The sequence below is a fragment of the Pigmentiphaga humi genome, from assembly GCF_900606115.1.
GTDB classification, from domain to species: Bacteria; Pseudomonadota; Gammaproteobacteria; order Burkholderiales; family Burkholderiaceae_B; genus Pigmentiphaga; species Pigmentiphaga humi.
Genome location: NZ_UWPJ01000039.1, coordinates 1 through 56,004, shown reverse-complemented (window position 1 = coordinate 56,004; position 56,004 = coordinate 1). Strand labels below are relative to the sequence as shown.

Here is a 56,004-nt window from a genome sequence, read left to right as displayed (position 1 = left end):
TCGCATCCGGTGGCGGGCAACGCCGCCAACGATCCGACGTCGCTGCCGGCCTATCACGCGCTCGCGCGGCATCTGATGGGAGAACGCTGAGCTTGGCTCTCCCTACTGCTTTTCCGGCATCGCCGAGGAATGATGGCTGGTGATCAGCCACTTTCGGCCGTCCCATCGATAGGTATAGGTGTAGCGGGCCCGGACCACCGCCCCGGTACGGGCGAAGGTGAAGGTGTACAGCCCCGAATCCACGGCGCTGTTGCACCCAAGTTCGATGCGGCGCGCATCGATGCGGCCCTGTGGACGGTCCTCCAGGAAATGGTGGAAATAGTCCTCTTTCTCGGCCACCGTGTAGCGCGGCTGATTGGACACCGTGGGCAGGAGGATGGACCGTTCCGCATAGTTGGCGACCACCTGGCGCGGGTCGCCGGTCTGCAGCGAACGGTTCCAGCGGTCGAACAGCCCCGCGACCTCCTGCTCGGAGACGGCCTGGCAGCTTTCCGTATGCGGCGCCGACGCGCCGCCGGGCGCCCCCGGATTCGCGACACAACCCGCCACCGCGGCTGCCAGAATGGCTATGCCTGCTCGTTTCATGAGATTCCCCGCCCCGTTCCATTGCAATGGAGCTCAAGCATAGCGGGCGATTGGGCGGCCGGAGCGTCCATAGGCGTAAACACCGATCCGCCCGCGCCCGGAACTTTTTTGCCTTTTTATGTCTTATATCTTATATAAGACATAGGATCTACACTTATCCGAGGCTGCCTGCGCCCTACATCGCAAGGATGCAGCATAAGTGGTAGATTTAACCGGTTTCCCTTCGGAGCTGATCATGCCGCACAACACGTTCAAGACACTGAAAGAGTTCCAGGTCGGCAGCAAGTCCGGCCAGTACTATTCGTTGCCGGCCCTCGGCAAGTCCCTGGGAACGAAGGTGGGCCGGCTTCCCGTCTCCATCCGCGTCGTGCTCGAATCCGTGCTGCGCAACTGTGACGGCAAGAAGGTTACCGAGGAACACATCAGGCAGTTGGCCAATTGGCAGCCCAACGCCAGGCGCGAGGATGAAATTCCGTTCGTGGTGGCGCGCGTAGTGCTGCAGGACTTCACCGGCGTGCCGCTGCTGGCCGACCTGGCCGCCATGCGCAACGTCGCTTCCCGCCTGCACAAGGACCCCAAGGCCATCGAGCCGCTGGTGCCGGTGGACCTCGTCGTCGACCACTCGGTCATGATCGACGAGTACGGCAACAACCAGGCCCTTGACCTGAACATGAAGCTGGAGTTCAAGCGCAACCACGAGCGCTACCAGTTCATGAAATGGGGCATGCAGGCTTTCGATACGTTCGGCGTGGTGCCTCCCGGCTTCGGCATCGTCCACCAGGTCAACCTGGAGTACCTGGCGCGCGGCGTGCACCAGCGCGACAACGTCTACTACCCGGACACGATGGTCGGCACCGATAGCCACACCACCATGATCAACGGCATAGGCGCGGTGGCCTGGGGCGTCGGCGGCATCGAGGCCGAGGCCGCGATGCTGGGGCAGCCTGTCTACATCCTGACGCCCGACGTGGTCGGCGTGGAACTCAAGGGCAAGCTGCGCGAAGGCGTCACCGCCACCGATCTGGTCCTGACCATCACCGAGATGCTGCGCCGCGAAAAGGTCGTGGGCAAGTTCGTCGAGTTCTGTGGCCCGGGCACGGCCAGCCTGACCGTTTCCGAGCGCGCGACCATCGGCAACATGGCCCCCGAGTACGGCGCCACCATCGGTTTCTTCCCGGTGGACGAGCGCACCGTCGACTTCCTCCAGGGCACCGGCCGCACCAAGGCCGAGATCGAGGCCTTCGAGGCCTATTACCGCGCACAGAAGATGTTCGGCATCCCCGACGCCAAGGAGATCGACTACACCAAGCTGCTGACGCTGGACCTCTCCACCGTGGCGCCCTCGCTGGCCGGCCCCAAGCGCCCGCAGGACCGCATCGAGATCGGCAACGTCAAGCATACGTTCAACGACCTGTTCAGCAAGCCGGTGGCCGAGAATGGCTTCGCGCAGCCGGCCGAGCTGCTGGACCACGAATTCAAGACGGAGAGCGGCATTCCCGTCCAGAACGGCGACATCCTGATCGCCGCGATCACCTCGTGCACCAACACTTCCAACCCCAGCGTGCTGCTGGCCGCCGGGCTGCTTGCCAAGAAGGCCGTCAAGGCCGGCCTGTCGGTCAAGCCCCACATCAAGACCTCGCTCGCCCCGGGATCGCGCGTGGTCACGGAATACCTGCAGAAGACCGGCCTGCTCCCCTACCTGGAACAATTGGGCTTCAACGTGGCGGCCTACGGCTGCACCACCTGCATCGGCAACGCCGGCGACCTGACCGCCGAGCTGAACGACCTCATCATCAAGAACAACCTGGTCTGTGCCGCCGTGCTCTCGGGCAACCGCAATTTCGAGGCGCGCATCCACCCGAACATCAAGGCCAACTTCCTGGCTTCGCCGCCGCTGGTGGTGGCCTATGCGATCGCCGGCACCATGAAGCGCGACCTCATGACCGAGCCGGTGGGCAAGGGCAAGAAGGGCGACGTCTACCTGGGCGACATCTGGCCCACCCAGGCGGAAGTGGAAAAGCTGATGAAGTATGCACTGAACCCCCGGGCGTTCAAGGAAAACTACGCCCAGGTCAAGAGCAACCCGGGCAAGCTGTGGCAGGACATCGAAGGCGTGAGCGGCCAGGTCTACAACTGGCCCAAGTCCACCTACATCGCGGAACCGCCCTTCTTCGAGGGCTTCACGATGGAACCCGGCGCAGCCAGCGCGACGGTGAAGAATGCCCGCGCGCTGGGCCTGTTCGGCGACTCCATCACCACCGACCACATCTCGCCTGCCGGATCGATCAAGGACACCTCGCCGGCGGGAAGGTACCTGCTCGCGCACGGCGTGCTCAAGCCCGACTTCAACAGCTACGGCTCGCGCCGCGGCAATCACGAGGTCATGATGCGCGGCACCTTCGCCAACGTACGCATCAAGAACCTGATGATCCCGCCCAATGCCGACGGCACCCGCGTGGAAGGCGGTCTCACCATCCACCAGCCCAGCGGCGAGCAGTTGTCGATCTACGACGCCGCCATGAAGTACGTCGGCGAAGGCACGCCCACGATGATTTTCGGCGGCGAGGAATACGGCACCGGCTCGTCGCGCGACTGGGCCGCCAAGGGCACGCAATTGCTGGGCGTCAAGGCCGTGATCGCGCGCAGCTTCGAGCGCATCCACCGCAGCAACCTGGTGGGCATGGGCGTATTGCCGCTGCAGTTCAAGGGCTCGGACAGCATCCAGTCCCTGAACATCACCGGGCGCGAGACCTATGACATCACCGGGCTGGAAAACGGCATCAAGCCGCAGCAGGACGCGATGCTGACCATCCATTACGAAGACGGCACCAGCAAGCAGGTCCCGCTGCTGCTGCGCATCGATACGCCGATCGAAGTGGACTACTACAACCACGGCGGCATCCTGCCCTTCGTGCTGCGCCAGTTGCTGGCTGCCTGACATGCCACGCCAGATCCTGGAAGGCATACGCGTCCTGGAACTGGGCCAGCTCATCGCCGGCCCCTTCGCCGCCAAGACCCTGGCCGATTTCGGCGCCCAGGTCATCAAGATCGAGCCGCCCGGCCAGGGCGATCCGCTGCGCAAGTGGCGCATGCTGCACGAAGGCACCTCGGTCTGGTGGGAAGCGCAATCGCGCAACAAGCAGTCGGTGTGCGTGGATCTGCGCCAGCCCGAAGGCCAGGAGCTGGTGCGCATGCTGGCCACCCAGGCCGACGTGCTGATCGAGAACTTCCGGCCGGGCTCGATGGAGAAATGGGGCTTGTCGTGGGAAACGCTGCATGCGCTGAATCCGCGCCTGATCATGCTGCGCGTCTCGGGCTACGGCCAGACCGGGCTGCGGCGCGACGAACCGGGCTTCGCCGCCATCGGTGAAGCCATGGCCGGGCTGCGCTACCTGACCGGCGAGCCCGGCCGCCCGCCGGTGCGCGCCGGGCTGTCGCTGGGGGACACCTTAGCCGGGCTGCACGGCGCGATGGGCGTGCTGCTGGCGCTGTACGAGCGCGATGCGCGCGGCGGCCAGGGACAGATGATCGATACCGCGCTGTACGAGAGCGTATTCAACCTGAGCGAAAGCCTGCTGCCGGAATACTCGGTGTTCGGCGCGGTGCGCGAGCCGGCCGGCGGCGCCTTGCCCGGCATCGCTCCCTCCAATGTCTATCCGTGCGGCGACGGCCAGTACGTCCTGATCTCCGGCAATGGCGACGGCATCTTCAACCGGCTGATGCATCGCATCGGCCGGGGCGATCTGGCCGCTGATCCCGAATTGGCCCGCAATGACGGCCGCGCCCGCCGCGCCGCGGAACTAGACGAGGCCATCGGCGCCTGGACGGGCAGGCTGGACAGCGGCGCGGTCCTCGACGCCATGCACGAGGCCGGCGTCCCTGCCGGGCGCATCTACACGGCGCGCGACATTGCCGAGGATCCGCACTACCGGTCGCGCGACATGATCGAGACAGTCACGGCGGCGAGCGGGCTGGAAGTCGAGATGCCCGGCATCGTGCCCAAGCTGTCCGGCCAGCCCGGCGCGATCCGGCACCGCGCGCCCACGCTAGGCGAACACACCGACGCCGTCCTCGAGCAGGCCGGCCTGGAAGCCGATGCGCGACAGGCGCTGCGTGCCAGGGGGGTCATCGCATGAGCAGGCGATCCGGCCGCCGGCGCGCCAGGACGATACACTAGCGGATTCGACAACTCTGAGCGCCTATCTTCATCCATGGCCCGTTCCCGCAGCAAACCCTCTTCCCGCCTCAACCGCGACGCCGAAAAGCTGACCGCCTTGTCCCTGTCGCTCGACGGCTCGGGCAGCCGCGTCGAAGACCGGTATTGGGAAAAAGAGCTGGGCGCCCTGCTGGAAAAGCTGATGCAGAGCAACCAGGACGCCAGCATCGACGCAGCGCTCGAGGAGCTCTACCAGAACAATGCAGGCGCCTACGAGATCCTGGTCGAACAGGCCGAAACGCTCTCCGAATCGATGATCCTGCAGAAAGACGGCGACGCCTACGACGTGCTGCTGATCGTCGCCCCGGTCGTGGCATGGACTCGTTTCAGCATTCCCTACGGTCCGATCCGCGCCGAGTCGCTCGCCGCGCTCAAGGCCCATCTGCACGGACATATCCTGGCGCACGGGACCCTGCTCGCACTGGCTCCCGAGCTCTACAGCGTGGACCAGATGCCCCGCTCGTTCGCCGCCACCCGGCTGTGGCTCGCCCGCCTGGGCGCGCAGGCGCTGGACCTGCCGCCTCCGAAGCAGCAGCCCGGCCAGACGGAAATCGCCAACTTGCTGGCCGACACCCGCTACCTCGTCGGTGCGGTGGCAGTGCCCCAGGGCGCGCCGCTGTTCCGCTGGCAGGAGCACCCCGGCAAACCCGAAGACACCCGTGAAAGCTGCCTGGCTCAATGGGTGGCGCAGGCGTCACCGCTGTTCGGCGAACTGCTGCCCGGCTGCGGATTCGAATGCCTGCTGCCGGACGCCTATTACGTCAGCAACCGCGAAGCCGACCGCCGCGTGCGGCCGTTGTCGCTGCGCGCCTCGGTCGCCTGGCTGGAGGCGGCGCTGAGCCTGGCTCCCGAGCAATTGCGCGCGGTCATCGCGGCCTGCGGCGAGACCGACGTCGAGGAATACCGCATCGGCTTCACCCAGCGGCAGAGCAACGATGTCATCTACGGCTGCGCCTGGCCGCTGTTCGGCCGTGAGGACGACACGCCCGAGCAGCCGGCCATGGAGTTGATCGCAGACCAGTTGCGCGAACTCGGCGTGACCGACCTGCGCAAGCTGTCCGGCCTGCTGCCCCCGGATTTCTGCGACGACTGCGGCGCGCCCTACTTCCCCAATCCGCTGGGCGAAATGGTGCACGCCGAACCACCCGAAGACGCGGACGCCAGCCCGACGCACTTCCACTGACGACGCCGCTCAGGCCGCCTTGACCGGGGCGCCGCCCTCGGACTTCGCATCGGGACGGGCGGCATAGCGGTTCGCCAGGACGGCGCACACCATGAGCTGCATCTGGTGGAAGATCATCAACGGCAGCACGATGGCGCCGGCGGCGCTGCTGGACAGCAGCACCTTGGCCATGGGAATGCCGGTCGCCAGGCTTTTCTTGGATCCGCAGAATACGATGGTGATCTCGTCCTCCTTGGAAAACCCCAGCGCCCGGCTGACATAGGTCGTGATCAGCAGCACCACGCCCAGGATGACCGCGCAGCAGACCAGGATGCCCGCCAGCGTGGCGGTCGAGGTCTGCTGCCAGAGGCCGCCCACCACCGCCTCGCTGAAGGCGGTATAGACCACCAGCAGGATGGAGCCCTGGTCCACGAACTTGAGCATCGCCCGCCGCCTGGCCACCCAGCCGCCTATCCAGCGGCGCGCGATCTGCCCCACTACGAAAGGCAGCAGCAGCTGCAGCAGGATCTTGCCGATGGCGTCGAAAGACAGCGAGCCTTCGCCGGACGTGCTCATCATCAGCTTGACCAGGACCGGGGTAATGAAAATTCCCAGCAGGCTGGACCCCGAGGCGCTGCAAATCGCCGCCGGGATGTTGCCGCGCGCGATCGAGGTCAGCGCGATGGCCGACTGGACCGTGGCGGGCAGCGCGCACAGGAACAGGATGCCCAGGTAGAGGTCCGGGGTGACCAGCGGCGCCAGCACCGGCTTGAAGGCCAGCCCGAGCAGCGGGAACATCACGAAAGTGAAGGCGAAGATCAGCACGTGCAGGCGCCAGTGCGTCGCGCCCGCGACGATGGCCTCGCGCGACAGCTTGGCGCCGTGCAGGAAGAACAGCACGGCGATGGCGATGTTGGTGATCCAGTCGAACGCCACGGCGGTCTGGCCGGAACAGGGCAGTACGCTGGCGATGACGACGACCAGGATCAGATTGAGCGTGAAATTGTCGGGAAGGAAACGCGGACGGGTCATGGCGAGGGGCTCCCGCTGTCGGGAACCTCGGAAGGGTAAACACCGATTATCCCCCGTAGACGCTCGCGCTGCCCATGCAGACGGCGAATAGCAGTTGTGCACGCCAGTCAAAGATGGCCACGAGCCAAACGCTTTGCCGCATAATCGCAGCGAACCCGCATTCTTTCCGGAGCCACGCATGACCGACAAGATCGCCAAGCCAGCCCAGCAGCCCATACAGGTCTACTCCTGGCCCACTCCCAACGGCCACAAAGTGCACATCATGCTCGAAGAGTGCAAGCTGCCGTACGAAGTGCACGCCGTGAACATCGGCGCGGGCGACCAGTTCAAGGAAGAATTCCTCGCCCTCAGCCCGAACAACAAAATTCCCGCCATTCTCGATCCCGACGGGCCGGACGGCCGCCCCATGCCGCTGTTCGAGTCCGGCGCCATCCTGGTCTACCTGGCAGGCAAGGTCGGCAAATTCCTGGGCAAGACCGATCGCGAGCGCTACAACACGCTGCAATGGCTGATGTTCCAGATGGGCGGGGTCGGCCCCATGCTCGGCCAGGCGCACCATTTCCGGCTATACGCGCCGGAGCGCATCGAGTACGCCACCAACCGCTACACCAACGAGGCCCGGCGCCTGTACAGCGTGATGGACAGGCAGCTCTCCCGGCACGCCTTCCTGGCGGGCCGCGCCTACACCATCGCTGACATCGCCACCTGGCCCTGGACCCGCTCGCACGCCAACCAGGGCGTGGACCTGGGCGATTACCCCAACGTCAAGCGCTGGTTCGACGAAATCCAGGCGCGCCCGGCCGTGCAGCGCGGCATCCAGGTGCTGGCAGACCAGCGCAAGCCGCAAGACGCCACGGCCAAGGAGAACCTGTTCGGCGCGACCCAGTACATGAAGCGCTAGCCGTACGGCCCGCGCAGTCGCAGCGCTGCGTCCCTAGGCCAGCCAATGGCCGAGGGCCGGCGCCACCAGCACCATGACCAGTCCGCTGAAGATCATCAGCAGGCTGGCCATCACGCCCGCTTCCTCGCTGAGTTCGCGTGCCCGGACCGTACCCAGCGCGTGGGCCGCAGCGCCGTACGAGGCGCCGCTGGCCATGCGCGAACGGCGCGGCATCACGGCCAGGACGATTTCCCCCATCAGCATGCCGGCCAGGCCGGTAAACACCACGAACATCACCGCCAGATCGGCATTGCCGCCAACGGTATCGGCCGTGGCCAGCGCGAACGGCGTGGAAACCGAGCGCACCAGCAAACTGTTCGTGACCTCTGGCGACAAGTGCAGCAGGTGGGCCAGGCCCCAGGACGTTCCCACCGCGGCCGCGACGCCAGCCAGAGTGCCGATGGCCAATGCAAGCCACTGCTCGCGGATCAGGCGGCGGTATTCGTAGATGGGCACCGCGAAGGCCACCGTTGCCGGCCCCAGGAACCACAGCAGCAGGCGGGTGTCGGCAGTGTATTCGTCCAGGGATATGCCGGTCGCGAGCAGCAGCGCAGCCAGCATCGCCGGCGTCAGCAGAATGGGATGGGTCCAGATGCGTGCGTGGCGGGCGTACAGGACCTTGTTCAGACAATAGAGAACGACGGTCGCCGCCAGGCAGAAGGCCAGCATCATGATGCGCTGCCCTCCCCGCCCATGCCGCGGCGCCGCCCGGCCACCCATTCCACGGTCAGCGCCGTGACCAGCATCACGCAGGCATTGCCCAGCACGATCACCACCATCAGCTTGACACCCTCGGTCTTGAGGAGGTCCTGGTAGCGAACGATGGCGACGACCGCCGGGATGAAAAACACCAGCATGTCGGCCAACAGCCACTTCGCCCCCCGGTCGATGCGCGCCAGCGGGAGCCAGCCGCTCAGCAGCAGCGCGAGGACGGCAAACAGCCCGACCACGCCGCCCGGAACCGGCAATCCCGTCCGCTGGACCAGCGCATCGCCCGCCCACCATACGGCGATCAGGGCCAGCACTTGCAGGATCCGGGTGGCAAGAGGGGTTAAACGTTTCATGGCTCACGACCTAGGGAATACCCTCTGATTCTAGAAAAAAATAGATCATTTATAAAATGAATAAAATCGATATCAAGAATTCCACATTGGAATGAAATGGACCTTCGAGCCCTGCGCTATTTCGTCGAAGTCATGCATCGCCAAAGCTATACGGCCGCGGCGCGGGCGCTCTGCGTCACCCAGCCGACCGTCAGCAAGATGATCAGGCAGTTGGAGGACGAGCTGGGCACGCCGGTGCTGCGCAAATCCGGGAGACGCCTGGAGCCGACCGATACCGGGCGGATCGTGCTGCAGCGCGGCGGCCAGCTGCTGGCGCTGCATGCCCAGTTGCTGGCCGAACTGGCCGACGTGCGCAGTCTGGCGCAAGGTGAACTCGTGATCGGGATCCCGCCGCTGGCGAGCCACTTGCTGACGCCGCTGCTCGGCCAGTTCCACCGCGACTATCCCCAGGTCGAGCTCAAGCTCTTCGAGCGGGGATCGCGCACAGTGGAAGACGAATTGCGCGCCGGCACGCTGGAGATCGGCGCCATGCTGCTGCCCGCCGACGAGGCCGAGTACGACACCCTGCCGATCTGCAACTCGCCGCTCCAGTTGATCGCTCCGGCCTTCTCGAAGTGGAACGGGCTCGCCAGCCTGCGCCTGGCGGAGCTGGCCGCCGAGCCCTTCATCTTCTACGGCGAGGGTTTCGTGCTCAACGAAATCGTCCATGCGGCCTGTATCCAGGCCGGCTTCACGCCGCGGATCGCGGGCCGCAGCAGCCAATGGGATTTCATGGCGTCCATGGTGGCCGCGGGCGTGGGCGTGGCGCTGCTGCCCGAGCTGTTCGGCCGCCAGTTGGACCGGACGCGCCATGCAGTGGTGCCGCTTGCCGATCCGCCGCTCTGGTGGCACATGGCGTTCGCCTGGCGGCGGGGCCGCTACCTCTCGTTCGCGGCACGCGCCTGGCTGGAGCTGGCGCGCCGCACCCTGCCGGACGACGCCAGGCGATAATGCGCCTCCGTCAATTTTTCCGGCCACTCTAGGCCAAGGACTGTTCCCGATGCTAGCCGACGTGTTCTGCCGGGTCATCGACAACTACGGCGATATCGGCGTGTGCTGGCGGCTGGCGCGGCAGTTGCGCCGGGAGCACGGCTGGCAGGTGCGCCTGTGGGTGGACGACCTGCGCGCCGCCGCGCGGCTGGTCCCCGGCGTAGACGAACGACTGGCGCGGCAGCAGGCCGACGGCGTGGAGATCGTGCACTGGACCCGCCCCGCGCCGCCCCTGTCTCCGGGCGACGTGGCGATCGAGGCTTTCGCCTGCGATCCGCCGGCCGAATTCGTCCAGCAAATGGGCGACCGCGTACGGCCGCCGGTATGGATCAATCTCGAATACCTCAGCGCCGAAGCCTGGGTGGAGAACTGTCACGCGCTCCCCTCGCCGCAGCCAGGCGGCCTGCGCAAATATTTCTTTTTCCCGGGCTTCACGCCGGCCACCGGCGGACTGCTGCGCGAACGCACGCTGCTGGCAGAACGCGACGCGCTGCAGGCCGACCCCGTGGGCAGGGCGGCATTTCTCCTTCATGCCGGCGTGCGCGAGCTGCGGCCCGGCGAACGGCTGGCTACGCTGTTCTGTTATCCCGACGCCCAGGCTTCGCTGCTGGCCGACGTGCTGGCCGCGCAACCTGTCCCCACGCTGCTCGCCATCCCGCCCGGCGTCGCGCCCTACCTGAGCGACGGCGCCCGCGGGGCGCTGCGCATCGTCCGCATCCCCTTCCTCGCCCAGCCCGACTACGACCGGCTGCTGTGGTGCGCCGACCTCAACTTCGTGCGAGGCGAGGACTCCTTCGTCCGGGCGCAATGGGCGGGGCGGCCCATGGTCTGGCACATTTATCCGCAGGCCGGGGCCGCGCACGTGGACAAGCTGCAAGCCTGGCTGGACCGCTACCCCTGCCCGCCCTGCGCGGGCGCCCTGCAGACGGCCTGGAACGGCGATGCCGAAGCGGCCCGCCTGCCGGAACTGCTCGCCCAGGCTTTCGAGGCGGGCACGCTCGCCGAATGGAAGGCACAGGCGCTGGCCTGGAGCGACAGCCTGGGCAGGCAGCCCGATCTGGCGGCCAATCTCGCGGCATTCTGCCTGGCGTTGCAGGAAAACCACCGTTGAGCCTGGCCAGCCGCCCGCGCCATGGTCCGCGGCGCAGGCCCGGCGACTAGCGGCCACCGCACAGGGCGCGCTATACTAGTAGGCTGCACAGTTTTCCAGGCTCCTTTGGGAAACCCTCGAAGCAATCGGCAAGAAGAAGAGATGCTTGCCTGGTTTTCGGGAAGCTCACAGGAGCGCCCGTAAGACCCTATCAGGACCCTGGCTGGCATGCGCGGATTTGCCGCGTGCTACCGGAGTCGTCTCCCCTAAGGTTGGTTTCCCAATGAAAATCGCTCAGGAACTGCGTGTCGGCAACGTAATCATGGTCGGCAAGGATCCCCTGGTCGTCCAGAAGACCGAATACAACAAGTCGGGCCGCAACGCCGCCGTCGTCAAGATGAAGCTCAAGAACCTGTTGACCGGTTCGGGCACCGAATCCGTCTACAAGGCCGACGAAAAATTCGAAATCCTGGTGCTCGAGCGCCGCGAGTGCACCTACTCGTACTTCGCCGATCCCATGTACGTCTTCATGGACACCGAGTACAACCAGTACGAAGTCGAAGCCGAAAGCATGGGCGATGCGCTGCACTACCTCGAGGAAGGCATGCCCGTCGAGGTCGTTTTCTACGAAGGCCGCGCCATCTCGGTCGAGATGCCCACCATCGTCGTGCGCGAGATCGTCTACACCGAGCCCGCCGTCCGCGGCGATACGTCCGGCAAGGTGATGAAGCCCGCCAAGGTCAATACCGGCTACGAGCTGCCCGTGCCGCTGTTCTGCGAAATCGGCGACAAGATCGAAATCGATACCCGCACCGGCGAATACCGCAGCCGCGTGAAGTAAAGCCCCACCCCTACCGCTAACAAAGCCCACCCCCCTACCCGCTTACGCGGGCCCCCTCGAGGGGGCGGCGCTGGCGGACCGGCGAAGCCGGATCCGCGGCGCCCTGGGTTCAAATCAGCCCACCAGTGCCGGTTCCTGGCTTGCGCTATTGCAGCCGGTCGTCGTCCAGCATCGCGGGAATCGCGGCCACCGCGATGCCCTCCTCGGCCAGCGACTGCTGTTCCTGATGCGTCGCCACTCCCCGGATCGGACGCTCCGGGGCATCGCCATGATGGATGCGGCGCGCCTCGGCGGCGAAGCGTTCGCCTACGTTCTCGGTCTTGCGCAAGACCTCCCGCAAGTGCTGCAATGCGGCCGCTTGCGCATGGGCGGGCGGCAGGCTGCCCGGGACGGCGCGAGCCGCAGGCTCGGCCGGCGCCTTGCTGCCCGAGACGTTCAGCATCGGCGCAGACAGCTTTTTGTCTATGGACTTGCTGTCGCACAGCGGACAGCAGATCAGCCCGCGCTCGCGCTGCGCGTCGAAATCATCATGCGAGTTGAACCAGCCTTCGAAAACGTGGCCGTGACCGCATTGCAGATCGAAAACCTTGAATGCCATGGAGTTGCGCCTTGCACCCGCTGGCGAGCGGGCGCGTCCTGCGTATAAGTGATGGAACAATGGTACCGCAATCCCGCTCCTGGCCTGCTGGATCAGGCTCTGCGAGGCATGGCCTGCTGCCCGGGATCGTAGGGGCAGGTCCGGTTGCGCCCCTGGCGCTTGGCCGTATAGAGCGCCGTGTCGGCCCTGCGCACCAGCGCGGCCGCCACCAGGCTGCCGTGGGGCACCATGGCTTCCACCCCGATGCTGAGGGTCATGACGCCGAGCTCGCTCTGCAGGTGCGGAATCCGGGCCGCCTGCGTTGCGTTGCGTATCTTTTCGGCAAGCAGGAAGGCCCCGTCGATGTCGGTATTGGGCAACAGCACCGCGAACTCCTCGCCGCCATAGCGGGCCGCGGTATCGCCAGGCCGGCGGATGCAGCTCTTGATCAACTGCGCGATGGCGCGCAGGTACTGGTCCCCCTGCTGGTGGCCGTAGTGATCGTTGAGCGCCTTGAAATGATCCACGTCGATCAGCAGCAGTGCCAACGGCTCGTCGTCGCGCGCGGCACGCCGCCACTCGCGCTCCAGCACTTCGTCGAAACTGCGCCGATTCGCCAGATTGGTCAGGCCGTCGGTGGCGGCCATCGCCAGCAGCTGCGCATTCTCGGCCTCCAGCGCCTCCTCCACTTTCTTGCGGCGCGAGACGTCACGGATATTCAGGATGTAGCGCTCGTCCCCCATCTCGGCCGGCAACTGCCGCACGCTGGCTTCCAGCCATATCCAGGAGGCATCGGCGTGGCAGGCGGGGAAAGTCAGGACCCGCGGCCAGGCCTGGGTTTTGCCCGGCACCAGCGGCAGATAATCGGCACGGACGAAATCATGCAGGCTGTGTCCTTCGATCTCCTGCGGCGCCCACCCCAACACATCCTTGATGGCCGGCGAAATATACGTGACCACGCCGTCGACCCGGCTGATGGCGATGATGTCGGCGGAGTTCTCCGCCAGCACGCGATAGCGCGCCTCGTTGCGCAGGGCGCTGCGCTCGGCCGCCAGGCGCCGCGAGAACTCGCGGCGCAGCTGGCGCACCAGCACCCAGGTCGCCGTGCACAGCAGCACCGTCAGCAAGCCGATGGCCCAGGCTTTGCTGCGCCACGATTGGTAGATGTCCAGATCGGCCAGCCCGACCACCACCACCAGCGGATGCTCGTCCACCGCCGTATAGGCATGCAAGCGCGCGATCCCATCGGCGGATGACGCCGCATGATAACTGCCAAGCTCGGCCGCCGGATATTGGCTGAACAGTTCGGTATCCGCCAGCCGCGAACCCAGTGCTCCCTGGATGCTCGGATAGCGCGCCATCACGGTGCCGTCTCTGCGCAGCAGGATGATTGCGCCATTCGCGCCCAGATCCAGCTGGCGGAACATGTTCTCGAGATAAGCGACCCGCAGCGTCCCCACCACCACGCCGCCGAAGCTGCCGTCCGGCTGCGTGACGCGCCGGCTCACGGCGATCGACCACAGCTTGGCCATCTCCGAAAAGAAAGGACGACTGATGAACATGCCCACGTCGGCGGCATCGCGATGGACGCGGAAGTAGTCCCGGTAGGCGAAATTCAGGCCGCGGCCCGCAACGAGCTTGGAATCGGTCACCATCGAGCCTTCCGCGTCGAGCACGACCAGCGTGCCCACGCCGCGGATCTCCGGCACGCCATCGAACAGCAGCCGATGGCGGCTCTCGGCGTCGAGGTTCTCGACGTCGGCGATCCGCAGGCCGTTCAGCATGGATTGCAGGGATAGGTCGACCAGCTCGATGTCGCGACCGATACCGTCGGCCACCACCCGGCTGAGATTGACCGTGGCATCTCGCGCCGCTCGCGTGGCATCCTGGCGGGTGTCGTACAGCGCGGCGGCACACGTCAGGCCAAAACACGCGACAACCAAGGTGGTCCATAACGTAAGCCAGCGCATGAACCGATCATCAGTTACAAAAAGTTGCCTGGACTATACATCCAATTGCCGACGATGATACCTCTTCATGCCAACTTGGCGTTTTTTCGCCCCGCAAGTCTCAGGAATTTCGGTCGTCCACATAGCGGACGAACGCTCCCACGGCCAATCCACGCAAAAGCTTCATCCGGAAGGTGCCGATGACCCGGTGGTCGTGCCAGCCCTCTTCGGGCCAATCGTCGAGGATCTTGCGCAGCGCGGGCAGGTCGAGGTAGCGGCCGACCGTCGGATGCTCGCTCAGGCGCTGCCACTCGGCCTTCAGGCCCGCCAGGTCGGCCGACACGCCTTCATGCCAGTCGGCGGCCTGCAGGCCTCTCTCTTTGGCGCCCAGTATCTCCGGCGGCAATACGCCGCCCATCAGGCGGCGCAGCAGCCAGCGGGTCTGGCCGCCGCGCAGGTACTGGTGCCCGGGCAATGAAAGACAATATTCGATCAGCCGCAGGTCGGCGGTGGGATCGCGCATTTCCAACCCCGCTGCGTTGGCCGCCGCCGAGCTATCGCCCCAATCCATGCGGCGCAGCACGGCAATGCGCATTTTCCGCCCGTCGCCCCAGGGCTGACAGGTGGTATCCCAGCCTGCGGCACGTATCCGCCGCGGGCTGTCCATGCGCGCCATGAAAGCTTCGTTGATGGCCATATAGCTCGTCACTGCGCTCACGCCGTTCTCGCGCAGGGGCAAGGTGGCCCGCCACAGCCAGGACGGCAGGTACGGCCCCAGCGAGGCGCCCAGCAGCCCACGCCAGCGCCGGCTGCCGTGCCGTTTCAAGGCCCTGAGTTCCCGCCACCATTCGCCCCAGGCTCCATGCGCGAGCAACTCGGAAAGGTAAGGTTCGCCGGAGTACGAGATGGTCATGTTGCCCATCTGGCCGGTCAGCAGCACGCGCGCGCCGCGCTGCACGGCATCCGCTTCGATCGCGTCGATCCAGACCTGGTTGCACGGATTGGCCGGTCCGCGGTCCAGGCGTTCCATCGCGCGCATCAGGCCCTTGAGCGGGGAAACGGCGCCGCTGCGGATCAGCACGTGCTCGATGTTCGGAAACCGCGCTGCGACCGCGCGCGCACCCGGTCCTTCATCGCCATACCGCCCCCTGGGCGACGGCAGCGCATAGCCCTCCCGCGGCACCGCCGTGTAGGCCAGCAGCCGGCCCCCCCGCTCTGCCAGCTGACGCGCCGCTATCGCCGTGACCGTGGCGCTGTCGAAACCGGAACTCAGGTGCGAGGCCACCGCGCCGCGGCTGCGCAAGCGCCGCGCCACGGCACGCTCCAGCTCGTGCCGAAAGCCCTCCAGATAGTCGTCGTCGCTCGACAGGCGCAGCTCCCGCGTCGTATCGAAATCGTGATAGCGGCGCGCCGCGATGCGGCCCTGCTCCAGCGTCAGCACCTGGCCGGGCTCGATGCGCCAGACGTCCTTGAAGAGCGATCGCGGACCCGTCATGGGCAACAGGCACATTCCGTCGTGCAAGGCCTCCTCGTCCAGTTCGCGCGGCACCTGGGGCAGCGCGAACAAGCCCTTGGGCATGGTCGAAAAGGCAAAGAAATCCGAGTGGCGGTGCCAGAACAGCGGACGCGCTCCCATGGGATCCCGCGCCAGCCACAGCCGCCTGCGCGAAGGCTGCCAGCAGGCCAGCGCGAAATCGCCCAGCAGGCGGGATGGCGTGCCGTCGTCCCAGCGCAGGCACGCGCGCAGCGTCAGCATGCCGTCGGCCAGGGTGGCCAGTTCGGCGCCGCCGATTCCCAGGTCGTCCGCCAGTTCCTCGCGATTGTCCAGCCTGCCGTCGAAGAGCACCAACGTGCCGCTGGCCGCGTCATAGGGCAACTGGAAATCCAGGCTGTCTTCCGGTGTGATCCGCAGCAGTGTGCGCACGAAACCCGCGCTCTCGCGCAGCCAGGACTGGCTGGCGTCGGGACCATAAGGAGCCAGGACGCCTTGCACGCGCTCCAGCGCCGCGCGAGACGCGGGCTGCCCATCCAATCGAACCAGGCCGGCAATCGCGGTCACATCGAATCCTCAAGAAGAAAAACCCGGCACCATACGTTCACGGGCGGCGGACCAATGCCGCACGCATCGTCCACTCGATGCGGAATGCGGCACGCAATGCGTCTTCGTCGAACACCCAGCCTAGGCGCGCGCCCGATTCGACCAGATCCCCGAGGGCGGCCAGGCCGGATCCGACGCCCAATTGCGCCGCCAACCCGGGGGCGCCGCGCAGGTGCCGGATGAAATGCAGCGCGGACTGGATGGCGCTTTCATGCCCGGCATGACAGTTTTGCATATTCGCTCCCTTCCTTACACCACATGCCTCAGCCTGGCGAGACTGGCCAGGACCGTGGAGGAGGTGATGATCCGCGCTCCGTCGACCACGATCAGGCTGCGTCCTTCCAGGGGAATCGCCATCCAGGCCGACGCCGTCCAGGAACCGTCGGCGAGCTGGTCCTGCAACAGGCCGTCCCGGAGACGCGTCAGCAACGCTTTATCCGGATACGCGGCATGGCCCAGGATGCGCGCCAGGAGTGCGCGGGAAAACGGCCCCCCGCACCGCGCGCCGTCTTCCCCGGCTGCAGGGACGCAGCGGCGGGCCGCCCAATCGACCGCGCGGCCGATGATTGCCCGGTCGCCAGGCTGCGGCGAGGCGGCCAGGGCCTCCACCGCCAACGCGGTAGGATACGCCGCGTCCACCCACCAATAGGACGTCCATGCTCCCTCCGGGCCTTGCGATCGACGCAGATGGCCCAGCGCGCCTTCCTTGAAAGCCTCCAGCCCTGCTGCCGCGGCGGTCACGCAATCCTGCACGTCGAACCACGCGGGCAGCATGGGCTGGCTGTGCGGGCCCTGCTTCACACACTCGCGCGCATAAGTGCGCAGGCCGCCGCTCTGGCTCATGTGGGCGCGCAGGAAATCCAGCCCCGCATGCGCCTGCCTCGCTCCCGCCGCGCCCAGCCGCGCGGCCAGGCGCAACGCCCAGATGGAGCTGTCGGCGTCAGCCGGTTTGACGCGATTCCAGCCCCATCCGTCACGCGTGCTCGTACTCAGCAGCGACCAGGCCCGCGCGGCCGCGGCCAACGCCGCCGCATCGCCGGCATGGTCCAGGATCGCATTGGCGGCGTACGCGCTCACCCATTCATCGCTGGCGTTCTGCAATCCCGGATAATCCAGCCACCATCCCCCGGGCATGCGGCTGTCCAGCAGAAAGTCCAGGGCAGCGCCGCATGCCTCGCCCGCGGACCTGGGGCCTGTCCCACGGCGCGCGGGATCGGCGACAGAAGCCGGCGCGGCCAGATCCTCCCAGGTTTCCACGAAACCGAGGTAGGCCTTGGCCCCCGCTAGCGCCTTGCCGTCGAACCCGAGCTTGACATGGCTGATGCGAAAGTCGAGCCGGCCCAGCCAATTCGCCCCCTTGGCGAGGGCATCGATCAGCATGGCGTCCGGCCACGGCGCGCTGGCGGTTGCCGGCGTTGCGGTGTCCGGCCAGGCCGCGATCCGCCGCCGGTGCGCCTCGGTGCACAACCCGCGCCCAGCCAGCGCGCCGAGCGCGCCGGACCACCGCATGTCCCGCTCGCCGGACCGGCCGACGAAGCATTCGAGCCCGAACGCCGCTTCGACGGCATCGCCCACTGTCAGCGCGAGGCGTATGCGGTCGAAATGGCCGAACAGGAAGTCGAGTTCGCGTTGCAGCGCCTCGCCGTCGCCTTGCCAGCCGATCCCGCCCAGCAACGGCTGGAAGCCATCCCACGCGACGCCTTCCACGATCAAGCGCAGCGGCGCGCCCGGACGTCCGAGCATGAAGCCGAGATACGACACGCGCTGGCCGGGCCGGCACGCGGCCTGGCATCGCTGCAGCACACTGCGCGCGCCGTCGCCCAAGGCCTGGCCGAAACATGCCAGCCATCGTTCCGCGCGGACCGCCAGATCCGGCGCGTCCACGCGATCGTCGAACTTGATGAAACAGGACAGCGCCGGCAATTGCCCCTGCGCCACGTGGTCGAGTTCCAGCCAACACTCATCGAATGGCAATTCGAACACGCCGAGCCCGATGGCATGCTCCAGCATCCTCCAGCACGCCGGGACCTCGCCCCCATCGCGCTGCAGCAGGCCGCCGACGCGCAGACGGAGACGCTCGACGTCCGCAGCGCTCTTGATGCGCTGCTGCAGATCGATCACGCCTTCAGCCTTGCCGTCCATCCTGAACTCGACGCCGGCACAGGCCACGGCCGGCAACAGGCTCGACAGCCAGGACAGGCCGGACGACATCTCCCAACCCTGGTGCGCGAGCGAAAACGCGAGGATGGGCGTCAACGAGGCAGGCATCATGCGAGCAGCGTCTCCGCCAATGCCGAGAGATGAGACCAGCGGTGTCCATACGTCACTGCCCGCACCGGCACGTCGCAGGCAAGCTCCCGCATCCTGGAAAACGCCGCAGGCTCCATCAACCGGAACAACGAAGGGGGATACCAGTTCGAGACCAACTGGCGCATGGCGTCCATCGGCGCCAAAGCGGCCATGGCAAATGCGCCGCTATCCTGCGGCGCCGGGCGCAGAACCCATATCCCCTCCAGAGGACATGCGCGCTCGCCCAGCTCAGCTTCCGCGGACAGGTCCCAAAGATGCTTGCCATGGTGGATGGCCTTGCCCACATTCCGGCCGGCCGGCACGATCCCCTGCTCGAGCGACGCCGGCAGCAGGCGGATCCCGAGGCAGCCTCGTTCGACGGCAGGCGCGCCGGCGGCCTGGGTGACCGCCACGAGATCATCGGCCAACAGAGTTGCGCCGCGGGCAACCAGGGCCGCCGACAGCGTGGACTTGCCCGAGCCGCTGGCCCCCAGCACGGCCAGGGACCGCCCCTTCCAGGAAACGGCCGCGCCGTGCAGGCACAATACGCCGCGCCGCTGCAGCACCACGCCGAGTATCAGGCCGACGGTCATCGCAGCGGCATGGACGAAATGATGCTCGGCGCAATACAGACGGACACAGGATCCATCGGCGGCCACGATCCACAGCATGCCTTCCGAACCTTCGCGCCAGGCCAGACAGGTCTCTCCGTCCGCGGTGGTTCCGACCTCGGGGGCGTGGGGCTGCGTGGACGGCTCGAGGGTTTTCCAGCCGGAACGGCAACCGTCCCGTCCTTCCCACAGCACCGTCACGTCGGCGGTGCTGCCTGCGGCGGCCGGGGGAACGCCCGGCAGCATGTAGGGTGTCTCGAGCGTCACCCCATACAGCCTGTACTTCAACCGCGTCAACGTCGTCTGCCTCGCCGCGTGCCGATCGGGGTCAGCACGCGGGCCCTTCGTTGGCCGCCCGGCAGGCTTCATCGACGAGCAGGCCTGCCTCGAGCGCGCGTTGAAGAAACGCGTTGACGTCCCGCTCGCAATCCGCGATATCCACCCGGTACTTGGCCAGGATGTGCCGGACGATATCGGCCGGTTCACGCGGGGTGTCGAGCAACTTCCATACTTCCGTGCCCACGCCCCTGATCTCGAAATACCGCCCGAAGGCAATACTCATGACCATCACCTGGCCGTCGAAATCGGCCCACAGGGCATCCGGGCGTCTGCTAAGCATCATGGCTGCCTGATGACCCATAGCGCCTGCGCGGGGATCCAACCGGTTCAAGAATAGGTGTCGCCGTCCTGGGCGCCTGCAGCCCCGAAGCGGGTCTGCTCTGCCACCGAGCCTCTGTCCAGGAGCTCCGGCTTCAGATAAGGCGCACGGCCGTCCTCGTCAGCCTCGGTGGACAAGTGCGGGGAAGGCTGGATCTGCTGGGTCATATTCGCCTTCTGAATCATTTTTGAGTACCCACTTGTCGAGGAAACACTATGGTGCGCCCGACCGGAATCGAACCGGTACGCCTTGCGGCGGCGGATTTTCTTACCTGCTACTGCTCGCGCAGCCGGATTGCGCCAGGGCAATGCCGTTTGGGGTCTGGACTCTGCCTTGACCGTCGCCGGCGCATCGTGATGCGCCGGCCTTAGGCCCCCGCCGTCGAGTCTCTACACACGCCCGGCGGCCCGCATGGGCCGCCTGCTTGGCTCGGCGTTCCCGTGCCAGGGGTTCGCCGAATTTGACGGGTTCTACTCCCGGACTTTCGTCCAGGGCACTCCACTTTTACGGAAGTCCGCTACGTCTACCAATTTCGTCACGGGCGCACGAGAGGGATTGTACACCCCCCTACCCGCTTACGCGGGCCCCCCAAGGGGGGGCGGCGCTGGCGGACTGGCGGAGCCTGATCCGCTGTGCCCTGGGTCTGAGAAAAGCTTCAGCGCAAGTTTCAAGCGTAGGTCTCGCGCAGGACGTTCTTTTGGACTTTGCCCATGGTGTTGCGGGGCAGTTCCTGGACGATGTGCAGGCGCTTGGGGACTTTGAAGTTGGCGATGCGGGCTTTGAGGGTGGCGATCATGGCCGCTTCGTCCAGGGTGGCGCCGGGCTTGGGGACGACGACGGCGACGACGGCTTCGCCGAAGTCCGGGTGCGGCACGCCGATGACCGCGCTTTCGGCCACGCCCGGCATGTCGTCGATGAAACTCTCGATCTCCTTGGGGTAGACGTTGAAGCCGCCCGAGATGATCAAGTCCTTGCTGCGTCCCACGATGGTCAGGTAGCCGTCCGGCACGGCCGCACCGCCGGATTCCCCGCCCCAGCGGCCGACGTCGCCGGTCTTGAACCAGCCGTCCGCCGTGAACTCCTGCCGGGTCTTCTCGGGCATGCGCCAGTAGCCCTGGAAGACGTTGGGGCCGCGCACTTCGATGTTGCCGATCGTCCCCGGCGGGCAAGGCTGGCCCGCGTCGTCCACCACGCGCACCGAGACGCCGGGCAGCGGCATGCCCACGGTGCTGCCGCGGCGCTCGCCCTGCGCCGGGTCGTACGGGTTGGAAACCAGCATGACGGTCTCGCTCATGCCATAGCGCTCCAGGATGGTGTGGCCGGTGCGCTCGCGGAAATCGTCGAAGGTTTCCATCAGCAGCGGCGCCGAGCCCGAGACGAACAGCCGCATGTTGCGGCAGGTCTCGCGGCCGAAACCCGGCTCGGCCAGCAGGCGGACGTAATACGTCGGCACGCCCATCATCACGGTGCTGCGCGGTAGCAGCCTAAGCGCCGCGTTCACGTCCAGCTTGGGCAGCCAGATCATCCTGGCGCCGGCCAGCAGCGCGCCATGGGCGGCCACGAACAGGCCGTGGACGTGGAAGATCGGCAGCATGTGCAGCAGCACGTCGTCGCTGCGCCAGCCCCAATATTCGTGCAGCACCCGGGCATTGGAAGCCAGGTTGCCGTGCGTGAGCATCGCGCCCTTGCTGCGTCCGGTGGTGCCCGAGGTGTACAGGATCGCGGCGAGATCGCCGGCGGCGCGCGGCACCACGGCGTGCTCCGGCGCGGCCTGCCGCGCCGCGTCGAGCAAGGTGCCGGTCTGGTCGTCGTCGAGCGTATAGACGTGGGCGGTGCCGGCGCGCTGCGCGCAGCGGCTCACCCACTCCAGGTTCTTGCCGGCGCACACCACCACGGACGGCTCCGCGTCCCCCAGGAAATAGTCGATCTCGGCCTCCTGGTAGGCAGTGTTCAGCGGCAGGTAGACATATCCGGCACGCAAGGTCGCCAGATAGAGCAGCAGCGCTTCCGGAGACTTTTCCACGTGCGCGGCCACCCGCGCCCCGTCGGGCAGGTCCAGCGACTTGAGCAGGTTGGCCATGCGCGCAGACAGCGCCTCGACCTCGCGCCAGCTGTAGTCGCCCGCGCCGGGCGCCTCGATGCACACGGTATCGCGATCCGCCGGAAAGCCACTGGCCAGCAGGGAATACAGGTTCTCGTCGTTCATTGTTCGTCTTCGGTCGTTGATGTCGTTTCGTCCCGGCGGCCGGGCCTGCCGAACGCCGGTTGGCGGCCTTCGAGAAATGCCGCCACGCCTTTGTGGTGATCGGGAGTATCGCTGTAGTCGAAGAACGCGGCCAGTTCTTCCTCCGTCAGGGGCTGCGCCGCGGCCAGGCGCCGGACCATGGATTTGTTGAGCGTGGCGGCCAGCGGCGCGCCGGCGGCGATGCGCGCGACGGTGCGGGACACTTCCTGCTCCAGTTCGCCCTCGTCCACGACGCGGGTCAGCAGCCCTTTCGCATAGGCTTCGGCTGCATCGAGCAGGCGGCCTTCGAGCAGCAGTTCCAGAGTCGTCGCGCGGCCGGCCACGGCCAGCAGCCCGGACAATTCGGCGGGCGCCATGGGAAAACCCAGCCGGCCGATGGGCGCGCCCAGCCGGGCGCTGCGCGCCGCCACGCGCAGGTCGCAACTGCAGGCGATCTCCAGGCCGCCGCCCACGCAAATACCGCGGATCATGGCGACCGTGGGCAGCGGGCATTCCGCGATGGCCCGCAAGGCGGGAGCGATGGTGGACTCGTGATAATGCCGCACGGCCTCGCGCGTGCCGCGCAGCGCCGGGAATTCGGCGATGTCCGCGCCGGCCGCGAAGTCCTTCCCCTCCCCCCGGATCACCACGCAGCGCAATCCCGGCTGGCCGGCCGCCTCCTGTATGGCACCCGCCAGCCCGCGCCACATGGCGGCGCCGAGCGCATTGAGCTTGCCGGGATGCGCCAGCGTCACGAAGCGGACGCTGCCCTCGTCCGCGACCAGGATGCGGCCCTGTCCCTCGGCAGTCCGTTCTTCTGCTATATCACTCATCTCTAGTGTCTCGCCTGACCCAGGGCGCCGCGGATCCGGCTTTGCCGGTCCGCCATCAGTCGGCCTTGATCCCAGCGTCTTTCGCGACCTTGGCCCAGCGCTCGACTTCGTTGTGCAGGTAAGTGCCGAACTCGGCCGAGGTATAGCTCGGCACCTCGGAGCCGTTGCTCAGCCAGACCTTCTTGATCTCCGGTTTCTCCAGCGCTTTGCGCACCTCGGCGTACATGCGCTCGACGACGGGCGCAGGAGTTCCCTTGGGCGCCCACATCGCGTACCAGGTCGAGACCTCGTAGCCGGGCAGCCCCGCCTCGGCCGCCGTGGGTACGTCCGGGAAGGCCGACGAGCGGGCCGGCGCGGCCACCGCGATGGGTTTGACCTTGCCGCCGCGTATGTGCTGGGCCGAGGACCCCAGGCCGTCGAAGGCCAGGTCCACCTGGCTGCCCATCAGGGCGAGCAGCATCGGTCCCGCGCCGGTATAGGGAACATGGGTCAGGTCCACGCCCGCCTGCAGCTTGAACAGCTCGCCGGCGAGGTGGTGCGACGTGCCGTTGCCGGCCGAGCCGAAATTGAACTTGCCCGGCTGGCTGCGCGCGGCCGCGACCAGTCCCTTGAGATCGCTGAACGGCGCGGCGGGCGCCGCGACGATGATCTGCGGCGGCTGGGCGATCAGCGTGACCGGAACGAAATCCTTCTCGATGTCGTAGGTCAAGCCCTTGTAGAACGACGGCGCGATAGCATGATGCGCGCCGCCGACGAAAAAGGTGTAGCCGTCCGGCACCGCGCGCGCCGCGATGGCCGCGCCTACGGTGCCCCCCGCCCCGCCGCGGTTGTCCACCACCACGCTCTGGCCGAGCTGGGCGGACAACTGCTGCGCCAGCGGCCGCATGAACGCATCGGTCCCGCCGCCGGCGGGGAACGGCACGATGACCGTGACGGCCTTGCTCGGCCAGGGTTCGGCGGCCCATGCCGGCCCCGCCGCTGCGACACACCCCGTGATGCAGGCAAACCAGGCAATGCTGCGTTTCATCTGCTGTCTCCTATTTTGTAGTGTGCAGGTACCGCGTGCTGCGTGGTCAAAGCAACCGGGAAACACCCCGGCTCATGGCGGGCCGGCCCTCGCTCAATCGGGCAAGGTTGTCGTCCAGCGCGTCCAATTCATAGACATAGTTCACCATCATCGAAGCGGACTGACTGCGTCCCTTCCGGGAAAGATCGGCGCCCCAGTTCAGCCGTTCGATGCGCGCGCCGTTGCCCAAGTGGAAGCGCGCGACCGCATCCAGCGGCAGCGGCCCCTTGCGCGCCACCAGATAGCGCGCCGCCAGCCGCATCGCGAGGGCCTGCAGGCCCTCGTCCTGCGGCGGGTCCGCTGCCGCGCGCAAGCGGGCGGCCAGGGCCGCGCCATCGTCGTCGCCGAGCAGCGCTGCGCCCGGCTTGCCGGCGGCGGCAAGCAGTTCGTCCCTGCCCAGCCGCGCCATCCAGGCGCAGAAACCGGGGATAGGCGACAAGGTCGCGAAACGCTTGATCTTGGGTAATTCGGCATTGAGCTCCTCGATCACCCGCTTGAGCAGGAAGTTGCCGAAGCTCACTCCGCGCAGGCCCTGCTGCGTGTTCGAGATCGAATAGAAAATCGCCCAGCGCGCCTTGTCCAGGTTTTCCATCGGCGCGCCCTCGTCGAGCAGGAGCTGGACGTTGTCCGCCATCTCCGCGCAGAACGCGACTTCCACGAAGATCAGCGGCTCGTTCGGCATGCGCGGATGGAAGAAGGCGTAGCAGCGCCGATCCGAGTCCAGGCGGTTGCGCAGGTCCGCCCACGACGCGATCTCGTGCACGGCCTCGTAGACGATCAGTTTCTCGAGCAGCGAGGCCGGGGAATCCCAGGTGATGCGGCGCAGCTCCAGCAATCCCACGTCGAACCAGTTCGACAGCAGTCCCTCCAGGTCGGCATCCAGGCCCTGCAATGCGGGAATGCGGGAACGCCATTCGAGCATGTCGGTGCGCAGCGCAAGCAGGAACGGCAGGCCGTCCGGCAGCGCATTCAGGCGCTTGAAAAAGCGTACCCGCGCATGCGAGAGCGCACGCGGCAAATCGGAGGCGCCGTCGGCAGCCGTCTTGTCGGCCGCAGGGCCCGCGCTTGCCCCGACTTCGGCCAGCACTTCCAGCATCGCGCCCCGGCGCGGCGCATCGGCGGCCAGGTATTGCTCCTGCCAGCTGCGCGCCGCCCGATTGGCTGCCACGTCGGTGAGACGCGCCTGGAAACACGGCTGCAGCAGGCTGCGCTGCCGGCTGGCCTCGCGCGCGCTGAGCGGCCGGGCTTCATCGCCGCGCTCGGGCTCGGCCACCGGCCGGCCCAGCCACTTGCTCCAGCGCGCCAGCAGCGAGGGCGCGGATTGCGGGTCGGGCACACTGGGGCGCAGTTCGTCCGCTGCCGGTTCGTCGCGGTTGAGGGTTTCGGTCATGGCTGATGCATCTCCTCAGGAATCATTCCGCCGGCCTGGGCAGCGAGGCCATCAGATCGGCAAAGCGCTGGCCCTGCACCAGCACGTGCTCGCGTGCGCGCTCGGCGGCCTGGCCGGCATCGCCGGCCAGCAAGGCCTGGACGATGCCCTCGTGTTCGTCATAGGAAACCGCGATGCGGTTGCGCACGCGCAATTGCAGGCGCCGGTAGGGACCCAGCCGGCGGTGCAGCTTGACGGCCTCCTCCGTGAGGAAGGCGTTGTACCCCAGTTCGTAGACCGTCCGGTGAAAGGTCTCGTTGAGGTAGTAATAGGCATTGGCGTCGCCCGCATCGCGCGAGGCCTGGCACGCCTGGTGCGCAGCCAGCAGCCGCGCGTGGTCGGCGGCGCCCATGCGGCGTGCGGCGAGCCGGGCGCACATGGCCTCCAGCTCGCCCATCACTTCGAACATCTCGATCAACCGCTGAGGACCGATCTGGGCCACCAGCGCGCCGCGCCGCGGACGCATCTCCACCAGCCCCGCCGAGGCCAGCTGTATCAATGCCTCGCGTATCGGCGTGCGCGATACGCCGAAGCGATGCGCAAGCACGGTTTCATCGAGCGGATCGCCCGGCTCCAGTTCGCCGACGGCGATCAGCTCTTCGATGGTCTCGCGCAGCGTCTCGGAGCGCTTTTTCTCGAGGGACATGGACGGGCCCGGGCCGGATGGGATGAGCCCATCTTGCCCGAATCCGTTCTTGTATACAAGAACTAATTATAAATACACAGATTCCAGAGACTACTTATACAGCGCTGCCCGCCTGGCGACGCTCCAGCCAGATCGTCGCCCCCAGCATCACCGTGGTCGTCACCGCCACCGTGACCAGGCTCATGGCCATGCCCTGCCCGATCGAACCTTGCTCGAACTGACGCCAGATGAACAGCGACACCGTCTGCACCCCGGTGGGCGCCAGCAGCAGCGAAGCGACCAGTTCGCGCGAAGCCACCGCGAACACCAGCAGCATGGCCGCCGCCAGGCTGGGCAGCAGCAAGGGCAGCAGAATGCGGATCAAGGCCGTCTGCATGCCTGCGCCATGCACGCGCGCCGCGGCTTCGAGGCTATCGCCGATCTGCATCAGCGCCGCCTGCGAATAGCGCACCGGGTACGGCAACAGCAGGCAGCAGTAGGCCAGCAGCAGGATGCCCCAGGTGTTGTACGGCGTGGCCGGCCAGAATCCCTGGTTCCAGGCCAGGATCAGGCCCACGCCGACCACCACCCCGGGCATGGTGTTGGGCAGCACCGCCAGGGCATCCAGCACGACGCGGCCGCGCGTGCGCGTCTTGACCACGCAATAGGCCACCAGCACCCCCACCACCCCGGTCACCGCGGCGGCCCCCAGTCCCAGCGCCAGGCTGGTCAGCAAGGCGCGCAAGGCATCGCTGCCGCTCGCCGCGATCGCCTGCAGGTGCACCAGCGACATATTGCCCAGCGCCAGTCCGCCGGACAGCGTGCGGCTGAACGCGGTCGCGGCAATGGCGAACAGCGGCGCGAACGTGGCGATGCCCGCGACCAGCGCGAACAGCGCGACCACCGGCCAGCGCCAGGCCCCCAGCGCCAGCGCCTCGCCGCGCATCGGCTTGCCCGTGGTGGTCTCGTAGCCATGTCCACGCACGATGCGGCGCTGCCAGGCGAACGCGAGCATCGCCAGCGCCACCAGGATCAGCGAGAGCACCGACGCCCCAGGCAGGTCGATCGGCCATTCCGAAAAACGCCGCTCGATGCCCGTCACAAGCACGAAAAAGCCCGCATTGGCGGCCAGCGCGGCCGGCGTGCCGTATTCCTCGATCGCCATCGCGAACACCAGCAGCAGGCTGGCGGCGATGCCCGGCAAGGCCAGCGGCAGCGTAATGCGCAGGAAGCACCGCCACGCGCCGCCGCCGCACACCCGGCCGACCAGCGCCAGGCGAGATCCCGAGGCGGCCATGGTCCGCGACACGGCGAAATAGACCACGGGCACCACGTTCAAGGTCATCACGAACACCACGCCGCCGAACGAGAACAGCGCGGGGCCAGCGTGAATGCCCAGCAGTTGCTGGAGATAGCCGCGCGGCTGCAGCAGCATGATCCAGCCCAGCGCGCTGATGTAGGGCGGGATCATGAACGGCACCAGCATCAGCACGTCCCACAGGCGCGCCGCCGGCAAGGCGAACAAGCCGCGCAGCGTGCCCAGGGGAATGCCGATGGCGGCCGCCGCCAGCACCACGCCCGCCCCCAGCTTGAGGGTATTGAGGGTCAGTTCCACCAGGCGGGGGTCGCCCAGCGTACCGGCCAGGTGCGACAAGGGCGCGGCCAGCGAGCCCTGCGCCAGCTGCGGAAAGATCGCCTGCAGCGCGACAAAGCCCAGCGGCATCGCCACCAGGACCGCCAGCGCCGCCACGGCGGCGCCGATCAGCACGACGTTCGCGCGCATCGCTCTACTTGCGGCCGAACAGCGCGCTGAAGCGCGCCAGCAGCGATTGGCGGCCGGCCCGCTGGGCCTCGTTCTCCATCGGCAGGGACTTGATCTCCTTGATCACCGGGCGCTTGGCCTTGACGTCCTGGCGCGCGGGAATCAGGTAGGTCGCCGCCACGCGTGCCTGGCCGGCGTCGGACAGCACGAAGTCGATGAAGCGCTTGGCGTCCTGCTGGTGCTGCGAAGACTTCAGGATCATCATCGGGCGGCCCGCCACCACCGTGCCGCTGGCCGGAAAGATCACCTCGATGGCTTCGCCCTTGGCCTGGCTGTCCAGCGCCACGTAGTCCACCGCGCCGAACACCGCCGCCTTGGCGCCCTGCAGCACCGGATTCATGGCCTGGGCGTTGGCGCCCGCGATCGCCATGCCGTTGCCCTTAAGGTCCTGGAACAGCTGCCAGGCCTGGTCGCCGCGCGCGGACTGCAGGCCCGACAGCAGTTCCAGCGCCGTGCCGGACTGCGCCGGATCGGGCATGTTGACCAGATCCTTGAACTCGGGCTTGGTCAGGTCGTTCCAATCGGCCGGGCGCGGCGTGCCGCTCTTGGCATTCCATGCGATGGCCAGCGCCGACATGCCTTGCGCGACATAGCTCGGCCCCTTGTAGGCCGCCGGCACCTGGGCCGCGTTCGGGCTCGCGTAGGGCAGCAGCCAGCCGCGCTTGTCCAGGTCGAGCGCGCTGTCCCACGAAGCGGAGATCACCACGTCGGCCTTCGGATTCGAGGCTTCCGCTTCCAGGCGCGCCATGACCTTGCCGGTGTCGGCCTGGAACACCTCGACGGCCACGCCGGTTTCCTTCTTGAAATCGTCGGCGAGCTGCTTGATCAGCCCGGCCGGGCCGGCGGTATAGACGGTCAGGGCGTGCGCCTGGCCAGCGGCCAGCAGGGTGCCGAGCGCCAGCGCGCCCATCAGAGGCTTGAGAGTCATCATGGAGATTCCTGAGTCGAAAAAATGGCTGGGTAAAGCCGGGAAAAATCAGGCCGCCTGGGGAAACCAGCGCAGGCGGCTCCAATCGAGATCCAGCCCGACGGCATGCCGCAACGGCATGCGCTGGTCGGTCAGCCAGGCCAGATCGAACGCTTCGTGATCGCTGCCCACCCGCACGGTGGTCGCGTAGTGCCCGCCGCGATAGCGCTGCGCGATCACCTGGCCGCGCAAAGCGTGGCTGGGACCGGGCCGGAGCGCGGCGTGGGGAATGAAAAGATGGCCGGGGCCCACCGCCGCACCCACCAGCGGCTCCGGGCTCACCAGCTCCAGCCCGCCGGCCAGGCGCCACCCGCGCTCGGTACGCACACCCTGCCGCAGCGCGCCCAGCTTGAGGAACTCTACGACCTCGAGGCTGGCCGGCTCGTTGACCAGCAGCTCCGGCGGCGCCATCTGGCAGACCTTGCCCGCGCGCATGACGGCAACCGTATCGGCCAGCGAGAACGCCTCCTCGTGATCGTGCGTCACATACACGGCCGTCGTGCCCAGCTCGCGCAGCAACTGGCCGATCTCGGCGCACAAGCTCTCGCGCAGATCGCGGTCCAGGTTGGAAAGCGGCTCATCGAACAGCAACACGCGCGGGCGGGCCACCACGGCCCGCGCCAGGGCGACGCGCTGCTGCTGCCCGCCGGACAGACTGCCCGGCTCGCGCGCTTCGAAACCCGCCAGCCCGACCATGCCCAGCGCCTCGGTCACCCGCGCGGCCCGCTCGCGCCGCGCCACGCCGCGCACCTCCAGCGGAAACGCCACATTGGCGCCCACGCTCATGTGCGGCCACAGCGCGTAGTCCTGGAACACCATGCCCAGCCCGCGCCGCTCCGGCGGCACGAAAGTGCGCGCATCCACCACGGTTTCCCCGCCGATCGCGATGCGCCCTTCGGTGGGCCGGCTCAGGCCGGCCAACAGCTTGAGCAGCGTCGTCTTGCCGCAGCCCGACGGCCCCAGGAGCGCCAGCACGCGGCCGGGATCGAGGCGGATATCGATGCCGTCCAGAACGGTCTGGGCGGCGAAACGCTGCACCAGCCCGGCGATGTCGATGGCGGCGCCGGACGAGACAAGAGAAGAAGGAGAATGATCGGACACAGGCGAGCACGGATGATGGACCGCGCGGCTCCCGGCTCGGATGAGCAGCGGGACGGCGCGGCAGAACCGTGGGGATACTATGTCCGCCGCATGACGCAGTTGTGACAGCCTGCCCCAGGCATGCGGAAAATGGCGTGCGGCGATTTGCCACTCATGTCAGTTTTAGGCATAATCTATCGTTCTCTGCTTTACCCACGGCGCGTTAGCAAAGCGGTTATGCACCGGATTGCAAATCCGTGTAGGTCGGTTCGACTCCGGCACGCGCCTCCACAGAATTCCCCAGCAATAGCGCCGTTTCCGCAAGGTCCGGCGCTTTTTGCTTGGCCGTCCGGCGCGATGGTGTGTGGGGATTTTCTGTCCGGTTCAGCACCGGAGCGATTTCCGCAAATCCCACCATTTCCGCAAAACGATGCGATAAGGGCCAAGAGGCCTTCTTCCAGCGTGGGCAATTGCGTCATTCAGCCCGTTGTCGTCCCACCCGATCTGCGCGCGCCATCGCGCGCCGGGCATGCCACTGGTCTGGGTCGCCTTCGAGATCGGCAAGGTGAAGGCCCAATCGTTCTCCACAAGCCCGACATCGAACCGCGCCCCATGGAACAGGTCGCTTTCTAGGTAGTTGAGAATTTCCATCGAGTCGCTAAAAAAGGCCCGCACTGTGAACTGCCCCCCAGAAGTTGGGCAGTTAAAAGCTAGGCGGCCAAGGCCTGAGTCCGGTACTGCACCGGGCTCAGGGCTTTTAGTTTGAGCTTGATGCGTTCGTGGTTGTAGTAGTGGATGTATTGGCAGATGGCCGCTGCATCGCGTTAGTTCGGAAAGGGTTTCCTGTCCATCAGCCGCCTATTGCGTGCCGCCTGCGCCATTCCCAAGGCGGCAGAGGCCCAGGCCGGGCCCATAGCCCCGTTTTTTTGATCTGCGCCGCTCGCTGAATGGCCATCAACCGGCGGTCTGCGGTGAACTTGAGCATGTAGACCCAGGCATTGCCGGACTGCAGCATCGCTTCCTGCGCACTGCCCTTCCCGCAATCCACATCACCCAGCGTGCGGCGGTAACGGTCGCGGCCGTACACGGTCAAGGTGACCGGGCCGCCTATCGGGCACAGCGCGCGCAGAAAGTCGCGGGAGGCAATACCGCCCGCTTGCCGCAGTTCCGGCGCGTCGATGCGCTCGAGGCGGACCGGAATGGTTTTCTGTTGGCCAGGGCAACGCAAGCGCATCGTATCGCCGTCGTGGACATTGGCGACGGTGCAGGTTTGGGCCTGGGCCAGCGTAGGCAGGACGGTTGCCGCGAGCAGTACGAGGATGGGGAGGATGCGCATTTGGGCGGGATCGTAGCCGATAATGCCGCTCTCCGCGGCAATGGCAGAGCAACGTGTACACGTCCAATGTAAACGCGCGCCCCTGCTGAGCTCCGGGTTCGCCCTTGCGCCCCTCAGGCACGCCAATTGCGAAACCTCTCCCAGCTGCATGCCGCAGCATTGTGGAACCTTTAAGGAGAGCATGATGGCCAATAGCCAGAATTCGAACCGCGGGTTTGGAGCAATGGACCCGGAAAAGCAACGGAACATCGCTGCGGAAGGCGGACGCGCGGCACACGCCGCGGGCACCGCCCATGAATTCAATTCGCAGGAAGCCAAGCAGGCGGGCTCGAAGAGCCATGGCGGGCAACAACAACAGCAGCAGCAACAGCAACAACAGCAACAACAAAAGCAGCAGGAACAGCAACAGCAACAGCAGAACAATGCCGGCCAGCAGCAAGGCGGCGGTACGCGCGGCGGCTCCTCCGAGCAACATGCTCGTGCAGGCAGCCAAAGCCACAAGAACCGTTAAGCCGGCGAGCTGACGGTTAGACCTGCCGCCTATGTAGTAGTCGGGCGGCAACGTTAAAGCAGCCGGGCGTTCTGCCCGGCTGCTTCACAACCACCGGGGCTGCGCCAGTATGCCGGCGACGGCTCGACATCCTTCCCGGACTATGCCGCCTGCGCGATGCGGGCTGCAACGGCCCCACCCGCAGCCTGCGCCATTGCGGCCGCACGGCTCGGGAAACGTCCGGCTTCAATGAGTTGGCGGATCGAGATCCCCGCTCCCATGCACCGGGCCGGCGCCGAAGCCGCGCCACCCTAGTGCGCGATGCACCCCGATAGGGGCGCGCGCAGCCAGTCCACAGTCCCCGCAAGCCCTTCTTCCCAGGAGAAGGGCCGCTGGCATGCGGTTTGCTTATTGAAACACGTTGTCATAACGAGTCATATCGAGCTGCCATGGCCACCGTCCTGCCCCGTCCCGACCTGAACGTCATTGCCTTGCAAGACCCGGCGCAGCCGATCCGGCTCCAGAGCCACACGCCGCTCTATGCGCAGATCACCGAGATCCTCCGCGGCCGCATTCTCGAAGGCACTTACCAGCCCAACCAGCAGATGCCGTCCGAGGCGGACCTGATGGCCGCCTTCGACGTCAGCCGCATCACGGTGCGCCAGGCGCTGGGCAATCTGCAGAGCGAAGGCCTGATCTTCCGCATCCATGGCAAAGGCACTTTCGTTTCGCGGCCGCGCGCGTTCCAGGACCTGGGCAGCCTGCAAGGCTTCGGGACCGCGATGCGGCAGATGGGATACGAGACCCATTCCAAAGTGCTTTCCCTGCGCGCGGTGCGCCCGCCGCAGCAGGTCAAGGACAAGCTGGGCCTGCCCAAGGGCGCGAAGGTCACGGAACTGCGCCGCCTGCGCTTCCTGAACCGCGAGCCCATCTCAGTGGACGTTTCCTATCTGCCTACCCAGATCGGCGTGCGGCTGGCCAAGGCCGACCTGGCCAACCGCGACGTGTTCTCGATATTGGAAAACGATTTCCAGATTCCGCTCGGCTATGCCGACCTGCAGATGACGTCGATGCTGGCGTCCGAAGACCTCGCCGCCAAGCTGGGCGTGGCCGAAGGATCGCCCATCCTGTTCATTGAACGGGTCATCCATACGCGCGGCGGCGATCCGCTCGAATACGAAGAACTCTACTACCGAGGAGACGGCTTTCAGTTCAAGGTCCGCGTCGCGCGGGCGGCTGAATAGCCAGCATGGAAAGCGGCCGCATCGTTCGCGGCGCGGCGCGCCATCCATGGCAAGCAGCAAGAAGTACAGCCTCTGTCCATTCTCTTTTCGGAGAGTTCTCTATGCGTACCGCTTCTCTCGCGCCCCGGGTCGCCGGCCTGGCCCTGCTGTCGGCATCTCTCGCGTTCACGGTCTCGCCGCGCGCACAAACCACCATCGCTCTGGGTATCGGTACCCAGAACACGACGACCAACACCGTGACCGGCGGCATCGTCCTGAAGGAACTGGGGCTGCTGGAAAAACACTTGCCCAAGACCGGCAAGTACGCGGGCGTCAAATACAACATCAGCTGGCAGAACGCCACGTCCGGTCCGCCCATCACCAACGGCATGATGGCCGACAACATCCAGATCGGCATGATGGGCGACTATCCGCTGCTGGTGAACGGCGCGACCGGCCAGGCCACCGGCAATGAAACGCAGCTGGTCGCGGTGATCGCCTACAACGCCGTCGGCGGCGGCAACGGCATCGTCGTGCCGAAAGATTCGCCGTACTACGAACTGGGCGACCTGAAGGGCAAGACCGTGTCCGTGCCGTTCGGCTCGGCCGCCCACGGCATGATGCTGCAGGCCCTGCAAAGCAGGGGGCTGCCCGCCACATTCTGGAATCTGGTCTCGCAATCGCCCGAGGTCGGCAGCACCAACCTGCAGGAAAAGCGCATCGACGCGCATGGCGACTTCGTGCCCTTCGCCGAGCTGCTGCCTTTCCGCGGCATCGCCCGCAAGATCTACGACGGCGCGGAAACCGGGCAGCCCACCTTCCACGGCGTGGTGGTCCGCAAGGACTTCGGCGAAAAGTACCCGGAGATCGTCGTGGCCTACATCAAGGCCATGATGGAGGCCAATGAATGGCTGCGCAAGAACCCCAAGGAGGCGGCCGAGAAGATCGCATCATGGACCCGCATCGACAAGGAAGTGGCCTACATATTCCTGGGCCCGGGCGGCATCCATACGCTGGATCCGACGATCAAGCCCCGCTGGGTGGAAGCGCTCAAGGCCGACTACGGCGTCCTCAAGAAGCTCAACATGATCAAGGACCTGGATATCGCGGCCTGGGTCAATGACAGCTACGTGCGCAGCGCCTACCAGGAGTCGGGTCTCGACTACGGCGCGCAGCTCGCCTCCTTCTCCAACTACGTGGTCCGGGGCAAGGACCCGGTATGCGGCACGGCGGTCTCCAGGCCGGAGGAATCCGGGCAGATATGGGTGCGCGGCGGCGACATCCTGCCCTTCAGCTCCGCCGCCTGCACGCTGGCCGGCGTGAAGCAGCTCACCGCCGAGGGCAAGCAGCTCGACGCCGTCTATCTCGTCGACCGCACGCTCGGCATCAAGGTCTTCGCCGACGCGGCCTTCTATACCCTGGGCGGCGATCCGAAGAAGCCGCGCATCACCCCCTACCTGCTCAAGCGCGACGCCGAAGCCGATGCCGGCAAGAACGGCGGCAAGCTCGCCGGCTACGCCGAGGCGCTGGCCGCTGCAGGCAGCGCGGAGCGCTGAGCATGGACCGCCTCTCCACATCCCTGTTGCAGGAGCGGCCCGCGATGGAGCGCCTGGCCGTGCCGGCCGAGCGCGACCGAGCGCGCCAGCCCGGGGCATGGGCCGGCGCCGCCCGGGCCCTCGTACGCGAGCACGGCGTGGCCGCAGCCCTGGCCGTGGCATCGATCGGCAGCCTGTTCCTGTTGTGGTATCTCGGCACCCGCTACCAGGTCGAGTTCTACATCCGCTTCAAGAACGTGCCGACGCCGTACGCGGTGCTCCAGGAGGCCGCGACCATCGGGCTGTCGGGCAACTTCTCGACCCACATTCTCACCAGCCTCAGGCGGATACTCGCCGGCTTCGGCATCGCCGTCGCGCTGGGTGTCGGGCTGGGGTTGATGGTCGGACGCTACCGCCGCGTCAGCGAACTGGTCATGCCGGCGGTGGAGGTCCTGCGGCCGATACCGGCCATCGCGTGGGTCCCCATGTCCATCATGCTGTGGCCCACCAGTGAAACCTCCATCGTGTTCATCACCTTTCTCGGCGCGTTCTTTCCCATCCTGCTCGATACGGTGCACGGCGTGCGCTCCCTGGACGGCGTGCTGCTGCGCGCCGGCCGCTGCCTGGGAGCGGGCGAACTGCAGCTGTTCCGGCACGTGATCCTGCCCGGCGTGCTGCCGCACATTTTCACGGGCCTGGCGATAGGCATGGGCGTGGCCTGGGTATCGCTGATCGCGGCCGAGATGATCTCCGGCCAGTTCGGCATCGGCTACTACACCTGGGAAGCCTACTCCCTCGTGAACTACCCCGCCATCGTGCTGGGCATGATCACCATCGGCGTGCTGGGCCTGGGCTGCAGCGGCGCCATACGCCTGGCGGGCCGCATGGCCACGCCGTGGCTGGCCTACGCAAGCGGAGCGAAGAAATGAACGATCCCAGGAAAGGCCTGGTCGAGTGCCGCGACATCGAGGTGGTGTTCGGGTCCGGGGAAGCGCGCACCGAAGCGCTGAAGGACGTTTCCATCACGGTCAACCCGAACGAGTTCGTCTCGCTCATCGGCCCGTCCGGCTGCGGCAAATCGACGCTGCTGAGCATCGTGGCCGGATTCGCCCGGCCCACGCGCGGCACGGCCACGCTCGACGGCGCAGAAATCAGGAAACCCGGCGCCGAGCGCGGCGTCGTCTTCCAGCAGTATTCGCTGTTCCCCTGGCTGACGGTGCGCAAGAACGTCGAATTCGGCCTGAGGATGGCGGGCGTCCCCACCAGCAAGCGCATCGCCTCCGCGCGCACGCTGCTGGGGCTGGCCGGCCTGCTCGCTTTCGAGAATCACTACCCCGACCAGTTGTCGGGCGGGATGAAGCAGCGCATCGGCATCGTCCGCGCGCTCGCCACCAGTCCGCAGGTCCTGCTCATGGATGAACCCTTCGGCGCCCTGGACACGCAGACCCGCGCGGTCATGCAGGAGATCCTCACCAATATGTGGCAGCAGTTCCGCATTTCGGTCCTGTTCATCACGCACGATATCGAGGAATCGGTCTTCCTTTCCGACCGCATCTACGTGATGACCTCCCGGCCCGGCCGGATCAAGGCCGAGATCGACGTCCCCCTGCCGCGTCCGCGCAACGCGGCCATGACCGGCACCAAGGCGTTCACCGACCTCGTCCATCGCTTGAAAGCCCTCATCCGCGAGGAATCGCTGGCGGCCATGGGCGCCGAGCTGGGGCCTGGCGGCATGGCCGGGTTCGGCATGGAAGTCGGTCCCGACGGCGTCAGCCGCATGCTGTGACGGCAACCGGGCACGCCCGGCTCTTTCTTGTTTTCGACACGGCGGATATCCGTTCGCCGCTCACCCCCTGGAGTAAAGAAATGGCGAAACAACCCAACATTCTTTTCTTCCACGTCGACAACCTCGGCATGGGAGAACTCGGATGCTACGGCGGCGGCAAGCTGCGCGGCGCCGATACCAAGCGTATCGACGACTTCTGCAAACAAGGCCTCAAGCTGACGCACTACGTGGTGGAACCCCAATGCACGCCGACCCGGTCGGCGCTGATGACGGGCCGCTACCCCATCCGATCGGGCAACCACACCATCGCGCTGGGCGGCAACAGCGGCGGCCTGGTCGCGTGGGAGACCACCGTCGCCGAGATCCTCGAAAAAGCGGGCTACAAATCGTCGTGCCTGGGCAAGTGGCACATCGGCGCCGAAGACGGGCGCTTTCCCACCGACCACGGCTTCGACGAATGGTACGGGCCACTGCGCACCTATGACGAATGCATGTGGCTGGAGGACCCCCACTACGTCGCCGAACGCGACGGCTATTCCTACATGCACGAAGGCAGGAAGGGCCAGGGCACCCGGGCGCTGCCGGAGGAGCAGCTGACGATGGAGACCAAGAAGACCTGCGACCTGGAATACCAGAAGCGCGGCATCGATTTCATGCGCCGCTGCGCGGCCGAAGACAGTCCGTTCTTCCTCTACTTCAACCATTCGCTGATGCATTTCCCGATGCTGCCGCGCGATGAATTCGTCGGCAAGAGCACCAATGGCGATTGGGGCGATTGCCTGCTGATGCTGGACCACGACTTCGGCGTGCTGCTCGACGAACTGGATCGCCTGGGCATCGCCGACGACACCATCGTGGTCCTGTGCGGCGACAACGGCGCCGAAGACCACCTGGCCGGCCGCGGCACGGGCGGATTCTTCGACGGCTCGTATTTCAGCTCGGCCGAAGGCGGCATCCGCACGCCGCTGCTGGCGCGCTGGCCCGGCCGCATCCCCGCCGGCGCGGAAAGCAACGAGATGGTGCACGTCACCGATATGTTCACCACCCTGCTCGGCTTCGCCGGCTGCGAAACGCCCAAGGACCGCATCATCGACGGCCTCGACCAGCGCGAGTTCTTCCTCGGCCGCCAGGACACGTCCAATCGGGAAGCATGCATGGTCTGGCTCAAGGACGAGTTGCACGCGGTCAAGTGGAAAGACTTCAAGATCAATTTCAAACGCCAGCAGCATTTCCACGATCCCGAACTGCCACTGGGCTTCGCGCGCATCACGCATCTGCAGGAAGACCCGAAAGAGCGCGAGGCCGTCAACCAGCGCTACGTGCGCTGGTGGGTGATGCAGCATGCCCACCGCGTAGTCCGCGAATTCGAGGAAAGCGTCAAGCGCGAAGAGCTCATCCCGCCCGGCTCGCCGCTCGACTTCGTGCCGCGCGTGTCCAAGGCGGCGTGACGCCATGGCCCCTCTCGACGCCGGGGCGCGCGCCTCCTCGGCCGGCTGCTGCTGCGGGGGCCGCGGGCCCCGCCCCGCGGCCCCCGCCGGCAGCGCGCCCGACCCCGCCCATCCGTCCCGCCTGGTCCGCGTGCCCGGCGGCACCTTCACCATGGGTTCCGATGCGCACTACCGCGAAGAGCGGCCTGCGCGCCGCGTCTCGGTCCTGGGCTTCCGGATCGACCGCTATCCGGTCACCAATGCCGAGTTCCGCGCCTTCGTCGCCGCCACCGGCTATGTGACCACGGCCGAACGGCAGCCCGATCCGCGGCTCTACCCGGACGCCGATCCGGCGCTGCTGGCGCCCGGCGCGCTGGTTTTCGTCAACCCCGGCAAACCGGTCGGATTGCGCGACTTTCGCAACTGGTGGGCCTATGTGCTGGGCGCGTGCTGGCGCCACCCGCTGGGGCCGGACAGCGATCTGGACGGCCTGGACGAGCATCCCGTGGTGCAGGTGTCGTACGAAGACGCCCGCGCGTACGCGGCATGGGCCGGCAAGGCCCTGCCCACCGAGCCCGAATGGGAGTTCGCCGCGTGCGGCGGGCTGGACGGCGCCGTGTATCCCTGGGGCGACGAATTCATGCCCGGCGGACAGACCATGGCCAACACCTGGCAGGGACAGTTTCCCTGGCAGAACACGCTGGAAGACGGCTACGAGCGGACCTCGCCGGTGAAGAGCTATCCGCCCAACGGCTATGGCTTGTACGACGTGGCCGGCAACGTCTGGGAATGGACCGCCACCCCCTTCGGCGCGCCGCCTGGCGCCGATGCCCCGAAATCATGCTGCATCCCGCAACGCGACGATCCCTCGGTCCGGCACGTGGTCAAGGGCGGCTCCCACCTGTGCGCGCCGAATTATTGCCTGCGCTACCGCCCCGCCGCGCGCCAGGGCCAGACCCTCGACACGGCCACCAGCCACATCGGGTTCCGCTGCGTGGTGCGCGATTGAGCAAGGATTCCTCCATGAACATCCCCGCCACGGACTCCGCGCCGCTCGCGGCCGCGCCCACGGTGCGCGAAGTGCTCCGCTCCCCCGGCCTGCTGACCCGCGAATGCCTGGCCGGCGCCGTCACCTCGCTGGCCCTGATCCCGGAAGTGATCTCCTTTTCCGTCATCTCCGGCATCGATCCCATGTCAGCGCTTTTCGCCTCGGCCGTGCTCGGCCTGGTCATGTCCGTGCTCGGCGGCAGACCGGCGATGGTCACCGCGGCCGCCGGCTCGGTCGCACTGGTAGTCGGGCCCATGGTGCGCGCCCATGGCGTCGGCTACATCCTGCCGGCCGTCCTGCTGGCCGGACTCATCCAGATCGCCTTCGGCGCGGGCGGCCTCTCCCGGCTCATGCGCTTCGTGCCCCGCTCGGTCATGATGGGTTTCGTCAATGCCCTGGGCATCCTCATCTTCCTGGCGCAGATCCCTCACGTCGTGGACAAACCAGGCGTCGTCTACTTCCTGTTCGCGGCGACCGTCGCAATCGTGCTGCTCGTTCCGCGCATGACGACCCTCATCCCCGCCCCGCTCATCGCCATCGCCGCGGCGACCGCTGTCGTCGCCGCCGGCGGCCTGGACGTCCCCACCGTGGGAGGCGGCGCCACGTCCGGGGGCCTGCCGGGGCTGACGCCCTGGCTCGTGCCCCTGGACGCCGACACCCTGCGCATCGTCTGGCCCACCGCGCTCAGCATCGCCTTCGTCGGATTGCTCGAATCGCTGCTGACCGCCAAGCTGGTGGACGACTTGACCGACACCCGCTCGAGCAAGGCGCGCGAATCGTGGGCGCTCGGCGTGGCCAACCTGTGCTCGGCCTATTGCGGCGGCATCGCCGGCTGCGCCATGATCGGCCAGACCATGGTGAACGTACAGCTGGGACGTGCCCGCACCCGTGTCTCCACGCTCGCCGCCGCGGTCATCCTGCTCCTGCTGATGACCGCCCTGAGCCCGCTGATGGCGAAGATCCCGATGGTCGTCCTAGCCGCCACCATGATGATCGTGGCCCTGAAGACGATCAATTGGCACAGCCTGCGGCCGGCGGCGCTGCGGCGCATGCCGCTGTCGGAAACCACGGTCATGGCGACCACCGTGGCCGTCACCGTCGGCTCGGAGAACCTCGCGCTCGGCGTGGCCGTGGGCGTACTGTGCGCCATGCTGCTGTTCGCGCGCCGGGTGGCCCACGTCGTGCGCGCCGATCGCATCGTCAGCGAGGACGGGCGCAGCGCCCGCTATGAAATTCACGGCCCCCTGTTCTTCGGCAGCAGCAACGACCTGGTGAACCGCTTCGCCTACGCGGCGGATCCCGCTTCGGTGCTGGTGGATTTCTCGGCGTCGCAGATCTGGGACGCCTCCACCGTAGCCGCGCTCGACGCCGTCGAGGCCAGGTACCGGGACCATGGCAAGCACGTTTCCTTCGTCGGGCTCGATCCGCGCAGCCAGGCCTTTCATGAGAGGTTGACGGGCAGGTTGTAAAGGGAGTCAGGAATTGAACCATCTATGGATGCGTCGTGCCCTCACGTCTCGGCCACCTCCGCGAACAGCCATTCCCGGAAGGCCGCTAGTCTCGGCAGGCTCGCGCATTCAGGCCGGTAAACGACGTAATAGGCGACATCCAGAGAGAAACCGATGTCCGGGAAAAGCCGCACCAGGCGCCCGCTCGCCAGGTCGTCGCGCGCCATGACGCTGCGCGCAAGCGCGATGCCGTGCCCCTCGATCGCCGCCTGCAGGACCGCCGCGGAATTGTTGATCTGCATGCCGCGCCGGATCGTCGCCGCCTCGGCGACCCCGGCTTTCTCCAGCCAGGCCTCCCACGTCGGGAAACCGGCATGGCCGACCATCGACAAGTCATGGATCAGAGTTTCGCGAGCCAGGTCGCTTGGCTTGCGCGGGTGTCCGCGCCGGCGCGCCAGTGCAGGGGAACACACCGGAAAAACCTCTTCATCCATGAGCTTGTCGGCCTTCAGGCCTGGCCAGTTCCCCATGCCATAGCGCACGCCGATATCGATCCGCTGGGCCACGAAGTCCAGCGACTTGTGGTTGGTGTCCAGGCGCACATCGGTGTCCGGGCAAGCGGCCTGGAATCGGTCGATGCGCGGCAGCAGCCACTTGGCGGCAAAAGCCGGGCTGACCGTCACGGTGAGCACCCCGCTGGCCGATCCCTCCCGCAGCCGTTCCATTCCCAGCGTCAATCGGTCGAAGCCCGCCCGGATGTCCGGCAGCGCGCGCTCGGCCGCCTCGGTCGGAACCAGCCGCGCCTTCCCGCTGGCGCCCCGCACGAATAGCGGCGAGCCCAGCCAATCCTCCAACGCGCGCACGAGCTGGCCGACAGCCGCCGGCGTCACGTTCAGTTCCGCCGCTGCCGCGGAAAAGCTCCGGTGGCGGGCGCTGGACTCGAAGGCCCGCAGGGCGTTCAGATGGCTGGGCGACTTCATACCGATAAAGATTTTCTTTCGATTTGAAGAACTTTATCTCGTTTGCCCGGGCAAGGGAATCGATAAAAAATCTACACATTCTCAAGGGCCGATGCCCTCCAATCCGGTAGCGGCGGCCAGCACGGCCAATGCGGCAGTCGCGGCATGGACAGTTTTTCTTTTCGACAACGAATATCAATGCGTATCAACGCCGATTTCTCGCGCCGCGCCATGGTGACGCCTCGCCAGTACCAATGGGTCGCCTCGCCCCAAGGCGGCGTCGAGCGCGTAATGCTGGACCGCGTGGGCGCGGAGAAAGCCCGGGCCACCAGCATCGTGCGCTACGCGCCGGACTCCTCGTTCCCGCATCACCCGCATCCCGGTGGAGAGGAGATCCTGGTGCTGTCGGGCACTTTCTCTGAAGGAGACGCGCACTATCCGGCAGGCTGGTACTTGCGCAACCCGCCTGGTTCCAATCATCAGCCCTCCAGCAGCGAAGGCGCCCTCATCTTCGTCAAGCTCCGGCAGATGCAACCGGACGAGCGACGCAGCGTGCGCATCGACACACGTGATCCGGCGGCATGGTCCCGCCAGGATGGCCGCGAGGTCTGCCGACTGTTCTCGAACGCTTTCGAGCACGTCAGTCTGCAGCGCCTGCCTCCGCATGAGCCGCTGCTCGCCGAGCCGGAGGACGGCGCGGAGCTACTGGTTCTGGCCGGCGAAGTGATCACGGATGGCCAGCCCTGCGAGCGCGGGAGCTGGATACGCCTGCCGGCGGGCGAGCGCTCGCAGATCATCGCCGGCGCGCACGGCGCCACCGTGTACCTCAAGACCGGCCACCTGGCGGATCATCCAAGACTATGACGGACAACAACACAGCCTCCATGAGCAGCGCTTTGGACGAACTGCCTGCAAAGATCCAGAGCGGCAATATCTGGCGGCTTTCCGTTGCACAGGCGCTCGCGGGGGCGAACTCGGTGGTGGTCTACGCCACGGGCGCGATCGTCGGCAACATGCTGGCGCCGACGCCGATGCTCGCCACCCTTCCCATTTCGGTTTTCGTGGTGGGCATGGCGGCCTGCATCCTGCCCGTGGGGGCTGTCGCCCGACGCCATGGACGACGCACGGCCTTTCTGGTCGGGACCGGAGCCGGGGTCCTGACAGGACTGCTGGGCATGCTCGCGGTCATCATAGGGTCGTTCTGGCTGTTCTGCCTTGCGACCTTCCTGGGTGGCGGCTATGCCGCCGTGGTGCTGACCTTCCGCTTCGCGGCGGCCGATGGCGTGGCGCCGGACCGGCGCGCGCGTGCGTTATCGCTCGTCATGGGAGGCGGGGTCGCGGCAGGCGTCATCGGGCCGCAGCTCGTCACCTACACCATGGATTTGTGGCAGCCCTACATGTTCGCGGCCACCTTTCTTGCACAAGGCGTCGTCGCGGCGGCAGCGGCGCTCATCCTGCTGGGGGTTCGACTGCCGATGCCCACCGCGGCGGAAATCGCCGGAGGCAGGCCCCTCTCGACGATTGCGCGACAGCCGCGCTTCGTCGCCGCGGCCATCAGCGGCGCGGTTTCGTACATGCTGATGAACTTCCTGATGACGGCCGCGCCGCTGGCGATGCACATATGCGGCCACTCGCAGGAGTCGGCCAATACGGGGATTCAATGGCATGTCATCGCCATGTTCGGGCCGAGCTTCTTTACCGGAAACCTGATCAAACGCTTCGGCGCGGGGCGCGTGGCGACCGCGGGCTTGCTGCTGACCGGACTTTCCGCCGCCGTAGGGCTCGCGGGAATCGACATCGCGCACTTCTGGGCGACGCTGATCCTTCTGGGCGTGGGATGGAACTTCGGATTCCTGGGCGCCTCCGCACTCGTTCTCGAATGCCACCGGCCCGAGGAAAAGACGCGGGTCCAATCCCTCAACGACTTCATCGTCTTCGGATTGATGGCCGTGGGCTCATTCTCGTCCGGCGGATTGCTCAGCGTCTATGGCTGGAACACGGTGCTCTGGGTTTCTTTCATTCCTCTCGCGTTGGCGGTAACGTCGCTGGCGATAGCGCTACAAAGAAAGACCGTGGCCCCGGCCCGGTAAGGCCCGATAGCCGCGAACGCACTGCTCGCCCTCAGAAACGAATCCACTCGCTTGGCCCGCTATGTCAATACAAGTCGTCGCCGTCTTCGCGGCCGTGCTGCTGGCCTGGACGGTCTCCCGCCTGGTTGCCAAGCGCTTGCCCGACACCGCGTCCAAGGCGGCCAGTGGGATGCTTCTCGACGCCGTGTTCTGGGGGTTCGTGGCAGCGCGCCTCGGCTACATCGCGCAATGGTGGGAAGAGTATGCGCAGTCACCGATGTCCATGATTGCCGTCGGCGACCAAGGCTTCTCCTGGTGGATAGGTGCCCTCGCGGCGCTCGCGTTCATCTGGTGGCGCACCCGCTCGAGCCGGGCATTGCGTCGCCCTGTGCTGGTCGGTATTGCCGCCGGGCTCTTGAGCTGGTTTGCCGCAGGCGGCGTGCTCGATCTGCTGCAGCGCTCGGCGCCGCCATTGCCGGAATTGGTGTTGGCAACGCTCGACGAGCAGCCGGTCGTCTTGAATTCCTATGCCGGGCGGCCGGTCGTGCTCAATCTCTGGGCCTCATGGTGTCCGCCATGCCGTCGCGAGATGCCGGTGTTCGAGCAGGCGCAAGCGCAGCACCCCGATATCGCTTTCGTCATGGTGAATCAAGGCGAAAGCGCCCGGCAGGCACGCGCCTTTCTCGAAAGCCAAGGCTTAAAGCTCAAGGACGTGCTGCTCGACCCTTCATCCCTGACCATGAAGACGATGGCATCGCGAGGCCTTCCCACCACCTTGTTCTTCGATGAGCAAGGGCGCCTGGTGGATGCACACCTTGGAGAACTCACGATGGCCAGCCTCAAGGACACGATGTCGCGCCGTTTTGCTCGAACCCAACCGATCAGGACGGATAAGAAATAACCATGTCCGCGAAGCGCTCGCGCCGCAGTTTCCTTGGGTCAACCTCCCTCCCCGTCTTCATCCGATTCCGTCTGAGGATCGGCCTCCACCAGCATGGCGCCGACCAGGTCGAGTGAAAGGGATTGGACCGGCTGGTCATCCAGCATGTCTCGCAGCATTTCCAGCAGGGCATCTTCTACCCTGTCCCTGAGATGGTGCTGGAATGCGATGTCCACGGACCGCTCGCATCCAACGAAGTCCAGTATGTCGTGCCCCAAACGCCGCCATGCGCGATGGTGGCAGTCAGGAAGGTAAGTATTCTTCGGGCCGGCATGCCTGGAGCCGGCAAGCCTTTTCCAATCGTCGTAGCATCGAAGCAGCGTCGGGATCAGTTCGCTGGGCTTGACGCCGATTTTCGCAATTCTGTCGATGTCGCTATGCAGTACGCGAAGCTCCAAGCGTTGATGCGTCTTCCGCTTGCGCGCCTCGTATCGCCGCTTCCTGAGGGTTCCATCCAAAGGCGAAGCATCCTGTTTCTTGCTCATATGCACCTCCATTACGCGACCAGATTACCCCCCCCTTTTTGAGCGTTACCGGTAACGTATTTCGCGAGCGAGAGCAGAGTGCGGTCATGTTCGTACATCGGTTAGGAGGATTTCGCTCCACCCGGCTTGGCATACCGCAATGCATCCACCACCAGCGCGAATGCGGGCGAAGGCTGGCGCCGGCTCGGGTAATAGAGATGGTAGCCCGCGAACGGGGGGCACCAGTCTTCCAGCACGCGCACCAGGCGCCCTGCCTCGATATGCGCCATCACCTCGTCTTCGGGCAACAGCGTGACGCCCAGGCCAGCCAGCGCCGCGTCCACCTGGGGCTGAGCGGTGTTGAAGATCAATTGCCCGTCCACGCGCACATTCAGCTTGCGGCCCTTGCGTTCGAAATCCCACACATAGAGCCCTCCGGACGTCGCCATGCGCTGGTTGATGCAATTGTGAGCCATAAGATCGTGCGGTTGTTTGGGCGCCGGATGATCCGCTAGATACGCCGGCGAGGCCACTACCGCCATACGCAACGGCGGCCCTATGGGAATCGCGATCATGTCCTTGTCGATCGTGCTGCCCAGGCGCACGCCTGCATCGAAGCGATCGGCCACGATGTCGCGCAGCCCATAGTTCACATCGAATTCCAGCTTGACGTCCGGGTACTCGCGCAGCAGCGGCGCGAGCTTGAGCAACAGAATCGTCTGCAGCACGTTGTCGCCGCAGGTGATGCGCACCGTGCCCGAAGGTTTATCGCGCAATTCGGTCAAGGCATCCAGCTCTGACTCGATCTCGTCGAACCGGTGGCCAATGGCGTTCAACAGACGCTCTCCGGCCGCCGTTGGCGACACGCTGCGCGTGGTGCGGGTCAGCAGCCGGATCCGGAGCCGGGCCTCCAGGCCGTTGATCGCCTGGCTCAATGCCGATTGCGTCACCCCCAGATGCGCGGCGGCGCGCGTGAAGCTGCCTTCGCGCGCGATGGTGATGAAGTACAGAAGGTCGTTGAGATTACGTCTGGCCATGGCCGAGTCTCTCGCGCGTGTTTCTGAAAGTCATGATTAGCATAGCTTATAAGGTCTTTAAGAATTCATTAGCTAGTCAGCGCGTCTCGAAAAAGGGAGGATACGAGGCATGAAAAAGCCTATCTCTGGCTCCCGGTGGCGACTCGTCGCACTCGCGCTGACCGCGTTCTTCTGGAAAAACCTGGCTGCGCCGGCGTAAAGCCACCGGCCACCGGCGCACGAAACGCGCCTCGCGTGTTCGCATCCCGACCGCGCATGTTCCAGAGGACAGCACGGCGGTTCCTATTGATCGACAAAAGAAAAACACTCCATGACCACCACCGTCGTCGACGCCCCCAAGGGCAACGACCCTCTCCACGAGCCTCAAGAAGAGCCGACTTCCTGGAGCGGCGTGTTTGCCTTGGCCGTCTGCGCCTTCGCGTTGATCGCCTCCGAGTTCCTGCCCGTCAGCCTGTTGACGCCCATGGCGAGGGACCTGCATGCCACCGAAGGCATGACCGGCCAGGGTATCGCCATATCCGGCGCCTTCGCCGTGCTCACGAGCCTGTTCATCTCGGCGCTGGCCGGCAGCCTCAACCGCAAGACGCTGCTGCTGGGCCTGACCTTGGCGATGGGCATATCCGGCGCCATCGTCGCGCTGGCGCCGAACTATGTGACCTATATGCTGGGCCGCGCGCTGATCGGCGTCGTCGTCGGCGGCTTCTGGTCCATGTCGGCGGCCACGGCGATCCGGCTGGTGCCCACGCGCGACGTGCCGCGTGCCGCGTGCCCTCGCCATCGTCAACGGCGGCAATGCGCTCGCCACCGTGGTAGCCGCGCCGATGGGGGCCTACCTGGGCGCTGTCATCGGCTGGCGCGGCGCGTTCCTGTGCCTGGTGCCGGTGTCGCTGATCGCGCTGGCCTGGCAGTGGAAGACGCTGCCCTCGATGCCCGCCGGCGCGCGCGCGCCCGGCATCGGCAACGTGTTCAAGGTGTTTACCCTCTTCAAGCATCCGGGCGTCGCCGTGGGCATGCTGGCCAGCAGCCTGCTGTTCATGGGGCAGTTCGGGCTGTTCACCTATGTGCGCCCCTTCCTGGAAACCGTCACGAACGTGCATGGGACGACGATTTCGCTGTTCCTGCTCGCACTGGGCGCTGCCGGCTTCATCGGCACGGTGCTCATCGGCCGCGTACTGCAACACGGCTTCTACCAGACGCTGGTCATCATCCCGGTGCTGATGGCCGCGACGGCCCTGGCCCTGATCGCCTTCGGCGGCTCGGTCGCCATCGTCCTCGCGCTGCTCGCGCTGTGGGGCCTGACCGGCACCTCGGCGCCCGTGGGCTGGTGGGCCTGGATCGCCAAGGTGTTCCCGAAGGATGCCGAAGCCGGCGGCGGCCTGTTCGTCGCCGTGGTCCAGCTGTCCATCGCGCTGGGTTCGACCGTTGGCGGCCTGCTGTTCGACCACAGCGGCTACCGCAGCACCTTCGTCGCGAGCGCACTGCTGCTGGCGATTTGCGCTGTGCTCACGGCCGTGACCGCCCGCCGCAGCAACCACGAAGGAGTTGCACAACAATGAACTACACGCACCTTGGCCGCACCGGCCTCAAGGTCAGCCGCATCGCGCTGGGCGCCATGAACTTCGGCGAACTGACCGACGAAGCAAACAGCTTCAAGATCATGGATACAGCGCTGGATGCCGGAATCAACTTCTTCGACACCGCCGACGTTTATGGCGGCCCGCAATCGCCCGACATGGCCAAGGGCTTCGGCACGTCCGAGGAACTCATCGGCAACTGGCTGGCCCAAGAAAAATCCCGCCGCGACAGGATCGTGCTCGCCACCAAGGTCTATCAACCGATGGGAACCGGCCCCAACGACAAGTACCTGTCGGCCTACCACATACGCCGCGCCTGCGAGGCCAGCCTCAGGCGCCTGAAGACCGACCACATCGACCTGTACCAGATGCACCACATCGACCGGGCAACGCCTTGGGAGGAAATCTGGCAGGCCTTCGAACAGTTGATCCGCGAAGGCAAGATTACCTACGTCGGCTCCAGCAACTTCGCCGGCTGGGACATTGCCACGGCCCAATGCACAGCGGCTTCGCGCAAGCTATTGGGGTTGGCATCCGAACAGAGCCTCTACAACCTCACGCAGCGCACCATCGAACTGGAAGTGATTCCTGCGCTGCGCCACTTCGGCATCGGCCTGATCCCTTGGAGTCCGGTCGGCATGGGGCTGTTGGGCAGTGCGCTGGGTGAGATCACCGAAGGGCGCCGCGCAACGCCGGGCCTGCAGCAGCGTATTCAGCAACTCCGTCCCCAACTGGAGGCCTACGAGGCGCTGTGCCGCGAACTGGGCGAAGCGCCTGCCATCGTGGCGCTAGCCTGGCTGCTGCACAACCCGGCCGTGACCTCCGTGATCAGCGGACCGCGCACTGCCGAGCAGTTGCAACAGAACCTCGATGCGCTGTCGGTCAGGCTCTCGGACGAGACGTTGGCAAAGCTGGACAGAATCTGGCCCGGTCCGGGCGGCGAAGCGCCCCAAGCCTACGCCTGGTGAACGCTCAGAGTATCGAATCAGCGAGCAAGAAACGCGGGACCGGATGCAGGGGGTCTATGATAAGTACGGCAATCCCGACGGCGAAACGCCATGCGCGATACGACAGGCCGCGCAGCACCTGGCAGCCTGATCGGAGGACATGCCCATGAACCGACGAAACCTTCTCACCGCAGGCGCAGGATTGGGCGCGATACTGGTCGCGGGGCCGCTCCCGTCCGCCATGTCCGCCCTGGCGCGAACACCGCCGAATCCTCGAAAGGAGTTCCCCATGTCCAACGCGCAACCAGGCGCAGGCCGCAAGGCCCGCGTATTCGTTACCGGCTCGGCCGACGGGCTGGGCCATGCTGCAGCCAAGACGCTGCTTTCCCAGGGCCACGACGTCGTCGTGCATGTCCGCTCCCAGGCCCGGCTATCCGCCGTGAAAGAGCTCGTGGACCAGGGCGCCACCGCCACGATCGGCGACCTCTCGGACCTCGCGCAAATCCGCGACCTCGGCCGCCAGGTCAACGCGCTCGGGCGGATGGACGCCGTCATTCACAACGCGGGGGTCATCTCCGGCGCGTCGCTGCTGGTGGTCAACGTCGTCGCGCCCTACCTGCTCACGGTCCTGATCCAGCGCCCCGAGCGCCTGATCTACCTGAGCAGCAGCATGCACAAGGGCGGTCATGCCGACCTGAACGACATGGACTGGTCCGGAGGCACGTCCACCGGCAGCTACTCGGACAGCAAACTGTTCGTCGCCGCGCTGGCCGCTGCCGTGGCGCGGTTGTGGCCCGACGTGTACAGCAACGCCGTCGATCCGGGCTGGGTGCCCACCAAGATGGGCGGCTCGAGCGCGCCGGACGACCTTCGGCTGGGCCACCTGACTCAGGAATGGCTCGCCGCCAGCGACGACCGCGAAGCGCTGACCAGCGGCGGGTACTGGCACCACCAGCGACGCCAGGAGCCTCACCCCGCCGTCAACGACATCCGGTTCCAGGACCAGTTGCTGGCAGAACTCGCGCGCGCCACTGGCGTGAATCTCTCCGCCTAGCCGCGGTATCGCAGCGCCTCGATGACCAGCGCCAGCGCGGATGCGACCTGGCGCCCTGTCCCCCGGCGTTGCTCGTTTCCACCGCATTCGCACAGGAGAAATCACCCATGATCACCCTTACCCCCATCGGCTCGCAGCCTTCGGCTCGAGGTCCGGCCGAATACTTCACCGGCGTCGTCCGCATCGATTCGCCGTTCCAGGCCAGCGCGCCCGCGCGCGTGGGCGGCGCCACGGTCACGTTCGAGCCGGGCGCCCGCACCGCCTGGCATGCCCACCCGCTGGGCCAGACACTGTGCGTGACCGCGGGCTCGGGCCTCGTGCAGGAATGGGACGGCCCCGTTCGCAGGATCAATCCCGGCGACGTGGTCTGGATTCCGCCGGGCGTCAAGCACTGGCACGGCGCGGCGCCCGCCACCGCCATGACCCACATCGCCATCGCCGAGACGCTGGATGGCAAGGCCGTAGACTGGATGGAGAAAGTTAGCGACGAGCAATACAAGACCCCCGTCGAACCGTAAGCATCGCGACCATGGAAGCCGCAAGAAGGCTCATCTGTCCGGTGGGCGCTTCGCGCGCAACAATCCGATCTTCACCCTCCGAGGAATTTCATCATGACCATCAAAGCCTATGGCGCCCACGCGGGCGACCAGCCCCTCCAGCCGCTGGACATCACCCGCCGCGCGCCGGGCGCGCACGACGTGCAGATCGAGATCGTCTACTGCGGCATATGCCATTCCGACATCCACCAGGTCCGCGCCGAATGGGCGGGCACGCTTTTCCCCTGCGTGCCGGGCCATGAGATCGTGGGCCGTGTCGCTGCCGTCGGCGCGCACGTGTCGAACCACAAGGCGGGGGATCTCGTCGGCGTAGGCTGCATCGTCGACAGCTGTCAGCACTGCGCGGACTGCGATGACGGGCTGGAAAACTATTGCGACCACATGGTCGGCACCTACAACGGCCCCACCCAGGACGCGCCCGGCCACACCCTGGGCGGGTACTCGCAGCAGATCGTCGTGCATGAGCGCTACGTGCTGCGCATCCGCCATGCCGAAGCGCAGCTCGCCGCCGTGGCGCCGCTGCTGTGCGCGGGCATCACCACGTATTCACCGCTGCGCCACTGGAAGATCGGGCCTGGCCACAAGGTGGGCGTGGTGGGCATCGGCGGCCTGGGCCACATGGGCATCAAGCTCGCGCACGCGATGGGTGCGCACGTGGTGGCGTTCACCACGTCGGAATCCAAGCGCAAGGCCGCCTTGGCTTTGGGCGCGAACGAGGTCGTGGTTTCGCGCAACGCGGACGAGATGGCGGTTCACGCCAAGAGCTTCGATTTCATCCTGAACACCGTCGCCGTGGCGCATGATCTGGATCCTTTTTTCGCGCTGCTCAAGCGCGACGGCACGATGACACTCGTCGGCGCCCCCGCCACGCCGCACTCTTCGCCCGACGTATTCGGCCTGATCATGAAGCGCCGCAGCCTGGCCGGCTCGATGATCGGCGGCATCCCGGAAACTCAGGAGATGCTGGACTTCTGCGCCGAGCACGGCATCGTCGCCGACATCGAGATGATCCGCGCCGACCAGATCAACGATGCCTACGAGCGCATGCTCAAGGGCGACGTGAAGTACCGCTTCGTCATGGACATCGCCACCATGAATGCATAGCGATGGCGGCCTGGCTGGCTAGTGCACCACAGAGCGTTGAGGAGTTTGTGGCCTGGATGTTCACTATCGGCCAATACCGGCCGTTCTTCGGGTGTCTCTTGGCGCCGGTGGTTGACCACAGAGCCTTGGCTACCGGGTCATAGTCCGCTTGCCATTGGAGCGTACGTTCAACCGCGCACGGCTGGGGACTGCTGTCGCAGCCGCGGCTATCCACCCTTTGGCCGACGATCAGGACGCCGTTGCGAGCGGCGGCAACTGGAAAGTCACGACTCCTGGGCGACCCTGTACGAACAGCGACGTGGTCGCCGGCGGTTTTGTCGCAATGACTTTGCCCGCCCGCATCACCAGCAGTCGCGTGGCGCGCAGGCGTATGGCTTCCACCGGGTCGCGCGCCTGCAGCAGTACCAGATCGGCCCGCTTGCCGGGCGCGATGCCTAGATCGACCAGGCCCAGGATGCGCGCCGGTGTGTCCGTGACTGCGGTGAAACACGCGCGCATGGCCGTTTGTCCCGTCATCTGCGCCACATGCAAGCCCATGTGGGCCACTTCCAGCATGTCGGCGCTGCCCAGGCTGTACCATGGATCCATGACGCAATCGTGGCCGAAGGCCACCGGCACTCCGGCTTCGAGCAATTCAGGCACGCGCGTCATGCCGCGGCGCTTAGGATAGGTGTCGTGGCGGCCCTGCAGCGTAATGTTGATGAGCGGGTTGGCAATGGCCGCAACGCCTGCCTCATGTATTAGAGGTAGCAGCTTCGAGACATAGTAGTTATCCATCGAATGCATGGACGTCAGGTGCGACCCTGCCACACGACCCTGCAGGCCCAGGCGCTGTGTATGGAAAGCCAGCGTTTCGATATGACGCGATAGCGGATCGTCGCTTTCGTCGCAATGCATGTCCACGCGCAACCCCCGCTGCGCCGCGAGTTCGCACAGTATCCGCACCGATTCCGCGCCATCCTGCATGGTGCGTTCGAAATGCGGGATGCCACCCACCACGTCGACGCCCATATCCAGCGCTCGCTTCAAGTTTGCCAGAGCGTCCGGAGTCCGCAGCACGCCGTCCTGCGGAAATGCCACCAGTTGTAGGTCAAGGTAGGGCCGCACCCGTTCGCGTACGTGCAATAACGCCTCCACCGCTAGCAAGCGTGGATCGCAAACGTCGACGTGGCTGCGTATGGCCAGCAGGCCCTTGGCCACGGCCCAGTCGCAGTAGGTCAACGCCCTTTCCACCAGTGCCTCCTGGCTAAGCAGGGGTTTTAGTTCACCCCACAAGGAGATGCCTTCCAGCAGCGTGCCGGAGCCGTTCACGCGCGGCAGGCCGTACGACAGCGTCGAGTCCATATGGAAGTGCGCATCGACGAACGGTGGGCTGACCAACTGGCCGGCGGCGTCCACCACGCGCGCGGCTTGAGCCTGCAATTGCGGCTGCACCGCCGCGATGCGGCCATCCGCGATACCGATATCGATACCGGTACGGCCGTCCGGCAGGCTGCAGTCTTTCAGAATGGCGTCAAGCATTCGGGGCACTCCTCGGAAGCGCGGGCGCTGGCCGCCACAGCTTATACCGGGATCTGCGCCCTGGAGACATGACTCCTCGTTCGGTGCCAGGATCGAACGGAGTGGCTGCAGCTTTCACCACACTAGTCCTCCCGCATCAGAGGCTGGCGAAGGGACAAAAAAATGGACTAAAGCGAGTGGCTGTCAGTGGAAGCCGAATCCTCCGGAAGTGGCCGGACATTGGCGCCAGTGTCGATATCCCGATCTAGCAAAGTGAGGAATGCCTGAGGAAGCGTGTGCGAGTGCTCAATAATTGTTCGATTGGCCATTTTCCAAGAAGCTCATTTTTGATGCCATTTCTCTAGAGCCTGAGCCGGCGACAGGATTTCGAATCCCCAGTCAGCCGGTGGAAGCTCCAGCAAATCCTTGTCGCCGCTGATCAGCCATTCCGCCTTGCCTTGTAGGGCCGTATGGAGAAACACATCGTCATCAGGATCGCGGCTGTACGCTAGTCTGGGCGGCGCAGGCAAATCGATCCACTGAGCCGCGGCAGCGAAGTCATGCAACAGCAGGCGCCGACGCTCCATGTCCAGATAGCGGTCAAATTTTGGACGCCAGAGCCTGGTTTCAAGTTCCTCGAAGGTTTCTCGTGAAAACACTAACGTCGCGTGTTGCAGAAGACAATCCACGATCTGCGCCGGGGCAGATCGTGGCGATAGCGCTGCACTGATCAGGACGTTGGTGTCGACGACAGCGCGCTCAATCCTCATCGGCCAGGAGCTGTTCCAGCTTCTCGTCGGTCAAGCCCTTGCTGGCGGCTTCTTCGGCACTTTGCTTCAAGCTGCGTCGCAGCCGATCTGCATAGAACTCACGCATTGCGTGGTAGTCCTCCGCCGACACCATAACGCCGACAACCCGGTTGCGCCGCGTGACCTGAATCGGCTCGCGTTGCACCCGGTCGATCAGTTCACCGAATCGAGTTTTTGCCTCATTGGCAGTAAAGGTTTGCATCTCGGACTCCTCGTGCAAGTCTACGAGCCATCTTACCTAAATCGTTCGATTCGTTCAATAGGCTCGAATGGCTTGATTCGTCCCTTGCCTTCGAGCGCGGGCCCCGCAACGTGCTACTGGCCTGGCCAGATTGCTGCTTCCGGTCGGAGACCGTGGTGCATCCGCGCACGCGCAACACCTTGGCGTTCGTCCCGGCTCAGTTCAACGAGTTCGAGATCAGCCCCAAGGAGCGTGAGCTGATCGACATCTGCAAAGAGGAGAAGGCGCAGGGCCGCAAGGTGCTGGCCTACACAGTCTATACCGGCACGCGCGATACCACGTCGCGCCTGAAGGTGCTGCTGGAGCAGGAAGGTTTTCGGGTGGCAGTGCTGCGCGCAAGCGTGGATGCCAGCCGTCGCGAAGACTGGATCGCCGAGCAGTTGGACCGGGGCATCGACGTGCTCATCACCAATCCCGAGCTTGTCAAGACGGGGTTGGACTTGCTGGACTTTCCCACGATTGTGTTCATGCAATCCGGATACAACGTTTATTCGCTCCAGCAGGCGGCACGCCGCTCCTGGCGCATCGGGCAGAAGCAACCCGTGCGCGTGATCTACCTTGGCTACGCCGGCTCCTCGCAGATGACCTGCCTCGAACTGATGGCCAAGAAGATCGTGGTCTCGCAGTCCACCTCGGGCGACGTGCCCGAATCAGGGTTGGACGTCCTGAACCAGGATGGTGATTCGGTCGAGGTCGCACTGGCCCGGCAACTGGTCGCCGCCTGATCCCCACGCCAACGCTGGCCTAACGCCGCCGGCTTTCCGCTGTTCCCACCTTGCAGCCACGTCCACGGTCTCCGTGGGCGTGGCTGCGCTTTTTCGATCCCAAGGAGATTTCCATGAACACCAATACCCAAGCAACGACCAAAGTCGTCAGTGCTCGCCTCACGCTGGACGTGACTTACCTGCTCAACGGCGAGGCCGAATCGGAAATGCTGGCACGGCTGCGCAGCATGGCCGTCGTCGCCAACCATCGCATACACCCGGGCCGACACCTGCTGCGTGTGCGTGTAGTCGCGGCTCGCCAACTGCTCCAGATTCAGGCCGAAGTAGCCCGCCATCACGCCCGGCGCCGTGAGGTCGGCCAGGAGAACGTCGTCCAGCACGCCCACAGCGCGGACCATCCGGGCGTGGACCTCCTTCAGGGCGATGGAGCGTTTCGTGTCTTCAAGCCACTGGTGCTTGTGAACACCGACTCCATCAGCGCCGTGGGCAGGTCGCGCCCAGGTAGAGCACGCCGTAGGCCCCCGCCGGGTCATCGTAGCGATTCGTGCTGCTGCGACCATAGTACAGCGGGCTGCCCCGATAGACGACGCGGCTCACATGCTGGAGCAGTTCACCGGCATCGATCAGGAACGAAGGCGCGTCTCGCTCCCGCGCTGATCTGGGAGTCTGGCGAGCGACCAGCACCTTTCGCGGGCACGGTAGAGATCGACGCGACGCCCGCGGAAAACGACGCCAGCATGTCGGCTCCCGCGCCTACCGTCTCGGTGAACCCAGCGCAGGGAGGTCAAGAGCCTCCGATTTGGGAGGGCGACAGCACCACCATCGTTTCACCGCCCGCAGCCCAGCCCGTGCCCGACGTCATGGAGGATTTGCTCGCGATGGTGGGCTTGGGTGAGTCGGCCGGCGTTGGCCAGGATGCCGAGGAGTTCCTCCACACCCCCGCGCCAGCAACAGCCGCGACGTCCATTCCATCGCCTGCACCTGCACCTGCACCTGCACCCGCGCCTACGCCTGGGCCATCGGCAACGAAGCCATCCGGGAAACAGTTCATCGTTTGGCTGAAGCAGGGAATCGCCTCACGACGGCTCATCATCAACGACGCGAAGGCACTCGTGCATACGGTGAATGACACGGCCTACCTGGTCAGCCCGGGTGTGTTCCAACGCTATGCGCAGGAGCATCCCGAAGTGGCCGCACTCGCCAAGCAGGAGAATCAACAGGATTGGCAGTGGGTGCAGAAGCGCTTCGAGAAGCTGCAGCTACATCGAAAGCAGCCCAATGGCCTGAACATTTGGACCTGTGAAGTCACGGGCCCGAGGAAGTCCCGCCGACTGCATGGCTACCTCCTCGAAGATGGGTCCTTGGCACTCGCCGAAATACCGCCCAACAATCCCTATCTTGCTCTGACTCAGGAAGGATGACGCGATTCGGGCATTGATCGCCACTGAATCGAACCGGTTTTTGAGGAGGCTCCAATTCTTGAGAAAATGGAGCCATGAGCAAGAACAACAAGTTTTCCCCTGAAGTACGTGAACGTGCGGTAC

51 protein-coding genes, 1 tRNA gene and 5 pseudogenes (1 of these 57 only partly in view) are annotated in these 56,004 nt (G+C 66.0%); 27 read left to right on the top strand and 30 right to left on the bottom strand.

Annotation, left to right across the window (positions count from 1 at the left end):
• Positions 1-90 carry the final stretch of a serine hydrolase domain-containing protein gene (locus PIGHUM_RS21940; RefSeq protein WP_124081849.1) on the top strand. 1,242 nt of this gene lie to the left of the window's left edge, so only the last 90 of its 1,332 coding nucleotides appear in the window; the start codon falls outside the window, past its left edge; its stop codon occupies positions 88-90.
• Positions 91-102: 12 nt separating this feature from the next.
• Here PIGHUM_RS21940 and PIGHUM_RS21935 read toward each other — a convergent pair whose 3' ends face one another.
• Positions 103-585, bottom strand: coding sequence for a DUF4440 domain-containing protein (locus PIGHUM_RS21935; protein ID WP_124081848.1), 483 nt, complete (start codon positions 583-585; stop codon positions 103-105).
• Positions 586-820: 235 nt separating this feature from the next.
• On the opposite strand from PIGHUM_RS21935, the gene acnA reads away from it, so the two are divergent.
• The 3 genes from acnA (at position 821) to PIGHUM_RS21920 (ending at position 5,984) form a co-directional block, all read left to right on the top strand.
• A complete protein-coding gene (gene acnA, locus PIGHUM_RS21930) occupies positions 821-3,523 on the top strand; it encodes an aconitate hydratase AcnA (RefSeq protein WP_124081847.1) in 2,703 nt (900 codons plus the stop codon).
• A 1-nt stretch (position 3,524) separates the two neighbouring features.
• The gene (locus PIGHUM_RS21925) at positions 3,525-4,721 is read left to right on the top strand and encodes a CaiB/BaiF CoA transferase family protein (protein WP_124081846.1); all 1,197 of its coding nucleotides are present in this window, start codon (positions 3,525-3,527) and stop codon (positions 4,719-4,721) included.
• Between the two features lie 75 nt (positions 4,722-4,796).
• Positions 4,797-5,984 (top strand): DUF2863 family protein, encoded by a 1,188-nt coding sequence (locus PIGHUM_RS21920; RefSeq protein WP_124081845.1) that lies wholly within the window; start codon positions 4,797-4,799, stop codon positions 5,982-5,984.
• 9 nt (positions 5,985-5,993) lie between these two features.
• Here PIGHUM_RS21920 and PIGHUM_RS21915 read toward each other — a convergent pair whose 3' ends face one another.
• On the bottom strand, positions 5,994-6,995 hold the full coding sequence (locus PIGHUM_RS21915; RefSeq protein WP_124081844.1) for a bile acid:sodium symporter family protein: 1,002 nt from the start codon (positions 6,993-6,995) through the stop codon (positions 5,994-5,996).
• Positions 6,996-7,173: 178 nt separating this feature from the next.
• Here PIGHUM_RS21915 and PIGHUM_RS21910 point away from each other — a divergent pair, with 178 nt between their 5' ends.
• A complete protein-coding gene (locus tag PIGHUM_RS21910; protein WP_124081843.1) occupies positions 7,174-7,896 on the top strand; it encodes a glutathione binding-like protein in 723 nt (240 codons plus the stop codon).
• A gap of 33 nt (positions 7,897-7,929) precedes the next feature.
• Here PIGHUM_RS21910 and PIGHUM_RS21905 read toward each other — a convergent pair whose 3' ends face one another.
• Both PIGHUM_RS21905 and PIGHUM_RS21900 read right to left on the bottom strand, forming a co-directional pair.
• Complete coding sequence (locus PIGHUM_RS21905) at positions 7,930-8,607, bottom strand: LrgB family protein (protein ID WP_124081842.1); 678 nt, start codon at positions 8,605-8,607, stop codon at positions 7,930-7,932.
• Positions 8,604-8,999, bottom strand: a complete 396-nt coding sequence (locus tag PIGHUM_RS21900; protein WP_124081841.1) for a CidA/LrgA family protein — start codon at positions 8,997-8,999, stop codon at positions 8,604-8,606. The genes PIGHUM_RS21905 and PIGHUM_RS21900 overlap by 4 nt, the downstream gene beginning before the upstream one ends.
• A gap of 96 nt (positions 9,000-9,095) precedes the next feature.
• Here PIGHUM_RS21900 and PIGHUM_RS21895 point away from each other — a divergent pair, with 96 nt between their 5' ends.
• The 3 genes from PIGHUM_RS21895 to efp all read left to right on the top strand — a co-directional run bounded on the left by PIGHUM_RS21895 (position 9,096) and on the right by efp (position 11,959).
• Positions 9,096-9,989: a LysR family transcriptional regulator gene (locus PIGHUM_RS21895; RefSeq protein ID WP_124081840.1), complete on the top strand. Its 894-nt coding sequence runs from the start codon at positions 9,096-9,098 to the stop codon at positions 9,987-9,989.
• A gap of 49 nt (positions 9,990-10,038) precedes the next feature.
• The gene (gene earP / locus PIGHUM_RS21890; RefSeq protein WP_124081839.1) at positions 10,039-11,139 is read left to right on the top strand and encodes an elongation factor P maturation arginine rhamnosyltransferase EarP; all 1,101 of its coding nucleotides are present in this window, start codon (positions 10,039-10,041) and stop codon (positions 11,137-11,139) included.
• A gap of 262 nt (positions 11,140-11,401) precedes the next feature.
• Positions 11,402-11,959, top strand: a complete 558-nt coding sequence (efp, locus tag PIGHUM_RS21885) for an elongation factor P (RefSeq protein WP_124081838.1) — start codon at positions 11,402-11,404, stop codon at positions 11,957-11,959.
• 145 nt (positions 11,960-12,104) lie between these two features.
• Here the strand turns inward: efp and PIGHUM_RS21880 are convergent, their stop codons facing one another.
• The 16 genes from PIGHUM_RS21880 to PIGHUM_RS21810 all read right to left on the bottom strand — a co-directional run bounded on the left by PIGHUM_RS21880 (position 12,105) and on the right by PIGHUM_RS21810 (position 30,208).
• Entirely contained in the window at positions 12,105-12,557 is a 453-nt protein-coding gene (locus PIGHUM_RS21880; RefSeq protein WP_124081837.1) for a DUF1178 family protein, read from the bottom strand.
• 92 nt (positions 12,558-12,649) lie between these two features.
• Positions 12,650-14,506, bottom strand: coding sequence for a diguanylate cyclase domain-containing protein (locus PIGHUM_RS21875; protein ID WP_124081836.1), 1,857 nt, complete (start codon positions 14,504-14,506; stop codon positions 12,650-12,652).
• Between the two features lie 100 nt (positions 14,507-14,606).
• A complete protein-coding gene (locus PIGHUM_RS21870; RefSeq protein ID WP_124081835.1) occupies positions 14,607-16,544 on the bottom strand; it encodes an asparagine synthetase B family protein in 1,938 nt (645 codons plus the stop codon).
• A 37-nt stretch (positions 16,545-16,581) separates the two neighbouring features.
• On the bottom strand, positions 16,582-16,818 hold the full coding sequence (locus PIGHUM_RS21865) for a hypothetical protein (protein ID WP_124081834.1): 237 nt from the start codon (positions 16,816-16,818) through the stop codon (positions 16,582-16,584).
• Positions 16,819-16,832: 14 nt separating this feature from the next.
• Positions 16,833-18,854: a prenyltransferase/squalene oxidase repeat-containing protein gene (locus PIGHUM_RS21860; RefSeq protein WP_124081833.1), complete on the bottom strand. Its 2,022-nt coding sequence runs from the start codon at positions 18,852-18,854 to the stop codon at positions 16,833-16,835.
• The gene (locus tag PIGHUM_RS21855) at positions 18,851-19,750 is read right to left on the bottom strand and encodes an HPr kinase/phosphorylase (protein WP_124081832.1); all 900 of its coding nucleotides are present in this window, start codon (positions 19,748-19,750) and stop codon (positions 18,851-18,853) included. The genes PIGHUM_RS21860 and PIGHUM_RS21855 overlap by 4 nt, the downstream gene beginning before the upstream one ends.
• Positions 19,751-19,811: 61 nt before the next feature.
• Positions 19,812-20,105, bottom strand: coding sequence for a PqqD family protein (locus tag PIGHUM_RS21850; protein ID WP_160142390.1), 294 nt, complete (start codon positions 20,103-20,105; stop codon positions 19,812-19,814).
• Between the two features lie 44 nt (positions 20,106-20,149).
• On the bottom strand, positions 20,150-20,308 hold the full coding sequence (locus PIGHUM_RS23965) for a hypothetical protein (RefSeq protein WP_160142389.1): 159 nt from the start codon (positions 20,306-20,308) through the stop codon (positions 20,150-20,152).
• Between the two features lie 500 nt (positions 20,309-20,808).
• The gene (locus PIGHUM_RS21845) at positions 20,809-22,347 is read right to left on the bottom strand and encodes a malonate--CoA ligase (RefSeq protein WP_124081830.1); all 1,539 of its coding nucleotides are present in this window, start codon (positions 22,345-22,347) and stop codon (positions 20,809-20,811) included.
• On the bottom strand, positions 22,344-23,198 hold the full coding sequence (locus PIGHUM_RS21840) for an enoyl-CoA hydratase/isomerase family protein (protein ID WP_124081829.1): 855 nt from the start codon (positions 23,196-23,198) through the stop codon (positions 22,344-22,346). Before PIGHUM_RS21840 ends, PIGHUM_RS21845 begins: the two co-directional genes overlap by 4 nt.
• Positions 23,199-23,253: 55 nt before the next feature.
• Positions 23,254-24,225, bottom strand: coding sequence for a Bug family tripartite tricarboxylate transporter substrate binding protein (locus PIGHUM_RS21835; protein WP_124081828.1), 972 nt, complete (start codon positions 24,223-24,225; stop codon positions 23,254-23,256).
• Between the two features lie 46 nt (positions 24,226-24,271).
• On the bottom strand, positions 24,272-25,654 hold the full coding sequence (locus PIGHUM_RS21830; RefSeq protein WP_124081827.1) for a malonyl-CoA decarboxylase domain-containing protein: 1,383 nt from the start codon (positions 25,652-25,654) through the stop codon (positions 24,272-24,274).
• Positions 25,655-25,676: 22 nt separating this feature from the next.
• Positions 25,677-26,339 (bottom strand): GntR family transcriptional regulator, encoded by a 663-nt coding sequence (locus tag PIGHUM_RS21825; RefSeq protein WP_124081826.1) that lies wholly within the window; start codon positions 26,337-26,339, stop codon positions 25,677-25,679.
• Between the two features lie 94 nt (positions 26,340-26,433).
• Entirely contained in the window at positions 26,434-28,101 is a 1,668-nt protein-coding gene (locus PIGHUM_RS21820) for an ABC transporter permease (protein WP_124081825.1), read from the bottom strand.
• 4 nt (positions 28,102-28,105) lie between these two features.
• The gene (locus PIGHUM_RS21815) at positions 28,106-29,071 is read right to left on the bottom strand and encodes an ABC transporter substrate-binding protein (RefSeq protein WP_124081824.1); all 966 of its coding nucleotides are present in this window, start codon (positions 29,069-29,071) and stop codon (positions 28,106-28,108) included.
• A gap of 45 nt (positions 29,072-29,116) precedes the next feature.
• A complete protein-coding gene (locus PIGHUM_RS21810) occupies positions 29,117-30,208 on the bottom strand; it encodes an ABC transporter ATP-binding protein (RefSeq protein ID WP_187697815.1) in 1,092 nt (363 codons plus the stop codon).
• Positions 30,209-30,404: 196 nt separating this feature from the next.
• On the opposite strand from PIGHUM_RS21810, the gene PIGHUM_RS21805 reads away from it, so the two are divergent.
• Positions 30,405-30,478 (top strand) — tRNA-Cys (locus PIGHUM_RS21805).
• 93 nt (positions 30,479-30,571) lie between these two features.
• Here the strand turns inward: PIGHUM_RS21805 and PIGHUM_RS21800 are convergent.
• From PIGHUM_RS21800 to PIGHUM_RS21790, 3 genes and pseudogenes are all read right to left on the bottom strand, one after another.
• A complete protein-coding gene (locus tag PIGHUM_RS21800; protein ID WP_124081823.1) occupies positions 30,572-30,838 on the bottom strand; it encodes a hypothetical protein in 267 nt (88 codons plus the stop codon).
• A gap of 59 nt (positions 30,839-30,897) precedes the next feature.
• A pseudogene (locus tag PIGHUM_RS21795) lies at positions 30,898-30,990 on the bottom strand (IS3 family transposase); the annotation flags it as partial.
• A gap of 47 nt (positions 30,991-31,037) precedes the next feature.
• Entirely contained in the window at positions 31,038-31,523 is a 486-nt protein-coding gene (locus tag PIGHUM_RS21790; protein ID WP_124081822.1) for a thermonuclease family protein, read from the bottom strand.
• A gap of 181 nt (positions 31,524-31,704) precedes the next feature.
• Between PIGHUM_RS21790 and PIGHUM_RS21785 the strand changes: the two genes are divergently transcribed.
• The 8 genes from PIGHUM_RS21785 (at position 31,705) to PIGHUM_RS21750 (ending at position 40,501) form a co-directional block, all read left to right on the top strand.
• The gene (locus PIGHUM_RS21785) at positions 31,705-32,034 is read left to right on the top strand and encodes a KGG domain-containing protein (protein WP_342773229.1); all 330 of its coding nucleotides are present in this window, start codon (positions 31,705-31,707) and stop codon (positions 32,032-32,034) included.
• Positions 32,035-32,462: 428 nt separating this feature from the next.
• Positions 32,463-33,257: a GntR family transcriptional regulator gene (locus tag PIGHUM_RS21780; protein WP_124081820.1), complete on the top strand. Its 795-nt coding sequence runs from the start codon at positions 32,463-32,465 to the stop codon at positions 33,255-33,257.
• Between the two features lie 101 nt (positions 33,258-33,358).
• On the top strand, positions 33,359-34,792 hold the full coding sequence (locus tag PIGHUM_RS21775; RefSeq protein WP_124081819.1) for an ABC transporter substrate-binding protein: 1,434 nt from the start codon (positions 33,359-33,361) through the stop codon (positions 34,790-34,792).
• Between the two features lie 2 nt (positions 34,793-34,794).
• Positions 34,795-35,700, top strand: coding sequence for an ABC transporter permease (locus PIGHUM_RS21770; protein WP_124081818.1), 906 nt, complete (start codon positions 34,795-34,797; stop codon positions 35,698-35,700).
• On the top strand, positions 35,697-36,557 hold the full coding sequence (locus PIGHUM_RS21765) for an ABC transporter ATP-binding protein (RefSeq protein WP_124081817.1): 861 nt from the start codon (positions 35,697-35,699) through the stop codon (positions 36,555-36,557). The genes PIGHUM_RS21770 and PIGHUM_RS21765 overlap by 4 nt, the downstream gene beginning before the upstream one ends.
• 80 nt (positions 36,558-36,637) lie before the next feature.
• A complete protein-coding gene (locus PIGHUM_RS21760) occupies positions 36,638-38,005 on the top strand; it encodes an arylsulfatase (RefSeq protein WP_124081816.1) in 1,368 nt (455 codons plus the stop codon).
• A gap of 4 nt (positions 38,006-38,009) precedes the next feature.
• On the top strand, positions 38,010-38,993 hold the full coding sequence (locus PIGHUM_RS21755; protein WP_124081815.1) for a formylglycine-generating enzyme family protein: 984 nt from the start codon (positions 38,010-38,012) through the stop codon (positions 38,991-38,993).
• 14 nt (positions 38,994-39,007) lie between these two features.
• A complete protein-coding gene (locus PIGHUM_RS21750; RefSeq protein ID WP_124081814.1) occupies positions 39,008-40,501 on the top strand; it encodes a SulP family inorganic anion transporter in 1,494 nt (497 codons plus the stop codon).
• 41 nt (positions 40,502-40,542) lie between these two features.
• Here the strand turns inward: PIGHUM_RS21750 and gcvA are convergent, their stop codons facing one another.
• Positions 40,543-41,460 carry a transcriptional regulator GcvA gene (gene gcvA, locus PIGHUM_RS21745; protein ID WP_124081813.1) on the bottom strand — a complete coding sequence of 306 codons (918 nt, stop codon included), beginning with the start codon at positions 41,458-41,460 and terminating at the stop codon, positions 40,543-40,545.
• A gap of 177 nt (positions 41,461-41,637) precedes the next feature.
• On the opposite strand from gcvA, the gene PIGHUM_RS21740 reads away from it, so the two are divergent.
• From PIGHUM_RS21740 to PIGHUM_RS21730, 3 genes are all read left to right on the top strand, one after another.
• Positions 41,638-42,303 (top strand): cupin domain-containing protein, encoded by a 666-nt coding sequence (locus PIGHUM_RS21740; RefSeq protein WP_124081812.1) that lies wholly within the window; start codon positions 41,638-41,640, stop codon positions 42,301-42,303.
• On the top strand, positions 42,300-43,529 hold the full coding sequence (locus tag PIGHUM_RS21735) for an MFS transporter (protein WP_124081811.1): 1,230 nt from the start codon (positions 42,300-42,302) through the stop codon (positions 43,527-43,529). Before PIGHUM_RS21740 ends, PIGHUM_RS21735 begins: the two co-directional genes overlap by 4 nt.
• Positions 43,530-43,590: 61 nt before the next feature.
• The gene (locus tag PIGHUM_RS21730; protein WP_124081810.1) at positions 43,591-44,409 is read left to right on the top strand and encodes a TlpA disulfide reductase family protein; all 819 of its coding nucleotides are present in this window, start codon (positions 43,591-43,593) and stop codon (positions 44,407-44,409) included.
• Between the two features lie 38 nt (positions 44,410-44,447).
• Here the strand turns inward: PIGHUM_RS21730 and PIGHUM_RS21725 are convergent, their stop codons facing one another.
• Entirely contained in the window at positions 44,448-44,933 is a 486-nt protein-coding gene (locus tag PIGHUM_RS21725; protein WP_124081809.1) for a hypothetical protein, read from the bottom strand.
• 101 nt (positions 44,934-45,034) lie between these two features.
• A complete protein-coding gene (locus tag PIGHUM_RS21720; RefSeq protein ID WP_124081808.1) occupies positions 45,035-45,949 on the bottom strand; it encodes a LysR family transcriptional regulator in 915 nt (304 codons plus the stop codon).
• Between the two features lie 310 nt (positions 45,950-46,259).
• Between PIGHUM_RS21720 and PIGHUM_RS24385 the strand changes: the two are divergent.
• The 5 genes and pseudogenes from PIGHUM_RS24385 to PIGHUM_RS21695 all read left to right on the top strand — a co-directional run bounded on the left by PIGHUM_RS24385 (position 46,260) and on the right by PIGHUM_RS21695 (position 51,185).
• A pseudogene (locus PIGHUM_RS24385) lies at positions 46,260-47,505 on the top strand (MFS transporter).
• Positions 47,502-48,491 carry an aldo/keto reductase gene (locus tag PIGHUM_RS21710; protein ID WP_124081807.1) on the top strand — a complete coding sequence of 330 codons (990 nt, stop codon included), beginning with the start codon at positions 47,502-47,504 and terminating at the stop codon, positions 48,489-48,491. The pseudogene PIGHUM_RS24385 and the gene PIGHUM_RS21710 overlap by 4 nt, the downstream one beginning before the upstream one ends.
• A gap of 268 nt (positions 48,492-48,759) precedes the next feature.
• On the top strand, positions 48,760-49,524 hold the full coding sequence (locus PIGHUM_RS21705) for an SDR family NAD(P)-dependent oxidoreductase (RefSeq protein WP_246013426.1): 765 nt from the start codon (positions 48,760-48,762) through the stop codon (positions 49,522-49,524).
• A 107-nt stretch (positions 49,525-49,631) separates the two neighbouring features.
• Entirely contained in the window at positions 49,632-50,042 is a 411-nt protein-coding gene (locus PIGHUM_RS21700) for a (R)-mandelonitrile lyase (protein ID WP_124081805.1), read from the top strand.
• A 93-nt stretch (positions 50,043-50,135) separates the two neighbouring features.
• Positions 50,136-51,185 carry an NAD(P)-dependent alcohol dehydrogenase gene (locus PIGHUM_RS21695; RefSeq protein WP_124081804.1) on the top strand — a complete coding sequence of 350 codons (1,050 nt, stop codon included), beginning with the start codon at positions 50,136-50,138 and terminating at the stop codon, positions 51,183-51,185.
• A gap of 228 nt (positions 51,186-51,413) precedes the next feature.
• On the opposite strand, the gene PIGHUM_RS21690 is transcribed toward PIGHUM_RS21695, so the two are convergent.
• From PIGHUM_RS21690 to PIGHUM_RS21680, 3 genes are all read right to left on the bottom strand, one after another.
• A complete protein-coding gene (locus PIGHUM_RS21690) occupies positions 51,414-52,706 on the bottom strand; it encodes an amidohydrolase family protein (protein ID WP_124081803.1) in 1,293 nt (430 codons plus the stop codon).
• A gap of 320 nt (positions 52,707-53,026) precedes the next feature.
• Positions 53,027-53,455 (bottom strand): putative toxin-antitoxin system toxin component, PIN family, encoded by a 429-nt coding sequence (locus PIGHUM_RS21685; protein WP_124081802.1) that lies wholly within the window; start codon positions 53,453-53,455, stop codon positions 53,027-53,029.
• Positions 53,445-53,696 carry a type II toxin-antitoxin system Phd/YefM family antitoxin gene (locus tag PIGHUM_RS21680; RefSeq protein ID WP_124081801.1) on the bottom strand — a complete coding sequence of 84 codons (252 nt, stop codon included), beginning with the start codon at positions 53,694-53,696 and terminating at the stop codon, positions 53,445-53,447. Before PIGHUM_RS21680 ends, PIGHUM_RS21685 begins: the two co-directional genes overlap by 11 nt.
• 107 nt (positions 53,697-53,803) lie before the next feature.
• Here PIGHUM_RS21680 and PIGHUM_RS21675 point away from each other — a divergent pair.
• Positions 53,804-54,460, top strand: a pseudogene (locus PIGHUM_RS21675) (C-terminal helicase domain-containing protein); the annotation flags it as partial.
• A 224-nt stretch (positions 54,461-54,684) separates the two neighbouring features.
• On the opposite strand, the pseudogene PIGHUM_RS21670 reads toward PIGHUM_RS21675, so the two are convergent.
• Positions 54,685-55,141: pseudogene (locus PIGHUM_RS21670) on the bottom strand (RES family NAD+ phosphorylase); the annotation flags it as partial.
• Between PIGHUM_RS21670 and PIGHUM_RS21665 the strand changes: the two are divergent.
• Positions 55,084-55,881 (top strand): annotated as a pseudogene (locus PIGHUM_RS21665) (conjugal transfer nickase/helicase domain-containing protein); the annotation flags it as partial. The pseudogenes PIGHUM_RS21670 and PIGHUM_RS21665 overlap by 58 nt on opposite strands.
• Positions 55,882-56,004 lie beyond the last annotated feature (123 nt).

Coding starts and splice junctions, on each gene's coding strand:
- PIGHUM_RS21935 (WP_124081848.1), bottom strand. CDS start 585: ATGAAACGAGCAGGCATAGCCATTCTGGCAGCCGCGGTGGCGGGTTGT.
- acnA (WP_124081847.1), top strand. CDS start 821: ATGCCGCACAACACGTTCAAGACACTGAAAGAGTTCCAGGTCGGCAGC.
- PIGHUM_RS21925 (WP_124081846.1), top strand. CDS start 3,525: ATGCCACGCCAGATCCTGGAAGGCATACGCGTCCTGGAACTGGGCCAG.
- PIGHUM_RS21920 (WP_124081845.1), top strand. CDS start 4,797: ATGGCCCGTTCCCGCAGCAAACCCTCTTCCCGCCTCAACCGCGACGCC.
- PIGHUM_RS21915 (WP_124081844.1), bottom strand. CDS start 6,995: ATGACCCGTCCGCGTTTCCTTCCCGACAATTTCACGCTCAATCTGATC.
- PIGHUM_RS21910 (WP_124081843.1), top strand. CDS start 7,174: ATGACCGACAAGATCGCCAAGCCAGCCCAGCAGCCCATACAGGTCTAC.
- PIGHUM_RS21905 (WP_124081842.1), bottom strand. CDS start 8,607: ATGATGCTGGCCTTCTGCCTGGCGGCGACCGTCGTTCTCTATTGTCTG.
- PIGHUM_RS21900 (WP_124081841.1), bottom strand. CDS start 8,999: ATGAAACGTTTAACCCCTCTTGCCACCCGGATCCTGCAAGTGCTGGCC.
- PIGHUM_RS21895 (WP_124081840.1), top strand. CDS start 9,096: ATGGACCTTCGAGCCCTGCGCTATTTCGTCGAAGTCATGCATCGCCAA.
- earP (WP_124081839.1), top strand. CDS start 10,039: ATGCTAGCCGACGTGTTCTGCCGGGTCATCGACAACTACGGCGATATC.
- efp (WP_124081838.1), top strand. CDS start 11,402: ATGAAAATCGCTCAGGAACTGCGTGTCGGCAACGTAATCATGGTCGGC.
- PIGHUM_RS21880 (WP_124081837.1), bottom strand. CDS start 12,557: ATGGCATTCAAGGTTTTCGATCTGCAATGCGGTCACGGCCACGTTTTC.
- PIGHUM_RS21875 (WP_124081836.1), bottom strand. CDS start 14,506: ATGCGCTGGCTTACGTTATGGACCACCTTGGTTGTCGCGTGTTTTGGC.
- PIGHUM_RS21865 (WP_124081834.1), bottom strand. CDS start 16,818: ATGCAAAACTGTCATGCCGGGCATGAAAGCGCCATCCAGTCCGCGCTG.
- PIGHUM_RS21860 (WP_124081833.1), bottom strand. CDS start 18,854: ATGATGCCTGCCTCGTTGACGCCCATCCTCGCGTTTTCGCTCGCGCAC.
- PIGHUM_RS21850 (WP_160142390.1), bottom strand. CDS start 20,105: ATGATGCTTAGCAGACGCCCGGATGCCCTGTGGGCCGATTTCGACGGC.
- PIGHUM_RS23965 (WP_160142389.1), bottom strand. CDS start 20,308: ATGACCCAGCAGATCCAGCCTTCCCCGCACTTGTCCACCGAGGCTGAC.
- PIGHUM_RS21845 (WP_124081830.1), bottom strand. CDS start 22,347: ATGAACGACGAGAACCTGTATTCCCTGCTGGCCAGTGGCTTTCCGGCG.
- PIGHUM_RS21840 (WP_124081829.1), bottom strand. CDS start 23,198: ATGAGTGATATAGCAGAAGAACGGACTGCCGAGGGACAGGGCCGCATC.
- PIGHUM_RS21835 (WP_124081828.1), bottom strand. CDS start 24,225: ATGAAACGCAGCATTGCCTGGTTTGCCTGCATCACGGGGTGTGTCGCA.
- PIGHUM_RS21830 (WP_124081827.1), bottom strand. CDS start 25,654: ATGACCGAAACCCTCAACCGCGACGAACCGGCAGCGGACGAACTGCGC.
- PIGHUM_RS21825 (WP_124081826.1), bottom strand. CDS start 26,339: ATGTCCCTCGAGAAAAAGCGCTCCGAGACGCTGCGCGAGACCATCGAA.
- PIGHUM_RS21820 (WP_124081825.1), bottom strand. CDS start 28,101: ATGCGCGCGAACGTCGTGCTGATCGGCGCCGCCGTGGCGGCGCTGGCG.
- PIGHUM_RS21815 (WP_124081824.1), bottom strand. CDS start 29,071: ATGATGACTCTCAAGCCTCTGATGGGCGCGCTGGCGCTCGGCACCCTG.
- PIGHUM_RS21800 (WP_124081823.1), bottom strand. CDS start 30,838: ATGGAAATTCTCAACTACCTAGAAAGCGACCTGTTCCATGGGGCGCGG.
- PIGHUM_RS21790 (WP_124081822.1), bottom strand. CDS start 31,523: ATGCGCATCCTCCCCATCCTCGTACTGCTCGCGGCAACCGTCCTGCCT.
- PIGHUM_RS21785 (WP_342773229.1), top strand. CDS start 31,705: ATGATGGCCAATAGCCAGAATTCGAACCGCGGGTTTGGAGCAATGGAC.
- PIGHUM_RS21780 (WP_124081820.1), top strand. CDS start 32,463: ATGGCCACCGTCCTGCCCCGTCCCGACCTGAACGTCATTGCCTTGCAA.
- PIGHUM_RS21775 (WP_124081819.1), top strand. CDS start 33,359: ATGCGTACCGCTTCTCTCGCGCCCCGGGTCGCCGGCCTGGCCCTGCTG.
- PIGHUM_RS21770 (WP_124081818.1), top strand. CDS start 34,795: ATGGACCGCCTCTCCACATCCCTGTTGCAGGAGCGGCCCGCGATGGAG.
- PIGHUM_RS21765 (WP_124081817.1), top strand. CDS start 35,697: ATGAACGATCCCAGGAAAGGCCTGGTCGAGTGCCGCGACATCGAGGTG.
- PIGHUM_RS21760 (WP_124081816.1), top strand. CDS start 36,638: ATGGCGAAACAACCCAACATTCTTTTCTTCCACGTCGACAACCTCGGC.
- PIGHUM_RS21755 (WP_124081815.1), top strand. CDS start 38,010: ATGGCCCCTCTCGACGCCGGGGCGCGCGCCTCCTCGGCCGGCTGCTGC.
- PIGHUM_RS21750 (WP_124081814.1), top strand. CDS start 39,008: ATGAACATCCCCGCCACGGACTCCGCGCCGCTCGCGGCCGCGCCCACG.
- gcvA (WP_124081813.1), bottom strand. CDS start 41,460: ATGAAGTCGCCCAGCCATCTGAACGCCCTGCGGGCCTTCGAGTCCAGC.
- PIGHUM_RS21740 (WP_124081812.1), top strand. CDS start 41,638: ATGCGTATCAACGCCGATTTCTCGCGCCGCGCCATGGTGACGCCTCGC.
- PIGHUM_RS21735 (WP_124081811.1), top strand. CDS start 42,300: ATGACGGACAACAACACAGCCTCCATGAGCAGCGCTTTGGACGAACTG.
- PIGHUM_RS21730 (WP_124081810.1), top strand. CDS start 43,591: ATGTCAATACAAGTCGTCGCCGTCTTCGCGGCCGTGCTGCTGGCCTGG.
- PIGHUM_RS21725 (WP_124081809.1), bottom strand. CDS start 44,933: ATGAGCAAGAAACAGGATGCTTCGCCTTTGGATGGAACCCTCAGGAAG.
- PIGHUM_RS21720 (WP_124081808.1), bottom strand. CDS start 45,949: ATGGCCAGACGTAATCTCAACGACCTTCTGTACTTCATCACCATCGCG.
- PIGHUM_RS21710 (WP_124081807.1), top strand. CDS start 47,502: ATGAACTACACGCACCTTGGCCGCACCGGCCTCAAGGTCAGCCGCATC.
- PIGHUM_RS21705 (WP_246013426.1), top strand. CDS start 48,760: ATGTCCAACGCGCAACCAGGCGCAGGCCGCAAGGCCCGCGTATTCGTT.
- PIGHUM_RS21700 (WP_124081805.1), top strand. CDS start 49,632: ATGATCACCCTTACCCCCATCGGCTCGCAGCCTTCGGCTCGAGGTCCG.
- PIGHUM_RS21695 (WP_124081804.1), top strand. CDS start 50,136: ATGACCATCAAAGCCTATGGCGCCCACGCGGGCGACCAGCCCCTCCAG.
- PIGHUM_RS21690 (WP_124081803.1), bottom strand. CDS start 52,706: ATGCTTGACGCCATTCTGAAAGACTGCAGCCTGCCGGACGGCCGTACC.
- PIGHUM_RS21685 (WP_124081802.1), bottom strand. CDS start 53,455: ATGAGGATTGAGCGCGCTGTCGTCGACACCAACGTCCTGATCAGTGCA.
- PIGHUM_RS21680 (WP_124081801.1), bottom strand. CDS start 53,696: ATGCAAACCTTTACTGCCAATGAGGCAAAAACTCGATTCGGTGAACTG.